General features: G+C 53.1%; 53 protein-coding genes (1 of these 53 running past the window's edge). 36 read left to right on the top strand and 17 right to left on the bottom strand.

Annotated features, from left to right (window positions below; genetic code table 11):
• The 8 genes from CFLAV_RS21775 to CFLAV_RS21735 all read left to right on the top strand — a co-directional run.
• A protein-coding gene (locus tag CFLAV_RS21775) for an ATP-binding protein (protein ID WP_007417001.1) crosses the window boundary here: on the top strand, positions 1–1,301 show its 3' portion. It extends 295 nt beyond the left edge of the window; the window shows 1,301 of its 1,596 coding nt (coding positions 296–1,596); its start codon lies beyond the left edge, outside the window; its stop codon occupies positions 1,299–1,301.
• Positions 1,298–1,489, top strand: coding sequence for a hypothetical protein (locus CFLAV_RS21770; RefSeq protein WP_007417000.1), 192 nt, complete (start codon positions 1,298–1,300; stop codon positions 1,487–1,489). The genes CFLAV_RS21775 and CFLAV_RS21770 overlap by 4 nt, the downstream gene beginning before the upstream one ends.
• Positions 1,490–1,653: 164 nt before the next feature.
• Positions 1,654–2,427 (top strand): imidazole glycerol phosphate synthase subunit HisF, encoded by a 774-nt coding sequence (hisF, locus tag CFLAV_RS21765; protein ID WP_007416999.1) that lies wholly within the window; start codon positions 1,654–1,656, stop codon positions 2,425–2,427.
• A complete protein-coding gene (locus tag CFLAV_RS21760; RefSeq protein ID WP_007416998.1) occupies positions 2,424–2,789 on the top strand; it encodes a DMT family protein in 366 nt (121 codons plus the stop codon). The genes hisF and CFLAV_RS21760 overlap by 4 nt, the downstream gene beginning before the upstream one ends.
• Positions 2,790–3,151: 362 nt before the next feature.
• A complete protein-coding gene (gene hisI, locus CFLAV_RS21755; protein WP_007416997.1) occupies positions 3,152–3,541 on the top strand; it encodes a phosphoribosyl-AMP cyclohydrolase in 390 nt (129 codons plus the stop codon).
• A complete protein-coding gene (locus tag CFLAV_RS21750; protein ID WP_007416996.1) occupies positions 3,541–4,065 on the top strand; it encodes a hypothetical protein in 525 nt (174 codons plus the stop codon). The genes hisI and CFLAV_RS21750 overlap by 1 nt, the downstream gene beginning before the upstream one ends.
• Before the next feature lie 24 nt (positions 4,066–4,089).
• Positions 4,090–5,613 carry an anthranilate synthase component I gene (gene trpE / locus CFLAV_RS21745; RefSeq protein WP_007416995.1) on the top strand — a complete coding sequence of 508 codons (1,524 nt, stop codon included), beginning with the start codon at positions 4,090–4,092 and terminating at the stop codon, positions 5,611–5,613.
• A gap of 349 nt (positions 5,614–5,962) precedes the next feature.
• The gene (locus CFLAV_RS21735) at positions 5,963–7,714 is read left to right on the top strand and encodes an aryl-sulfate sulfotransferase (RefSeq protein ID WP_007416993.1); all 1,752 of its coding nucleotides are present in this window, start codon (positions 5,963–5,965) and stop codon (positions 7,712–7,714) included.
• Positions 7,715–7,942: 228 nt separating this feature from the next.
• Here the strand turns inward: CFLAV_RS21735 and ppk1 are convergent, their stop codons facing one another.
• The gene (gene ppk1 / locus CFLAV_RS21730) at positions 7,943–10,099 is read right to left on the bottom strand and encodes a polyphosphate kinase 1 (RefSeq protein WP_007416991.1); all 2,157 of its coding nucleotides are present in this window, start codon (positions 10,097–10,099) and stop codon (positions 7,943–7,945) included.
• Between the two features lie 115 nt (positions 10,100–10,214).
• Here ppk1 and CFLAV_RS34635 point away from each other — a divergent pair, with 115 nt between their 5' ends.
• From CFLAV_RS34635 to CFLAV_RS21710, 4 genes are all read left to right on the top strand, one after another.
• The gene (locus CFLAV_RS34635) at positions 10,215–10,904 is read left to right on the top strand and encodes a dTMP kinase (RefSeq protein WP_007416990.1); all 690 of its coding nucleotides are present in this window, start codon (positions 10,215–10,217) and stop codon (positions 10,902–10,904) included.
• A 3-nt stretch (positions 10,905–10,907) separates the two neighbouring features.
• On the top strand, positions 10,908–11,660 hold the full coding sequence (locus CFLAV_RS34630; RefSeq protein ID WP_007416989.1) for a dTMP kinase: 753 nt from the start codon (positions 10,908–10,910) through the stop codon (positions 11,658–11,660).
• 70 nt (positions 11,661–11,730) lie between these two features.
• Positions 11,731–12,714: an ROK family protein gene (locus CFLAV_RS21715; RefSeq protein WP_007416988.1), complete on the top strand. Its 984-nt coding sequence runs from the start codon at positions 11,731–11,733 to the stop codon at positions 12,712–12,714.
• A 5-nt stretch (positions 12,715–12,719) separates the two neighbouring features.
• Positions 12,720–13,688 carry a Ppx/GppA phosphatase family protein gene (locus CFLAV_RS21710; protein WP_007416987.1) on the top strand — a complete coding sequence of 323 codons (969 nt, stop codon included), beginning with the start codon at positions 12,720–12,722 and terminating at the stop codon, positions 13,686–13,688.
• On the opposite strand, the gene CFLAV_RS21705 is transcribed toward CFLAV_RS21710, so the two are convergent.
• The 4 genes from CFLAV_RS21705 to CFLAV_RS36595 form a co-directional block, all read right to left on the bottom strand.
• Positions 13,682–14,419, bottom strand: a complete 738-nt coding sequence (locus tag CFLAV_RS21705; RefSeq protein WP_007416986.1) for a type II secretion system protein — start codon at positions 14,417–14,419, stop codon at positions 13,682–13,684. The genes CFLAV_RS21710 and CFLAV_RS21705 overlap by 7 nt on opposite strands.
• Positions 14,400–15,641 (bottom strand): PQQ-dependent sugar dehydrogenase, encoded by a 1,242-nt coding sequence (locus CFLAV_RS21700; protein ID WP_202796939.1) that lies wholly within the window; start codon positions 15,639–15,641, stop codon positions 14,400–14,402. Before CFLAV_RS21700 ends, CFLAV_RS21705 begins: the two co-directional genes overlap by 20 nt.
• Before the next feature lie 146 nt (positions 15,642–15,787).
• Entirely contained in the window at positions 15,788–16,144 is a 357-nt protein-coding gene (locus CFLAV_RS21695) for a hypothetical protein (RefSeq protein ID WP_007416984.1), read from the bottom strand.
• Positions 16,145–16,681: 537 nt separating this feature from the next.
• Positions 16,682–16,840 carry a hypothetical protein gene (locus tag CFLAV_RS36595; RefSeq protein WP_007416982.1) on the bottom strand — a complete coding sequence of 53 codons (159 nt, stop codon included), beginning with the start codon at positions 16,838–16,840 and terminating at the stop codon, positions 16,682–16,684.
• A gap of 1,101 nt (positions 16,841–17,941) precedes the next feature.
• Here CFLAV_RS36595 and CFLAV_RS21680 point away from each other — a divergent pair.
• The 9 genes from CFLAV_RS21680 to CFLAV_RS21640 all read left to right on the top strand — a co-directional run bounded on the left by CFLAV_RS21680 (position 17,942) and on the right by CFLAV_RS21640 (position 32,464).
• A complete protein-coding gene (locus tag CFLAV_RS21680; RefSeq protein ID WP_007416980.1) occupies positions 17,942–20,482 on the top strand; it encodes a DEAD/DEAH box helicase family protein in 2,541 nt (846 codons plus the stop codon).
• A gap of 9 nt (positions 20,483–20,491) precedes the next feature.
• Entirely contained in the window at positions 20,492–22,927 is a 2,436-nt protein-coding gene (locus CFLAV_RS21675; protein ID WP_007416979.1) for an N-6 DNA methylase, read from the top strand.
• A gap of 26 nt (positions 22,928–22,953) precedes the next feature.
• Positions 22,954–24,024: a DUF4917 family protein gene (locus tag CFLAV_RS21670; protein ID WP_007416978.1), complete on the top strand. Its 1,071-nt coding sequence runs from the start codon at positions 22,954–22,956 to the stop codon at positions 24,022–24,024.
• A 175-nt stretch (positions 24,025–24,199) separates the two neighbouring features.
• Entirely contained in the window at positions 24,200–24,613 is a 414-nt protein-coding gene (locus tag CFLAV_RS34305) for a GNAT family N-acetyltransferase (RefSeq protein ID WP_007416977.1), read from the top strand.
• A gap of 103 nt (positions 24,614–24,716) precedes the next feature.
• Positions 24,717–26,579, top strand: a complete 1,863-nt coding sequence (locus CFLAV_RS21660) for a beta strand repeat-containing protein (RefSeq protein WP_007416976.1) — start codon at positions 24,717–24,719, stop codon at positions 26,577–26,579.
• A 171-nt stretch (positions 26,580–26,750) separates the two neighbouring features.
• Entirely contained in the window at positions 26,751–27,059 is a 309-nt protein-coding gene (locus CFLAV_RS21655; RefSeq protein ID WP_007416975.1) for a hypothetical protein, read from the top strand.
• A 138-nt stretch (positions 27,060–27,197) separates the two neighbouring features.
• The gene (locus CFLAV_RS21650; RefSeq protein ID WP_007416974.1) at positions 27,198–28,253 is read left to right on the top strand and encodes a TIGR03032 family protein; all 1,056 of its coding nucleotides are present in this window, start codon (positions 27,198–27,200) and stop codon (positions 28,251–28,253) included.
• Between the two features lie 66 nt (positions 28,254–28,319).
• The gene (locus CFLAV_RS32830; protein WP_007416973.1) at positions 28,320–29,897 is read left to right on the top strand and encodes an IPT/TIG domain-containing protein; all 1,578 of its coding nucleotides are present in this window, start codon (positions 28,320–28,322) and stop codon (positions 29,895–29,897) included.
• A gap of 194 nt (positions 29,898–30,091) precedes the next feature.
• Positions 30,092–32,464: a heavy metal translocating P-type ATPase gene (locus tag CFLAV_RS21640; RefSeq protein ID WP_007416972.1), complete on the top strand. Its 2,373-nt coding sequence runs from the start codon at positions 30,092–30,094 to the stop codon at positions 32,462–32,464.
• A gap of 39 nt (positions 32,465–32,503) precedes the next feature.
• On the opposite strand, the gene CFLAV_RS21635 is transcribed toward CFLAV_RS21640, so the two are convergent.
• From CFLAV_RS21635 to CFLAV_RS36590, 4 genes are all read right to left on the bottom strand, one after another.
• Positions 32,504–32,977, bottom strand: a complete 474-nt coding sequence (locus CFLAV_RS21635; RefSeq protein WP_007416971.1) for a hypothetical protein — start codon at positions 32,975–32,977, stop codon at positions 32,504–32,506.
• Positions 32,974–33,288 carry a hypothetical protein gene (locus CFLAV_RS21630; protein ID WP_007416970.1) on the bottom strand — a complete coding sequence of 105 codons (315 nt, stop codon included), beginning with the start codon at positions 33,286–33,288 and terminating at the stop codon, positions 32,974–32,976. Before CFLAV_RS21630 ends, CFLAV_RS21635 begins: the two co-directional genes overlap by 4 nt.
• Positions 33,289–33,327: 39 nt before the next feature.
• The gene (locus CFLAV_RS21625) at positions 33,328–33,903 is read right to left on the bottom strand and encodes an RNA polymerase sigma factor (protein WP_007416969.1); all 576 of its coding nucleotides are present in this window, start codon (positions 33,901–33,903) and stop codon (positions 33,328–33,330) included.
• Positions 33,904–34,154: 251 nt separating this feature from the next.
• The gene (locus CFLAV_RS36590; protein WP_237712434.1) at positions 34,155–34,358 is read right to left on the bottom strand and encodes a hypothetical protein; all 204 of its coding nucleotides are present in this window, start codon (positions 34,356–34,358) and stop codon (positions 34,155–34,157) included.
• Between the two features lie 277 nt (positions 34,359–34,635).
• On the opposite strand from CFLAV_RS36590, the gene rpsU reads away from it, so the two are divergent.
• The 3 genes from rpsU to CFLAV_RS21605 all read left to right on the top strand — a co-directional run bounded on the left by rpsU (position 34,636) and on the right by CFLAV_RS21605 (position 37,232).
• Positions 34,636–34,833, top strand: coding sequence for a 30S ribosomal protein S21 (gene rpsU / locus CFLAV_RS21615; RefSeq protein WP_040549733.1), 198 nt, complete (start codon positions 34,636–34,638; stop codon positions 34,831–34,833).
• Positions 34,834–34,899: 66 nt separating this feature from the next.
• Positions 34,900–35,814 carry a sugar phosphate isomerase/epimerase family protein gene (locus tag CFLAV_RS21610; RefSeq protein ID WP_007416967.1) on the top strand — a complete coding sequence of 305 codons (915 nt, stop codon included), beginning with the start codon at positions 34,900–34,902 and terminating at the stop codon, positions 35,812–35,814.
• Between the two features lie 95 nt (positions 35,815–35,909).
• Positions 35,910–37,232: a CCA tRNA nucleotidyltransferase gene (locus CFLAV_RS21605; RefSeq protein WP_007416966.1), complete on the top strand. Its 1,323-nt coding sequence runs from the start codon at positions 35,910–35,912 to the stop codon at positions 37,230–37,232.
• An 11-nt stretch (positions 37,233–37,243) separates the two neighbouring features.
• Here the strand turns inward: CFLAV_RS21605 and CFLAV_RS21600 are convergent, their stop codons facing one another.
• A complete protein-coding gene (locus CFLAV_RS21600) occupies positions 37,244–37,813 on the bottom strand; it encodes a DUF1003 domain-containing protein (RefSeq protein ID WP_007416965.1) in 570 nt (189 codons plus the stop codon).
• A 294-nt stretch (positions 37,814–38,107) separates the two neighbouring features.
• Between CFLAV_RS21600 and CFLAV_RS21595 the strand changes: the two genes are divergently transcribed.
• Both CFLAV_RS21595 and CFLAV_RS21590 read left to right on the top strand, forming a co-directional pair.
• Positions 38,108–39,565, top strand: coding sequence for a sigma-54-dependent transcriptional regulator (locus CFLAV_RS21595; protein ID WP_007416964.1), 1,458 nt, complete (start codon positions 38,108–38,110; stop codon positions 39,563–39,565).
• A gap of 73 nt (positions 39,566–39,638) precedes the next feature.
• Positions 39,639–40,469 carry a glycosyltransferase gene (locus tag CFLAV_RS21590; RefSeq protein ID WP_007416963.1) on the top strand — a complete coding sequence of 277 codons (831 nt, stop codon included), beginning with the start codon at positions 39,639–39,641 and terminating at the stop codon, positions 40,467–40,469.
• A gap of 58 nt (positions 40,470–40,527) precedes the next feature.
• Here the strand turns inward: CFLAV_RS21590 and CFLAV_RS21585 are convergent, their stop codons facing one another.
• The 3 genes from CFLAV_RS21585 to CFLAV_RS21575 form a co-directional block, all read right to left on the bottom strand.
• Positions 40,528–41,787 (bottom strand): lipopolysaccharide biosynthesis protein, encoded by a 1,260-nt coding sequence (locus CFLAV_RS21585; protein ID WP_007416962.1) that lies wholly within the window; start codon positions 41,785–41,787, stop codon positions 40,528–40,530.
• Positions 41,788–41,853: 66 nt separating this feature from the next.
• The gene (locus tag CFLAV_RS21580) at positions 41,854–42,984 is read right to left on the bottom strand and encodes a M20 family metallopeptidase (RefSeq protein ID WP_007416961.1); all 1,131 of its coding nucleotides are present in this window, start codon (positions 42,982–42,984) and stop codon (positions 41,854–41,856) included.
• Between the two features lie 145 nt (positions 42,985–43,129).
• Complete coding sequence (locus CFLAV_RS21575; protein WP_007416960.1) at positions 43,130–44,095, bottom strand: SDR family NAD(P)-dependent oxidoreductase; 966 nt, start codon at positions 44,093–44,095, stop codon at positions 43,130–43,132.
• Between the two features lie 191 nt (positions 44,096–44,286).
• On the opposite strand from CFLAV_RS21575, the gene CFLAV_RS21570 reads away from it, so the two are divergent.
• The 4 genes from CFLAV_RS21570 to CFLAV_RS21555 all read left to right on the top strand — a co-directional run bounded on the left by CFLAV_RS21570 (position 44,287) and on the right by CFLAV_RS21555 (position 47,438).
• Positions 44,287–45,177: a phosphoribosylaminoimidazolesuccinocarboxamide synthase gene (locus CFLAV_RS21570; RefSeq protein WP_040549749.1), complete on the top strand. Its 891-nt coding sequence runs from the start codon at positions 44,287–44,289 to the stop codon at positions 45,175–45,177.
• A gap of 62 nt (positions 45,178–45,239) precedes the next feature.
• Entirely contained in the window at positions 45,240–45,479 is a 240-nt protein-coding gene (locus CFLAV_RS21565) for an addiction module protein (protein ID WP_040549731.1), read from the top strand.
• 118 nt (positions 45,480–45,597) lie between these two features.
• Complete coding sequence (locus CFLAV_RS21560; RefSeq protein WP_007416957.1) at positions 45,598–46,440, top strand: HEAT repeat domain-containing protein; 843 nt, start codon at positions 45,598–45,600, stop codon at positions 46,438–46,440.
• Positions 46,441–46,517: 77 nt separating this feature from the next.
• The gene (locus CFLAV_RS21555; RefSeq protein WP_007416956.1) at positions 46,518–47,438 is read left to right on the top strand and encodes a tyrosine recombinase; all 921 of its coding nucleotides are present in this window, start codon (positions 46,518–46,520) and stop codon (positions 47,436–47,438) included.
• 7 nt (positions 47,439–47,445) lie between these two features.
• Here CFLAV_RS21555 and CFLAV_RS21550 read toward each other — a convergent pair whose 3' ends face one another.
• Both CFLAV_RS21550 and CFLAV_RS21545 read right to left on the bottom strand, forming a co-directional pair.
• Entirely contained in the window at positions 47,446–47,745 is a 300-nt protein-coding gene (locus tag CFLAV_RS21550; RefSeq protein ID WP_007416955.1) for a Dabb family protein, read from the bottom strand.
• A gap of 37 nt (positions 47,746–47,782) precedes the next feature.
• A complete protein-coding gene (locus tag CFLAV_RS21545) occupies positions 47,783–48,895 on the bottom strand; it encodes a C39 family peptidase (protein ID WP_050785906.1) in 1,113 nt (370 codons plus the stop codon).
• Between the two features lie 115 nt (positions 48,896–49,010).
• Here CFLAV_RS21545 and CFLAV_RS21540 point away from each other — a divergent pair, with 115 nt between their 5' ends.
• On the top strand, positions 49,011–49,844 hold the full coding sequence (locus CFLAV_RS21540; RefSeq protein ID WP_007416953.1) for a class I fructose-bisphosphate aldolase: 834 nt from the start codon (positions 49,011–49,013) through the stop codon (positions 49,842–49,844).
• A gap of 44 nt (positions 49,845–49,888) precedes the next feature.
• Complete coding sequence (locus CFLAV_RS21535) at positions 49,889–50,482, top strand: ORF6N domain-containing protein (RefSeq protein ID WP_202796938.1); 594 nt, start codon at positions 49,889–49,891, stop codon at positions 50,480–50,482.
• Between the two features lie 161 nt (positions 50,483–50,643).
• On the opposite strand, the gene CFLAV_RS21530 is transcribed toward CFLAV_RS21535, so the two are convergent.
• Entirely contained in the window at positions 50,644–51,084 is a 441-nt protein-coding gene (locus CFLAV_RS21530) for a hypothetical protein (RefSeq protein ID WP_202796937.1), read from the bottom strand.
• A gap of 181 nt (positions 51,085–51,265) precedes the next feature.
• Here CFLAV_RS21530 and CFLAV_RS21525 point away from each other — a divergent pair, with 181 nt between their 5' ends.
• The 4 genes from CFLAV_RS21525 (at position 51,266) to CFLAV_RS21505 (ending at position 56,149) form a co-directional block, all read left to right on the top strand.
• A complete protein-coding gene (locus CFLAV_RS21525) occupies positions 51,266–52,399 on the top strand; it encodes a Gfo/Idh/MocA family protein (RefSeq protein WP_040549747.1) in 1,134 nt (377 codons plus the stop codon).
• A gap of 454 nt (positions 52,400–52,853) precedes the next feature.
• Positions 52,854–54,134, top strand: coding sequence for a phosphoribosylglycinamide synthetase C domain-containing protein (locus tag CFLAV_RS21515; protein ID WP_007416947.1), 1,281 nt, complete (start codon positions 52,854–52,856; stop codon positions 54,132–54,134).
• Between the two features lie 5 nt (positions 54,135–54,139).
• Positions 54,140–55,318 carry an alanine racemase gene (gene alr / locus CFLAV_RS21510; RefSeq protein ID WP_007416946.1) on the top strand — a complete coding sequence of 393 codons (1,179 nt, stop codon included), beginning with the start codon at positions 54,140–54,142 and terminating at the stop codon, positions 55,316–55,318.
• A 9-nt stretch (positions 55,319–55,327) separates the two neighbouring features.
• The gene (locus CFLAV_RS21505) at positions 55,328–56,149 is read left to right on the top strand and encodes a hypothetical protein (protein WP_007416945.1); all 822 of its coding nucleotides are present in this window, start codon (positions 55,328–55,330) and stop codon (positions 56,147–56,149) included.
• Here the strand turns inward: CFLAV_RS21505 and CFLAV_RS21500 are convergent.
• On the bottom strand, positions 56,112–57,671 hold a 1,560-nt coding region (locus CFLAV_RS21500), incomplete at its 5' end, for a neutral/alkaline non-lysosomal ceramidase N-terminal domain-containing protein (RefSeq protein WP_007416944.1). The two genes, CFLAV_RS21505 and CFLAV_RS21500, sit on opposite strands and share 38 nt — an antisense overlap.

Genomic DNA, 57,671 nt, shown 5'->3' with positions numbered 1-57,671 from the left:
CCAGCGATTGTGTTCACAAGGACAACCTGCGGCAGCTCGCTGTCATCATTGAACGTTATTACCAAAACCGGCAATTGACACGGCGCAACCGCGCCATGAAGTGCCTCGTCTCCGCCGTTCAGGAACTTTCCCTCGCGCGCGATCTCCCAACCGTCATGGCCATCGTCCGCCACGCCGCCCGGGAACTCACCGGTGCCGATGGCGCCACCTTCGTCCTGCGCGAAGGCGAGTGTTGCCATTATGCCGATGAAGATGCCATCAGTCCCCTCTGGAAGGGGCAACGCTTTCCTCTCAGCAGTTGCATCAGCGGTTGGGTCATGCTCAACCGCGAGCCAGCAGTGATTGAGGATATTTATAAGGATCCTCGCATCCCTGCCGATGCCTACCGCCCCACCTTCGTCAAAAGCCTGGCCATGGTACCCATCCGCCCTGATTGTCCTCTCGGTGCCATCGGCAACTATTGGGCGCAAGGCCATTTGCCCACCACCGAGGAAGTCGAGTTGCTCCAGACCCTCGCCAACACCACCGCCGTTGCCATGGAAAATATCCAGATCCATGACGAACTCGAACAGCGCGTCAAAAGCCGCACGGCCCAGTTGGAAGCCGCCAATCACGAACTTGAAGCCTTCTCCTACGCTGTTTCCCACGACCTCGGCGCACCTCTGCGCAGCATACAGGGTTTTTCCGGTCTCCTGCTTCAAAAGTCCACCGCCAAGCTGGACAAGGATGAGAATCTCTGGGTCCAAAAGATCCGGAACGCTGGTGATTGCATGGGCCAGTTGATCGATGACCTGCTCCGATTGTCGCAAGTGGTTCGCGCCGAGTTGAAACTCGAGCAGGTGGATTTAAGCCAATTGGCGCGCGATATCGTTGCTGGATTCTCCTCCTTTCCCGCCCGGCAGGTGGATGTCAACATTACGTGCGACCTCATCGTCGATGGCGATCGCGGCTTGCTGAAGGCCGCCCTGGAAAATCTCCTTTCCAACGCCTGGAAATACACCTCCAAAACTGCGCAGCCCTGCATCGAAGTCGGCTCGACAGAACAACAAGGCCAGCCTTGCGTTTATTACGTGCGCGACAATGGCGCTGGTTTCAATATGGTGAATGCCAAAAAACTCTTTCAACCCTTTAATCGACTGCACTCCGACAGGGAATTTGCCGGAAACGGTATTGGCCTCGCCACAGTCCAGCGCATCATTCAGCGTCATGGCGGCCAAATCTGGGCCGAAGCGGCAGTGGACAAAGGAGCTACGTTTTACTTCACCTTGGGCAACAAAGGCGAAAAGTTACAAACAGAATGACTACGGAACGTAAAATCGAGTTGCGGCAAAAAATAGATCGCGGCATCAAAGCCGCTGTCGCACAGGCCTTGGAGGAACACCGCCGTGCCGGTCGCCCCATTGCCGTCTGGCGGGATGGCAAGGTGGCCATTATTCCCGTGCCCGAGCCTCCTTCCGATCTGGTCCTACAGGAAAAACCAAAGCCGTAGAGGCTTTCGTCTCCTGCATTTATTCGCCTGAATCAACGGTTAGGCCGAAATTCTTTGGCGCAAAGCCGCTTTCCCGCTATGTTTCTCCTCGTGTCGGCTGATATGGCCACGAGCCCGCTTCAGCCCATTATAGTGTACCAATTTAAAACGTAATAATTAGAATCATGCTCGCCCGACGCGTTATTCCTTGTCTCGATGTCCATGATGGCCACGTCACCCGCGGCGTCCAATTTGGCAAAGCCGAAGCTGGCGAATTGCGCAACGTTGGCGATCCGGTGGAACTCGCTCTTCGCTATAATGAGCAGGGTGCTGACGAAATGGTTTTCTTCGATATCACCGCCAGTGCCCAGGGTCGTGCTTCCATGGTCAGCGTCATTGAACGTGCTGCCGAGCAATGTTTTATGCCTCTCACTGTCGGGGGCGGCATCCGCACCGTGGATGACATGTATACCATGCTCCGCGCAGGGGCGGATAAAATCAGCATCAATTCCTCCGCCCTTGCCAATCCCGATCTCATCCGCGCCGGGGCTGAAAAGTTTGGCAGTCAATGCATCGTTGTCTCCATCGACGCTAAGAAAGTTGCGCCTGACCGTTGGGAAGTTTTTTCGCATGGCGGCCGCAAATCCACCGGCCTCGACGCTGTCGAATGGGCCAAAAAAGCCGTTTCACTAGGCTCCGGTGAGATCGTCCTCAACAGCATCGATGCCGACGGCACCAAGGCCGGTTTCGACCTCGTCATCACCAGTCGAGTCAGCGAGTCGGTCGGCGTGCCAGTCGTTGCGAGCGGCGGTGCTGGTTCATTGGAACACATGGCCGCGGTGTTGCTGGAAGGCAAAGCCGATGCCGTTCTCGCGGCCAGTATTTTTCATTACGGCGAATACACTGTCGCCGACGTAAAACAATTTCTAGCGAAACAAAACATTCCCGTTCGTTTATGAGTCTTCCGCCAGCTGTTCTACAATCCCGTTGGTTTCCCATCGTTCTGTTGGTTTTCTCAAACGTTTTCATGACCATCGCCTGGTACGGTCATTTGAAGCACAAAGGTTCGGCTTTATGGAAAGTCATCATTGTGAGCTGGGGTATCGCTTTCTTTGAATACGTGCTGCAGGTGCCGGCAAATCGCTATGGCAATTCGGTCTACAGCGCCCCGCAACTTAAAATCATCCAGGAAGTCATCACCCTCTGTGTCTTCTGCGTTTTCGCCATGCTATATCTGGGCGACCGGATTCGCTGGAACTACGTCGCTGCCTTCATCTGCGTCCTGGCTGCCGTCGCCTTTGCCGTCGTCCCGAAAAACTAACAGGGCCGAGAGCTCGCGGGTGAGTTGATCCCCGGGTGGACGCATTCTCCCCTCAGAAAGTTTGCCGCCACACCATTTCTCTCGACACGGGGTCCAACCGTTTTTAAAATACCCTCATTGCCCGAACTCAATGAGGGTATTTTATAGTTTATTTTGCGTCAGGCCAGTTCGTTTAAATATTTGGCTCAGGGCGGGTTCTATTGGTGATGCATTAGCCGTGGTGGGATTTCGGAGTTGCGCCAATTCGCAAAACCAAGTGTTTTTCCACCGGATTGTGGCGGCATTAAGATACATCTGCCCAGCAGTTGATCCCGTTAGTCCTTTCCTACAAACGTTTAAATATGCTAATTTGATCACTGCAAATGAGCTTTTACGACAAATTAAAGTTTAATTCGGACGGACTGATTCCTGCCATCATCCAAGAGCAATCCACTGGCCGTGTTGTCATGATGGCCTGGATGAACCGTGCCTCCATTGAAACCACCATCGCGACTGGCAAGACCCACTTTTGGAGTCGCTCCCGCCAAAAATTCTGGATGAAAGGCGAAAGCAGCGGCCATACTCAGACCGTCAAGGACATCGCATTTGATTGCGATGGCGACACGCTCTTGATCCAGGTGGAGCAAATCGGTGCGGCTTGTCACGAAGGCTACAAATCCTGCTTCTTCCGTTCGGTTGAGGAGAGTGGCGACGGTTTTAAGACGACTGAGCCGCAGTTGGAGACGCCGGAACAGATTTACGGCAAGAAGTGATGGATGGAACAGTTCCATTTGGCAGCCCGGATTACTTCATCATGCTCAGTTTATTGGCCTTTTCCCGGGCCATGGATTTCCTGAGCACCTGGGTCGCCACGCCCACTTTAATGCTCGAAGGTAACCCCCTCGCCAAGAAACTCGGCTGGAGGTGGGGCATGTTGTTGAACCTGGTCATGTGCCTTTCCCTGGCTGCCTGGCCGCTATCCGCCATCGTCATTAGCACCTCCAGCGTGCTCGTAGCCGCACGGAATTTCCAACAAGCCTGGCTGATGCGATCTCTTGGAGAGGAAACCTATCGCCATTGGCATGTGGAACGGGTTCGGGAAACACGCATTTCGCTCTATCTTTTCTGTCTATTCGCCCAGACGACGCTCACGGCGGCCGTTGGCGGCGCCTTGATGTATTTTGGTGATCTTTCCCTGATTCCCGTGGCCATTGGCTTGGGCATTGTTTCGTACGCAGTCGCCGTGGCGTTCTACACACTGCTTTCTGTCTGGCGTCTGCGCCGGGTGATGAGTTAACATTCAACCCAGTCAGGATACGCCATGTATTCACCAACGCTTGAATCATTTACGGAATTGGCAAAGCAGGGGAACCTCATCCCGGTCACCCGCCGCATTCTTGCCGATTTCGAAACACCACTTTCTGCCTATCACAAAATCCGCGGACAAGGAGAATCGTTCCTCTTTGAATCCGTCGAAGGCGGCGAACATCTTGGCCGCTACTCCTTTGTCGGTTGCAATCCCCGCGCCATCATCCGCCAGACCGGCGACCGCGTGGAAGTGATCGAGAATGGCAAAGTCATTGAGAAATTCGCCATCCGCGAGGCCCGCCCCGACTGCTCACAATGCGTCCACGACGGGCTTGAAGTGGTTGAGCGGATCATGAAGCGTTACCGCGCTGTTTCCATTCCCGGTCTGCCGCGTTTTACCGGAGGTGCCGTCGGCTTCATCGGCTATGAATTCATTCACGATGTTGAGCCGGTCGTGCCGCGTCCCGCCAAGGATGAACTCAAGACCCCCACGATGTATTTCCTGATCGCGGATGAATTGCTGATCTTTGATCGCGTCGCCCAAACGGTGACCATTCTCGTCAACGCCATTCTCGAGGAAGGTGTGACTCCGGCAGATTCCTATGAAAACGCCGTGGCTGAAGTGGATCGCCTCGTTTCCCTTTTGGAGCAACCCAGCAATTACAAGCCGGTGACCGTGCCCACTGATGTTCCCTCCCTGCCGTTCGAATCGAATGTCACGAAGGAAAAATTCATGGCCAACGTGCTCAAGGCCAAGGAATACATCCGGGCGGGGGACATCATTCAAGTAGTCGGGTCGCAACGCTTTTCCACGCCCGTCAAAGCCGCTCCAATCGATATTTATCGCGCTGCCCGATCCATCAATCCTTCGCCGTACATGTTCCTCCTGGAACTCGACGGTTTCTCGCTCGTTGGCGCTTCACCCGAGTTGCATGTTCGCTGCGAAGACCATAAGGTCGAAATCCGGCCCATCGCCGGCACCCGTCCCCGTGGCAAGACGGATGAACAGGATTTAAAGAACGAAAAGGATTTGCTCGCCGATCCCAAGGAACGCGCCGAACATGTCATGCTGGTCGATCTAGCGCGCAACGATCTCGGGCGCGTTTGCGATTACGGCACGGTGCAGGTCAAAGATCTCATGGTCATCGAGCGGTACAGTCACGTGATGCACATCGTATCGCAGGTGGAAGGCAATCTCTCCGCGAGCAAAACCCCTTACGATTTGATGCGCGCGACGTTTCCTGCCGGCACTCTGAGCGGCGCGCCGAAGGTGCGAGCCATGCAAATCATTTCAGAACTCGAACAAACCCAGCGCGGCACTTACGGCGGCTGTGTAGGCTACTTCTCCTTCAACGGCAATCTCGATTGCTGCATTACCATTCGCACTGCACTCATCAAGGATGGGAAGGCCTATGTTCAGGCGGGTGGCGGTTGGGTGAATGATTCAACGCCGGAAGGGGAATTCGACGAGACCGTGAACAAATCCAAAGCCATGCTGAAGGCCGTGGCCTTGGCCGAGAGTTTTACACAAAAGTAAACTCCGGTCGCTAAAGTTTCTCCTTCCATCGGCCTAAGTTCAGATCATGCACGATGGATGAACCGTCGCGATGGCAGCATTGGTTTCAAATCAATGACGGATGTAGGTGATGCCATTCTGATTTGCTTTCCACGAGAGCGCCATGACCAACATGGAACTGACGCCAATTATTTCCTGAAACCTTTCTTCTCCGTTTGCGTCTTAAGCCCTGATGCCGGCTCATTCGATCCAGCATCGGTTGGCTAATGTCTGACATAAGACATGTTGACACTGCCGACAAAATATTTAGGCTCGTGCGCATTATATTTATATGAAAGTCAGGTCGTGCCGTTCTTTAAGGCGTGGATTAATGCCTTTGTGTGTCTGGTCTGCGATTTTAACTGTTTCCACCAGTTTGCAGGCATTAACAATTGTCTCCCCGCCATCATTCACCAGTGCGGTGAATGCGCCGCTGGCCGGGACCCTTCAACTCACCACCGATCAGCCTTCAAGGATCAGTGTGTCTGTAAATGAGGGGACAAACACCTGGACGAAAAATTTCTACGATTACAGCACTGTGCATTCGATGCCGTTGCTGGGATTCAAGGCGAATCGAACCAATGTAATCACGGTCACCGTGAAGGACAGGCTCGGGAACGAAGCAACGGCTGCGAATCCATTGACCTTCATCACCGCTCCATTACCGAGTGACTTTCCGACGATTAACTTGTTGCAAAGCAACCCGGAGAAGATGGAGCCTGGATATACTTTGTTCCGGCCAGTGAATAACAACGATAGCAAAGGTTATCTCACGATTGTGAACAGTGCCGCTGAGGTGGTCTGGTATAGTGGCGCTACTTCCAGCCTGGACGTGAGGCAGCTTTCCAACGGCGATCTTTGGGTTCCCCTGCTAACCAGCATTAACGAGATCAACATGCTGGGACAGACGGTCAAAACATGGACATTGCCGGCAGGCAAGCCGTACAACCATGAATCCTACCTAACGGATCATGGAACAATTCTTTATTTGAGCGATGCCACCCGGGTGGTAACCAGCTTCCCAACCAGCGCGACAATTACCAACGCGCTCACAAAAACCACGAATGTTTGGCACCAGCCGGTTATTGAACTTTGGGCAACCAATGCAGCCCTGGCCAATATATGGCAGCCAATCGACATCCTCGATCCCCGAAGAATCAGCTATCTCACGTTCAGCAGCCCTGCCAGTGCCTACGGGGTGGACTGGATGCATGCGAATGCAATTACTGAAGATCCTCGGGACAACTCACTGATCGTATCCCTGCGGCATCAGAACGCAGTGGTCAAATTTTCACGGGCGACGGGCCAGCTTAAATGGATTCTTGGTACGCACGATAACTGGGGGCCAGAGTTTCAACCTTACCTGCTCACTCCGGTAGGTGAGCCATTTGAGTGGCAATACGGGCAGCATGCCACCAAGATCACGCCTCAAGGAACATTGCTGCTTTTTGATGATGGAAATTTCCGGGGCAGCCCTTTCGCCACTCCCCCCCTGCCTGACTCGCAAAATTACAGCCGCGCAGTGGAATACCAGATTGATGAGGAACGCATGGAAGTGTCCCAGGTATGGGAATATGGCGCGAGCCCGGCGACACCGATTTACTCGGTCTCAAGAGGCGATACGGAATGGATGAATCAGAGCGGCAATGTATTGATTACGTATGCTGATACCGCTTATGTGAATAACCTGCCCTGCAGTCAGTACTCGACCAATGCGCACATGGCCCGCATTCAGGAAGTAACGCACGACGCGGTTCCCGAGGTGGTGTTTGATTTTGCCGTGTTTGATTATGGCAATACCAGCTCAACCTACAAAGGATATGCCTGCTACCGCGCCAATCGGATTCGGGATCTTTATCCCACGAAGCCAGTGACAGATCTAAGCGTGCAATATGTCAATAGCCAGGCACAGCTGCGATTCTCTGGTGATGAGGCCAGACTTTACTACATTTCAACCTCAACGGATCTGGTGAACTGGACTACGCTCGGAACCGCAAACTCCGATGGTGAAGGGAATTTCACCTACCTGCATGAGCAGTCGCCAGACGATCCTTTCCATTACTACCGCGTGCTCACGCAGTAGGGAACCTTCAGGCTGCACTATATCCAAAAACATTGCGCTGCCGCCTGTCGGAGTTATCGGGCCGTGGGGGGTGGAAGGGAGCGGGCTGTATAAATCGACCAGTCTCCAGGCGATTCACGCGGGTGAATTGTAGCGGTCATGGTCCTGTTTCATGAGTGCGGAAATCGGCTCGCTAACCATTTACCCGCGGTGCAGCAACCATTCCTTGTCTTTTCAAGTGACGAGGGATCACTTCTTGAGCGCTAATGGGCGGGGCACCAGTTTTACCCGTGGGAATCTGGTTCGGTCTTTTTTGCCCCGTTCTCCACTGCCCCGGCCATTCAATGTGAGTTTAACAAATTCCGTCTGGCTTCGGTGTGCTGTTTCCCCGCGCTTTATTACCGCGCGCGCATAACTTCCATCCGGCCGCATGATTCGCGCTTTAACATTATCCTTCAATTGCAGGGCCAGTATCTCGCTGATAATGCGCTCGCGCAGGTTGCCGTCTTCGACCGGGAAAACGACTTCAATGCGGCGAAAGAAATTGCGTGGCATCCAATCCGCACTGCCCACAAATAATTCGGGCTGACACGCATTCTCAAAGTAAAATATCCGGCTATGCTCGAGAAACCGGTCCACGATGCTGCGCACCGTGATGTTCTCGCTGAGGCCTTTGACGTTTGGCCGGAGACAGCAGATGCCACGCACAATCAGGTCGATCTTCACGCCCGCCTTGGAGGCCTCGTAAAGCGCCTCAATCATCTTCTGGTCCACCAGGGCGTTCATCTTGGCAATGATACAGGCGGGCAAACCTTTGCGCGCATTTTCGGTTTCGCGTTGAATGAGTTCCACCATGCGGTCATGCAGTTCAAACGGTGCGACCAACAGCTTTTGCGTGCCTTGAAACTGGCAAATGCCGGTGAGCAGGTTGAAAAGATTGGTGGCATCTTCACCGAAGGCTGGCCGGCAGGTGAGCAAGCCGATATCAGTATAAAGCCGCGCGGTGGTCGGATTATAATTGCCTGTCGCCACATGCACATAACGGCGGATGATGTCCTCATCACGCCGCACCACGAGGCACATCTTCGCGTGGATTTTGTAGCCCACGAGTCCATAAACCACGTGCACACCGGCTTCTTCCAACTGCCGCGCCCATTGAATGTTATTGGCTTCGTCAAACCGCGCCCGCAACTCCACCACCGCCGTGACCTGCTTGCCGTTTCTCACGGCATTCATCAAGGCACCAACGATGCGTTGATCGCCGCCCGTGCGATACATGGTTTGCTTGATGGCCAGCACCTTGGGATCCTCGGCGGCTTGCTGCAAAAATTTGACTACGGTATCGAACGTCTCATACGGATGATGCAACAGTATGTCCCGCTCCCGGATCGCGGCAAATAAATCGCTTTGATCCGCTAGCGCAGCGGCAACGGGCGCCACGAACGGCGGGTCACGCAGTTCCGGCGAATGGTCCCCTTCATAAACGGCCATCAGCCGCGTGGGGTTCAGTGGTCCATCAATGATGTAAAGGTCGTCCTCGGTGAGTTTGAGGGTACCGAGGAGAGCGTTGCGGAGGTCAAACGGGCAGTCCCGTTCCACTTCCAGGCGGACAGCATCTCCTTTGCGACGGTTGTGCAACTCGTTTTCCACCGCTTTCAGCAGATTGGCGGCTTCTTCCTCATCGATATACAACTCGCTGTTGCGCGTGACGCGGAAGTGCCAATAGCCCAGAATCTGTGTGCCGGGGAAAAGGTCGGCCAGGTAATGGCCAATCAGGTTACCCAGGAAAATGTAATCCTGACGCCCATTTTCACGCGGCAGTTTTACCAGTCGCGGCAACACGCGTGGCACCTGCACTACGGCCAGGTGTCGCAACATTTGTCCCGCCTGCATCATTTCCAATCGCACGATAATGTTGAGCGATTTATTGAGTAATTGGGGAAAGGGATGGGCCGGATCCAGGGCGAGGGGCGTTACCACGGGACGCACCTGCGCGCGATAATATTCCTCCACCCACGCCAGGTCCTCCTTGCTGAGCTGATCGAAAGAAAGAAAATGGATGCCGTTTTTCTCCAGAGCCGGGCGGAGTTCGTTATTCCAGCAGGTATATTGCTGGTCCACCATGCGCCGGACCCGGCGGGTAATTGCTTTAAAAGTCTCGGTGGCCGTCAGCCCATCCACACTCCGTTCCACCACATCGCTTTCAATCTGCTGCTTTACTCCTGCAACTCGAACTTCAAAAAATTCGTCCAGATTGGAGCTGGTAATGCAAAAGAACTTCACCCGTTCGAGCAGTGGATTCTTGGCATCCAACGCCTCGTCCAGCACGCGTTGGTTGAACTCGAGCCAGCTCAGCTCACGGTTAATGAATTGAGCGGTTTCATACTTTTTCGGAGCACTTCCCATAGTTACGTCTGTTAATAATAGCAACTTTTTGGTGAAAGGCGAGTTACATCTGTGTTACGGCCCGCCGCGAAAAACATTGTCATCATCCCAAGGTGGTTTATTTTCCTTTTCGGACATGACGAAGACTTTTGCTGAACTCGGTTTTCCTGGGCGCCTGATCGCGGTGGAAGGATTGGATGGCTCAGGCAAATCCACCCAGATTTATCTGCTCAAGCGTTGGCTTGAATTGCAGGGCTTCAAGGTCTTCTTTAGCGAATGGAATTCCTCGCAACTGGTCAAAAGTGCCACCAGCAAAGGGAAGAAGCGTGAATTGCTCACGCCCACAACTTTCAGCCTGATTCACGCCACCGATTTTGCTGATCGCTATGAACGACAACTGGTTCCGTTGTTGCGCGCCGGTTATCTTGTCTTGTGTGATCGTTACATTTTTACTGCTTTTGCGCGTGACACCGTTCGTGGCTGCCCGCCCGAGTGGGTGCGGGGTCTTTATAACTTTGCCGCCCATCCCGATCTGACCTTTTTCTTTAAGGCACAATTGGAGGTCTCGCTGCAACGCATCCTGGATGGACGCCCGCAGCTCAAATATTTTGAGGCCGGCATGGACATGCGCCTTTCCAGCGACCCTTATGAGAGCTTCCGGATTTTTCAAGGCCGCATTCTGGAACAATACCTGGCCATGAGCACCGAGTTTAATTTCTCGGTCCTGGATGCCAATCAGCCGGTCGAAGTGCAGCAAACTCTGGTTCGCGAGTTGGTGGCTGCCAAGATAGATCTGCCCTCGTTTGCGGCCAACCATGTTAAGTAATCAATGAAAAGAAAATCCGCCAGACGCGAGAAAATGCCTGTCCAAAAGATTGTGGTGCCGCGCCCGTCGACTCGCCGCTTCTACGGGCACGGGATTCCGAATGTCGATGTCAACCGCCTCGCGGGGAAATTGATTGTTGTGGAAGGTGCTGATGGTTCAGGCCGGTCGACCCAAATTGCCCGGCTGGTGGAATGGCTTGAAGGGTGTGGTCATGCTACTGTGCAGGTGGGACTCAAGCGCTCGACGTTGGTAAGCGAGGAGTTGAATCAGGCTCAACACGGCAACATTCTCAGCCATACCACGTTGAGTCTTTTCTATGCAACTGACTTTGCGGACCAGTTGGAGAACATGATCCTGCCCGCGCTCAAGGCGGGTTTCATGGTGCTGGCGGATCGTTATATTTATACTTTGATGGCGCGAGACCTGGTGCGCGGCATGGACGAAGCCTGGCTTAAGAATCTTTACAGCATCGCTCTCGTTCCTGACGCGGTGTTTTATTTGAATGTATCGCCGGAACAACTGGTGCAGCGCAATTTTGCAAAAAACCATTCGCTGGATTATTGGGAGAGCGGCATGGATCTCGGTCTTTCGCGGGAAATGTTCGACAGCTTTCTCAAGTACCAGGGTTTGATGGCGAATGAGTTCAGGCGCCTGCAATCCATTTATGGATTCAACATCGTGGATGGCAACCGTCTGCCGGATGAAATTAACGCGGATTTGAGACGCAAAATCGAAGCCAACCTGGCTGGTAGATAGTTCAATTGTCCGCGTTGTGAGTGCTGCCAAAGCACCCGTGCGCCTGGAATTAAACAAACGAAGTAATGTTATGGCGGAAGCAAACAGCAAAGCGGAGTATTTGGTCGGGGTGGATCTGGGTGGCACCAAGATTCTGGCGGGTGTTTTCACGCCATCCCTGAAAATTGTCGGTCGCTCGAAGATGAGCACCAAGCCCGAGCGCGGCACGTCGACGGTGATTGAGCGGGTGGCGCGCTGTGTGCAGGATGCGGTGGACGAATGCGACCTGGATTTGAAACAAGTGCGGGGTGTGGGCATTGGTTCGCCCGGCGCGGTGGATCCCGAAAGCGGCAAGGTGATGTTCGCCGGCAATCTCGGGTGGAAGGATGTTTCGCTCAAGAAGGAGCTGGAGAAGCAGTTGGAAGTGCCAGTTTTTCTGGGCAACGATTGCAATGTTTGCACTCTCGGGGTGCACGAGGTGGAGCTGGAATCCAAGCCGCGCAATATGGTGGGTATCTTTCTCGGCACCGGCATTGGTGGCGGCCTGATTATTGAAGGAAAGCCTTTCTCGGGATTCAATAGGACAGCGGGTGAGGTGGGCCACATGGTGCTGGAAGTGAATGGGCCGAAGTGCACCTGCGGCAATCGTGGTTGTTGGGAGGCGTTGTCCAGTCGCTCGGCTTTATTTCGGCAGATTTTGGAAGCGGTGAAGGATGGCCAGAAAACAGTGCTCACCGAAATGCTGGGCAGCGACTTGAAGGATTTGCGGAGCGGTGATTTGCGCAAGGCCATTAAACAAGGTGACAAGTTCGTCGAGCACATCGTTGAGGAAGCCGCCAAATATACCGGCATTGCCGTGGCGAATTTAATTAATGTTTTGAGCCCGGAAGTGGTGGTGATCGGCGGCGGGCTCATGGATGCGCTGGAGAATGAAATGCTTTCCGTGATCATAGAATGTGCGCGGGAACATGCCTTTCCCGGTTCGGACAAGGGTGTGAAAATATTGGCTTCGAAGCTGGGTGACGATGCGGGCATCACGGGTGGCGCGGTGTTGGCTCGCAAGGAAACGAAGTAATCCAAATGTCCAGCGTTGCAACCAACCAAGTTCGTCGGGCCGTGATTGATATTGGCACGAATTCCATCAAGTTGCTCGTGGGCGATGTCGCGGATGGCCAGGTTGATCCGGTGTTGGAGGATAGCGAGCAGACGCGGTTGGGCGCGGGATTTTATGAGACGCATGAATTGAAGCCCCAGGCAATTGCCCAGACGGCCACGGCGGTCGCTGCCTTTGCAGACAAGGCGCGCGAGTTGAAGGCGATTTCGACACGAGTCATCGCCACGAGTGCGGCACGCGATGCCAAAAACTCCCACGAACTGACCTCGGCGATTGAAAAGTCTTCCGGCTTGAAGGTCGAAATCATTTCGGGCGAGCAGGAGGCGGACTGGGCGTTTCAAGGGGTGACGAGCGATCCGGAATTGGCGCAGCAACCGTTGCTGCTGCTGGATGTGGGCGGCGGCAGCGCGGAGTTTATTTTGGGGCAGGGGGAGAGCAAACATTTTCGAGAGAGTTTTCAATTGGGCACGGTGCGGCTGCTCGAAAAACTTACCGTGAGCGATCCGCCCACCGCCAGGGAACTTGCTGCCTGTCGCGAGAAGGTGAAAACATTTTTGGAATCGACCGTGGTGCCCAAGCTCGGACCGGCGTTGAAGAAGGAAACCAAGATGGATACGGAACACCGAGCCGTGCAACTGGTCGGCACGGGTGGCACGACGACGATTCTCGCACGAATGGAGGCGCGACTCAATTCGTACGATCGCGAGCGCATTGAGGCCACGCGGCTTTCGCTGGAGCAGGTGCAGGCGCATGCGGAAAAGCTTTGGGCGCTCTCACTGGCAGAGCGCAAAAATATCGTTGGACTGCCGAAGAAACGTGCGGATGTCATCCTGCCGGGAGTGGTGATATATGAGGGCATCATGGAAACTTTTGGTTTCAAGGAATTGCGGATAAGCACGCGCGGACTGCGGTTTGCGGCGTTGATGACTCAATAAGCTCGCACACCGCTGAGGCGGGCGTCTTTATTGAACTCGGCGTGGCCGTCGAGGAACAGGCGGTTGCGGCCGCCGGGATGGACGGTCTGGCCTTTCAACTCCGGCGCCACGGTCGGGATCGTCGATGGAAAATAAGGATCGACCACCAATTCCACATCGGACGTGCCATTGATCACGCCGAGCGTCGTGTTGTTCGTGGTGTCTTTCAAATCATTCACGCATTGGAGTTGCGTCTTGTTCCAAAAATTATCGGACGGTATCACGTCATCGATGTGATCAAAGCGCCAGAGCCAATAGCGGCTGACCGGCGCATCGTTGGTGGTGTCGAGCGATTGCACGGCCTGGATGGCGGTGCCAATCGGCGACGCTGCCACGGACGGGCAGGACCAGATGTTGTAATTGGCAATTTCAGTGTGCAACACTACTGCCGCCCAGCCGCCACGCGGATCGGAGGGCGGCCAACTCGTCCAAGGATGAAAGCCGCCGGGCAAACTGCTCTTCAAATCGCGACGGTCCGGAAAGCGATCCTCGTGATCCCCGAGGTAAAGCGCGAAGGCGAGTCCAATTTGTCGCAGGTTGGAAAAACAACTCGCCTGCCGCGCCTTGCTCTTCGCCCGCGCGAGCGTGGGCAGCAGCAACGACGCGAGGATGGCGATGATGGCAATGACCACGAGCAGCTCGATGAGCGTGAACGCCGGCGCACATATTTTTCTATTTCGCTTCACTGCCATGAGCACTCTCGGCAGGGACTTTGCCGTTGCCGTAGGAGACGCGGTAAATGATACCATTCTCGTCATCGGAAACAAGCAAAGAGCCATCCCGGGTCATCGCGATGCCAGCGATGCGCGCGAACTGGGCCTTGCCATCTTCAATCAGGAACCCGGTCAAAAAATCCTCGAACTTCACCGGCTTATTATCCTCAAAATGCACGCGCGTGACGCAGTAACCACTGGGTGGCAACCTGTTCCATGAACCGCGCCAGACCACGAACGCATCGTTCGTGTATGCCGGCGGAAATTGTTTGCCCGTATAAAAAGTCATCGCGATCGGCGCGGCGTGGGCGGTATAAGTGAGCACCGGGGCAATCGAAGTCGCGCAAATTTGCTCCTTGGTTTTGCCCTTCGGTTGCGGGGCCAGGGCATCCACCTGTTTATCGCCGAAGCAATAGGGCCAGCCGTAAAAGCCGCCTTCCACGAGCAGGTTCAACTCCTCCGGCGGCACCTGGTCGCCGCGATCATCTGAACCATTATCGACACCCCAGAGTTCATGCGTCTCCGGATGCCAGTCGAACCCGAGCGTATTGCGCAAACCGCTGGCAAAAACTTTTCGTTCCGTCCCATCCGGCTTGGCGCGGAGAATCGCGGCATTCTCCGGATTGCTCTCCTCGCAACTATTACAGGTGCTTCCCATCGAAATGTAGAGCATCCCATCCGGCCCGAAGCCGAGCGTCCGTTTCCAATGCATTCCCATTTCAGGCAGATCGGGACCTTTCAATGGCTCCGGCTTCTCCACCTTGCCGCCGCCGAGGAGATGCGCCTTGTAAATTTTGCGAACCGTGCCGAGATACATATCACCCTCGTGAATCGCAATGCCATGAACACCCTTTAAATCCGAAACGATGGTCAACTGTTCATCCGCGATGCCCCGATCCTGTTTATCGCGCAACGCCACCACCGAGCCTTGAGCAAGGCAGGTGACATAAACCGTGTTGTCATCTCCCACGGCAATCATGCGCGGATTGCCGAGCCCCTGGGCGAACACGTTGACCTTGAAGCCGGGCGGCAACTTCAATTGCTTCAGCCGTTCCGGCGTGAAGTCGCGTCGCTCCGGCTGGAATACGTGACTGACGTTTTCCTGCGGTTTCCCCTCCGCCGTGGCGGTATCGGCGAGAAGGGTGTTCGCCATGGCCAGGCAAAAGAGAGAGGTCAGCCCCAAAATTATGTTCGCGCGCATCCGCGAATTTAATGCCCCAGAGCAGGGGAGGCATTGGGGCAAAACCCTTAGCCTGATTTTCAACCGCGGATGAACGCCAATGAACGCGGATTGAGCAAGGCTGGAACAATCGCCCTCCACAATTTCAACCAATGCAATTTCAGCTCTCATTTGAAACTCGAAATTCGTAATTTGAAATTAAAAAGATGTCCCGTTAACTCCCGATAGCTCACGTTAACTCCCGTTAACTCACGGTCCTTGTCTTCATCCTCCTCCCAGAGGGAGGCGATGACAATAGCCCGGCACTTGAGTGCCGGGAAAACACGTTCCAAAAATGTCCCCAGTCCCATCGGGACGACTGGATTCCTCCTTCCGATCCCGACCGAACTGCCAGCCACGTAGCGCAGACTTGCAGTCTGCCGTATCGCCGATTTGCAATCGGCCTTGCGCCCGGAACAATCCAGCCCGCCAAAACGCTTTCGCTTCGATTTCAACTCCGCAAACTTAATCCTCCTTGTTTTCATTCTGACTCCTGTCAAAAAAATTTTATCCGCTATTTGGCGTTAGAGCTCTCTGTTTGATTTGATAATTTGAAAATCTGACAATTTGAAACTCGAAATTCGCCATTCGAAATTTTCCACGCCGACCATTACCGACCATTGGCGACTATTACCGTCCGATACCGACCGAACCCCCATACACGTATTAAATTTTAACCGACCATCACCGACCGAACTGCCACTCTGGTAGCGCAGACTTGCAGTCTGCTGTATCGCCGATTTGCAATCGGCATTGCGCCCGGAACAATCCAGCCCGCCAAAATCATTCCGCATCGATTCCAATTCCGGAAACTTGATCCTCTCTGTTTTCATTCCGACTCCTGTCAAAAAAATTTTACCCGCTATTTGGCGTTAGAGCTCTCTGTTTGATTTGATAATTTGAAAATCTGACAATTTGAAACTCGAAATTCGCCATTCGAAATTTTCCACGCCGACCATTACCGTCCGTTGGCGTCTATTACCGTCCGATACTGTCCGAACCCCCATACACGTATTAAATTTTCACCGACCACAACCGACCGAACTGCCACTCTGGTAGCGCAGACTTGCAGTCTGCTGTATCGCCGATTTGCAATCGGCATTGCGCCCGGAACAATCCAGCCCGCCAAAATCATTCCGCATCGATTCCAATTCCGGAAACTTGATCCTCTCTGTTTTCATTCCGACTCCTACCACAAAATTTTTTTAACCGACCATTACCGACCTTTGGCGACTATTACCGTCCGATACCGACCGAACCCCCATACACGTATTAAATTTTCACCGACCATCACCGACCGAAAACTTCCGCTGGCCTTCCTTTTTTCCCGCTGCGTTATCCATTATCAATTGTCCATTTTCCATTGCCGCAAATTTTTTTTACCCGTTATGTACCGTTATCTGGCGTTATCTACCGTTATAAGGCGTTAGAACCCTTCGCGACCCCCCTCAAATTCAGACCAAACCCTGGGCAGCAGACTCGAACCACGGACTCCGCCGTGTTGTTCCGAATGTTTGAGTTCCCTAATTGTCCATTGTCAATTATCCATTCTCTATTAGTCCTCCCCCGTCTTGCCATAAAATTCCTCCATTAGTTTGTTGGTTAATGTTTGGTTTTATCCCGGCTCTGCATTCGAAACTCGAAATTCGCCATTCGAAATTTCCATGGGTCCTTGATTTTTGTGGGTCCACCGAGACCTGCTGGCCTCAACCCTTAATTTAATTGTGAGGCATACATACTAAAAAATACATACTATGTCAATATGTATTTTAACATTTGTTTCACACTGTTAACAATAAATGTGAATATCTTGGCAAACCTTATGCTGCAAAGGCAACTCCCTCGCACCCCTCGTGACAGCAGACCATAAAACACCCCGCTTTCCATCCTTCCATCCTCGCCCACGTCCCCCTTTCGCGTAGTGGCCCCGTCCGGAAGGACTTTCGTGGTTAAAATTCTTTATTCCCTCCGCTCGCTCCTTCAATAGCGAAGCCTGACTGACCAACCCCAAAGCGGGTTGAATAAGGTGCCAGTCCGGAAAGACCCCAGCGGTTGCCTTGAGCAAGCATTTCCAAAAAACTTTAACCGTTCTTCACTAGCCCCATCCAACAATCCCATCTTGCTTCCTCCCCGCCACGTACCTATCCTCATCCTCAAAAGGACCCGACCGCCACGATGTCCAAAAACGCCCACAATAAATCCTTCGCCCCCACGTGGGATTCGAACCCACCTCTTAGGGTGCAAATAAGCTTTGTGTTGCCCCCTTAAATCGCTTTGATGGAATGAAAGAAGCCGCCGCCCGCATAAAAATCAACAAGCTGCTCGAAGCAGCCGGTTGGCGGTTTTTTGCGGACGATAAAGGTCCGGCTAACATTCAACTCGAACCCAGCGTTACGCTCAAGCCACACGACCTTGATGCTCTCGGGGAAAATTTTGAAAAAGCTCAAAAAGGCTTTATCGACTTCCTCCTTCTCAACGAGAAGGGCTTCCCGTTTATCGTCCTCGAAGCAAAGGCGGAGGATAAAAATCCATTGGTAGCCAAAGAGCAGGCCCGCAAATACGCCCGCTCGCAGAACTGTCGGTTCGTCATCCTCTCTAACGGAAATCTGCATTACTTCTGGGACCTTGAGCGAGGCAACCCGTATGTCATCACCTCTTTCCCTACTCCTGGGTCAGTCATCGGCTATCAGAAAACCTTGCCCGATCCGAAGCGGCTGATCGAAGAGTATGTTGAAGATGATTACGTCGTGCTCACACAGCGCCCCGGGTATGCCGCAGAAGCGTCCTGGAAAAGCGAACAGGAGCGTCCACGCTTCATTGAAGTCAATGCTCTCAGGTTCCTTCGCCCGTATCAGAAGAAAGCCATTGCTGCGCTCCAGGCCGCGGTAAAGGCTGGCAAGGACCGATTCTTGTTCGAGATGGCCACGGGTACAGGAAAAACGCTCACTGCCGCGGCAGTCATCAAACTCTTCCTTCGCACCGGCAATGCGCGGCGCGTGCTCTTCCTCGTCGACCGCCTTGAGCTCGAAGACCAGGCTCTAAAAGCATTCAAGAAAGCTCTCGCCAATGACTATAAAGCCGTCATCTACAAGGAAAATCGGGATGACTGGCGTCATGCAGAGATTATCGTAACGACCGTTCAATCGCTGTTGTTCAATAACAAATATCAACAGCTCTTTTCACCCACGGATTTCGATCTGGTAATCTCCGACGAAGCGCACCGCTCGATTGGTGGCAATGCGCGCTCGGTCTTTGACTTCTTCGTTGGCTACAAGTTGGGCCTCACCGCCACACCGCGCGATTACCTGAAGAAACTCGACAAGAAAAACGCGACTACAAAAGACCCGCGTGAATTTGAGCGCCGCCTGTTGCTGGATACCTATCGCACCTTCGGCTGCGACGATGGCCAGCCCACGTTCCGTTACTCATTGCTTGATGGAGTAAAAGAAGGCTACTTGATCAATCCCACCGTCGTTGACGCTCGTAGCGAGGTCACGACCCAGTTACTTTCTGATAATGGCTTCGTCGTGGAGTTCAAAGACGAGGGTGGGGAAGACCAAAAGGAGAGCTACAAACAACGTGAGTTCGAGAAACGGTTCTTCTCCAAAGCCACGAATCAGCTCTTCTGCAAAATTTTCCTGGAAAATGCGCTTCGAGATCCTATTAGCGGCGAGATTGGCAAATCCATCGTCTTCGCGGTGAGCCAAAACCATGCGGCGAAACTCGCTCAGATTCTCAACGAAATGGCCGACCGCATGTTCCCAGGCAAATATCAATCCGATTTCGCCGTCCAGGTCACGTCTCACGTGGATGGGGCGCAACAACTCACGATCAATTTTACCAATAACAACCTGCTCGGCTCGGCGAATTTCATCCCTACATACAAGACCAGCAAAGCCCGCATTTGTGTAACCGTCGGCATGATGACGACTGGCTACGATTGCCCGGACATTCTTAATCTCGGGCTCTTGCGCCCGATCTTCTCGCCTACGGATTTCGTGCAGATGAAAGGGCGCGGCACGCGCAAACACGATTTCCGCGAACAGCTCTTTGACGAGGCGATCAAGGAGAACGTCAAGCAACCAAAGAAAACCGCTTTCAAGCTCTTCGACTTCTTCGCCAACTGCGAATATTTCGAGAAGGAATACAACTACGATCAGATCATCAAACTTCCTAAGCCGAAGGGCAAGGGTGGTGAAAAGGAGGATAACGAGGGCGATGGCATCGGAGGCATAGCGAAAAGCTATGAGCATCTTGGTGAGGATATCCTTGCCACGATGAGAGAGGAGGTCATCGGCTCTGAAGGCATGAAGATCGACCGCATGCTTTATCAGAAATTCGAGACCACCATCCGGGAAAATGATTTCATCGTGGCCAGTATTGAGGCAAACCAATGGGACCGGGTCATCGACTATGTGAACCGGGAAATCTTCGGCAAATCCGCTGAGTTTTATTCGCTGGAGAAGCTGCGCAAAGCGGCGGACGTGGACCGGCGGATCACGCTTCGGGAAATTCTCGAAAAAATCTTCGGCCTTATTCCGCGCTTCAAGTCCAAAGATGAACTGTTGGAGGAAGAGTTCTCCAAGTTCGTGGCCGACTACAAACCCGAAGAGGCCGAAGCTATCCCGGCACTCAAAACCTATTTCAAGGCCTACGTCACCAGCGATCAGATTCGTTATATCATCGAATCAGGCCACTTGACCGACCTCGCCACGAATCCCGTATTCTCCACACGTGACTTCAAGGCTGTGCCTTCGAAATACCGGACGTTGATTCCGGAATACATCAAGGATTATGTTTCCTTGAACCAATTCGCTGCTTAGGAAAACTACATGCTAGACTCTGACACAAAACGCCGCATCGATACCGCTCGCAACATCCTCGTTGGCAAAGTTCCCGACCCAAAATCCCAGGTAGAACAAATCACTATTGCACTCATCTATAAGTTCATGGACGACATGGACGCTGAGTCTGAGGAGCTGGGCGGCAAGCGTAAGTTTTTCACGAAGGATTTCGCCCGATACGGCTGGGCCAGGCTCATGCGTTCCGGTCTTGGCGGCCATGAACTACTCGGCCTCTATGGCGAAGGCATTGCCAAGATGCCCCAGAATCCCGGCATCCCACTCCTGTTCCGTGAAATTTTCAAGAATGCTTATCTTCCCTATCGCGATCCTGAAACGCTTAAAGCCTTTCTAAAAATCATCGATGAGTTTACGTACGACCACTCCGAGCGGCTTGGTGATGCCTTCGAGTATCTCCTCTCCGTCCTTGGCTCCCAAGGCGATGCCGGGCAATTTCGCACACCACGTCACATCATTGATTTTATCGTCTCGGTTGTAGATCCGAAAAAAAACGAGACAGTCCTCGACCCTGCTTGTGGCACCGCCGGATTTCTAATTTCCTCCTACAAACATATCCTTCGTGCGAATACCGACGCCAGAGGGAACAGCAAGCTCACCCCCGACGACCGTGGGCGCCTCGCGAAGAACTTCAAAGGTTACGATATCTCCCCTGACATGGTGCGCCTTTCATTGGTGAACCTCTATCTCCACGGTTTTACTGATCCACACATCTACGAATACGACACACTCACCTCCGAGGAACGCTGGAATGAGTTCGCCGATGTCATCCTCGCCAACCCTCCATTCATGTCTCCGAAAGGCGGCATCAAGCCCCACAAGCGTTTCTCCGTTCCAAGCAATCGCAGCGAAGTCCTATTCGTGGATTACATGCTGGAACATCTGACCGCCCACGGCCGGGCTGGCATCATTGTTCCCGAAGGAATTATTTTTCAAAGCGGCACCGCATACCGACGACTCCGTGAAGTTCTTTTGAAGGAATCCCTGATTGGGATCATCTCGCTCCCGTCGGGGGTCTTCCAGCCTTACTCGGGCGTGAAAACCTCGATCCTGATTCTCGATAAGCGAGTCGCCAAGAGCAGGCCTCATGTTCTCTTCTCCGACATTCGCGCTATCGGTGTAAGCCTCGGCGTCAAACGCACGGTTACCGAGCGAAACGATCTGCCATTCGTGGTCCAGGATTACGCGGCTTACCACGAAGGTACGGAATTATCGCGGCACTCCTTCCTCGTTGAGCGAAACGCGATTGCCGCCAACGACTACATTTTCAGCGCAGAACGCTATCGACCGGTTGAAGCCCGAGCTGGGACTCGTGTCGTCAGGCTGAAGGACGTGTGCTCGCTAACTAAAGGTACGCATTCCAGCACCAAGACACAAAGGGGACCCTATCCACTCATCGTGACGGCTAAGGAACCGCTCAGTTCTTCCGATTACGAAATAGATGGTGAGGCAGTCTGCGTTCCGATGATTTCATCCACGGGCCATGGTCGGGCAACCCTCAGCCGAATTCACTTCGCTTCAGGGAAGTTCGCTGTAGCGAACCTCTTGGCTGTGCTTCAGCCGAAAGATGCCGACGTTTTAATCACTAGATTCCTCTATCTCGTTCTCGACCTCCAGAAGGACAAGGTGGCGGAACTCATGAAGGGCGCTGCCAATGTCAGCATGAAAGTTGAGGACTTGGCCGAATTCCAAATCCCCCTGCCATCCCTTGCTACGCAGAAGGAGATCGTGCTGGAGATCGAGGGCTACCAGAAAGTCATCAACGGCGCCCGCGCCGTCCTCGACCACTATCGCCCCCACATCACCATCCACCCTGACTGGCCGATATGTTGCCTGGATGATGTCGCATCTCTACGCAGTGGCACAACGCCCGATACAACTCGGGGTGACTACTATGTCGGCGATGTGAACTTCGTGAAGACCAGCGAGATCAACAACTGCATCATCAACAGTTCCGTTACCCATATCAGTAGGGAGGCCGTGAGAGATTACGGTCTCACTGTTTTTCCAAAAGGGACTGTCTTGATGGCCATGTACGGCCAAGGCAAAACGCGGGGCCAAGTCGCATACCTCAACGTGCCCGCCTGCACGACTCAGAACGCGGCGGCAATCACCCCGAACGAGTGCGTTGAACCACTCTACCTCTATTTGTACTTTCTCGGACAATACGACCGCTTAAGGAAACACGGCATTGATGGTCACATTTCGCATTTGAATCTCACATACCTCAAAACATTTGAAATCCCTCTCCCACCCCTCGCCACGCAGCAAGCCATCGTGTCCGAGATCGAAGCCGAGCAAGCACTGGTCGCCGCCAACCGCGAACTAATCACCCGCTTCGAGAAAAAAATCCAAGCCACCCTCGCCCGCATCTGGGGTGAGGGTGATAACACTATCGAAACGCATTAATTCCACCACCTAACCTACACATCGTCATGTCAACACCGCCAATTCTTTCATATGCCGATGTGCTCGCCGAAACTGACGTACGTCGGCACCTTCTGTTGGGAAACGGTTTCAGCATCGCATGCAGACCTGACCTGTTTAAATACGACAAACTTTTCGACCGGGCAGATTTTTCACAAGCAGAGCGAGCACGCCAGGCGTTTGATGCGCTCGGAACAACAAACTTCGAAGCAGTCATGAGGGCATTGCGGAGCTTCTCTGTAATTGCCACGATCTACTTCCCGGGCGATGCGGATGCAAAAAACAGAGCCGCAGAAGACGCTAATTCACTCAGAGAGGTACTTGTCAGCGCTGTAGCCGGTTCCCATCCAGATCGTCCGCACGATATAAAAAGAGAAGAATACTCAATCTGCCGAAAGTTTCTCCGTGGCTACAAGAGTATCAATACATTGAATTATGACTTGCTGCTCTATTGGTCTCTAATGCAAGACGAACTTGAGGATGAGCCGATTACTTCTGATGATGGTTTCCGTAAGCCTGCCGACGATCCCGATGCCGATTACGTTTCGTGGGATCCAGATAATTCGAAGACCCAAAGTGTACGGTATCTTCACGGTGCTTTACACCTTTACGATACCGGGAGCGAGATGAAAAAGTTTACTTGGGTCAACACCCAAATCCCTCTCATTGATCAAATCCGTGCCGCATTACAACAAGGGTTTTACCCCGTTTTCGTCTCGGAAGGCACAAGCGCTGAAAAGGTAGAACGCATCCGCCATAACGATTACCTCTGTAAAATGTATCGTTCGTTTACGGAAATTCAGGGATCGCTCGTCGTATTCGGACATTCCTTGGACGAGTGCGACGACCATATCTTCACAGATCGTATTGGCCGCCATGGTAAAACAAACCGCTTGTATATCAGTCTGTTCGGAGATCCAAGCTCTTCTGCAAATCAGGAAAAAATTAGCCGGGCATCAGCACTCTCCGGACTTCGGAAGGGCAAACCCTTAGAGGTAAAGTTTTTCGATGCCGGCTCTGCGTCAGTTTGGGCGCCCAGCAGGTTAGCTAACACGGGGACGTCCACTGCATCCAATTAAACATTGAGGCCGGCTGTAACCTCCTCGCCACGCTCATACTTGGTGAGGATATCCGCAGGATAGGCGAAGGGCTCCCCAAATTTCATGCCCTCGTATCGATAGCCGCTGAATTTTGCTGAAAAACTTTTCCATTCCTGTCTAATCCCTTATTCTCGCCGCCAACCAAAGGCCATCCATGATCCACTACCAGCACACCACCGAAAACCTTTCCTGGGAAAACTTGTCCACCCTCTTCCAATCCGTCGGCTGGGGACCACGAAGCGCCTCTGAACTCCAGGACGCCTTTTCCAAAAGCACCCACCTCATCTTCGCCTACGACCAGAACCAACTCGTCGGCTGCGGCCGCACCGTCGATGACGGAAAATATTACTGCCTCATTGTCGATGTCATCGTCGCTCCCACGCATCAGCGACGCGGCATCGGCACCCACATCATCGACCACCTCAAACAGCAGACCAGAGATTATCTGTTTTGCACCCTCACCGCCGCTCCCGACAAAGCCTCGTTTTACGAAACCCTGGGCTTCCGCAAACAACAAACCGCCTACATCGTCCCCCGCACCGAAAAACAAGCCACCGACCACTGCTGACAGGACCGCCTTCTACCCGTCTAATTATGTAGACAATTCCACTGGGATTGGAATGATATCTGTCGTTCAAGAGAGACAAAATTATCAGATAAGACTTTTACCTATGAGCCATCGTTGTTTCGCGCTTTTTTCCGGCCTTCTTTTGCTTTCCGCGATCCAGGTCAGGGCGAATTCGGACATCACCATCGGTTCGGCTCCCACCTCAGGCGGTTCCTGGTCCTGGGGCTATTTTACGCCCACGGCGGACAAGGCAACCATTTCCGTCACCGACATAGCAAATTTGCTGGATAACGGGACACCTATCCTCATCGTTACCACCAGTGCATTTTCAGCACAGGGAAACATCACCGTGGATTCGGCGATCGTGAAGTCGGTTTCGAATCCCGCCTCGCTGGAACTCACCGCCAATTCCAGCATTGCCATCAACGGCTCCATCAACATGCCAACGGGCGACCTCTCTCTTTCTGCCGCCAATGGCGGTAGCATCACCCAGGGGGCGGAGATTATCGTGGCCACGGGAGCAGTCACCATTCTATCACCCGCTGGCGATGTCACCCTTAACAACGTTGCAAATAATTTTTCCACAGCCACCATCACCGCTGCCAACAATGTCACCCTGGCCACCAGTTCTGCGCTCAATTTCGGCAATTCGATGATTACCGGTAATCTCACTGTGACCACAGCCGGAGCCATCACGCAGTCGGGCGCTCTCCGGGTAGCTCTGAGCAGGACCGCCACTTTCTCTGCTGGGTCCGCGAACAACATCGTGTTGAATCAGGTTGCCAACGACTTCCCGACCGTGGTCATCACTTCCGGCAAAGACGTTACGATCAGCGATATCAACAGCCTCAATTTTGGGGCTTCCACCATTTCGGGAAATCTGTGGGTAAACACCTCTGGAGCCATCACTCAGTTTGGCGCTCTTTCCGTTAATGGTGCCGGCTCATCAGCCTTCTTCTATGCCGGCTCGGGAAATAATATTATACTGAGCAATCCCGGAAATGATTTTGCGACGGTCAGCATCGCTTCCGCCAAAGATGTTACCCTGGTGGACATCAATGGACTCACCCTAGGCAGCTCCACCATCGGGGGAACACTCTCGGTCTCGGCTCAGGGAAACATTGTTCAAAGCTGGGCTTTGAACGTGACTGGTGCCACGACATTAAGCGCGGGAACATCCAAGGATATTGTGCTGACTTCAGGCAATCGTTTCACAGGAATCACCATCCCGGCAGCGAGAAACGTTTCGTTATACAGCTATGAGGGGCTCACTTTAAATACAATCGCAACGACCGGCTCGTTTACTGCCAATTCCTCCGGTACGATATTCGTGGCGGGTGCCTTGACTTCCGGCGGAAGCGTGACGCTGGGAGGCGCTGCCTGCACATTGAACAACAATGTTTCATCCACCAGCACAGTCAATTTTACTTCCCCCTTGTCGCTCGGCATGAACGTCACGGTGACCGGTTCGGTGAATTTCAACAGCTCGATTTATGGCAATGGCAGGCAGCTCACCGTGAACGGTGCAGCCATGATTGGCGGCAGTTCCCTGAGTGCGATGGGCAGCAAGTTTCTTTTTCAAAACTCTCTCGGCATTGGAACCGGAATCTTGTCGATCCAAAACTGGAATGGTTCCACCACCGGCGGCGGAGCCAGTCAAATCGTCGTCAGCAATCCACAACTTCCCACAGCCGAACTCTCCAAGGTGCGTTTCATTAATCCGGTCGGGCTCGCTTCCGGGACATATCGTGGCCAGGTTCTTGCCTCTGGTGAGATTGTGCCGGCTCCCCATCCCACGCTTCTAGTTGGCAGGAGCGGCTCCAATTTTGTGTTAAGCTGGCCAGACACGTCTGTATTGCAATCAGCTACCAACGTCGTCGGTCCATACGTGGACATTCCTGCAGCCACGAGCCCATACACCAATGCCACTGGAGTAACACCCAGCCAGTTTTTCCGCTTACGTTGAACAGTAGGTCCGGATGGTTCCAGAACCATTCTCTATCCTGGGCACCTCTCCTTTGTGCCTCCTCGTGGCTATTCATATCTTTGTCCGTGTGCATCCGTGGTTAGGCTTCCTTTTCATTCATGTTTGACATTTTCACCCCACCTCCACCAGTCTTCACCCGTAGGTGACGCTGTGAACACGTTCCAATGCCTCAAAGAATTTTTCCTGATCTGGGTCGAATTCTTTCGGCACGCAACCAGGCTCGAGTATTGCTCGCTCGCCATTGCCGGCACCATCGGTTTCCTCTGGTTTAAAATTATGTTCCGAAAACCCGACGGCTTCGACCAACATCCCACCATTGATTATCGCGACCCCGTGGACGGTCGCTGGGCCGGCGAGAAGGCGATGCTGTTGCTGCTGATGGCCTTTGGCAGCTATTGGCTGGCGTATTATCAACTGCCCGACTGGTTCCCAACCTTTTTTCACGGAGTGCCAAAATAACCCCCAAAAGAGTTCAATTCTCCTTTCTGCGTAAATCGGCGTGTTCTGCGGGCAGGTGTTTTTGTGTCCCTTGTGCTTTTTCGTGGCCGTTCAAAAATCATTGATGCGCATTCAACGCACTGCTCTACTCGCTTGCCCATGAATTCGCCCATGGAATACCGCGACATCCGCTGCGCCCACTCGGACAGTTTGCCCGCGCTCCTCGCGCAATTGCGTTTGTCGGTGCTCATCTCCACTTACCAGACCGGCCACCTCGTCGTGGTGTCGGCACGGGAAGGCCGGCTCACGCTGACGTTTAATCAATTCGAGCGGGCCATGGGCATCGCGGTCAAGTCCGGGACGATCGCCGTTTGCACGCGCAAGGAAGTCTGGTTCCTCCGCAACGCCCCGGACATCGCCGCCAAGCTCAAGGGACATCATGACGCCTGTTTCCTGGCCCGCACCTCCCATTTCACCGATGACATCCGAGCGCACGAAGCCGCCTGGGTCGCGGCGCCTTCGGGAGGAAGCGAATTCTGGACCGTCAACACACTCTTCTCCTGCCTCTCCGCCCTGCATCCACATTACAGTTTTGCCCCACGCTGGAAGCCGCCGTTCATATCCACTCTGCGTCCCGAAGACCGCTGTCATCTCAACGGGCTGGCCGTCGTCAACGGCGCACCCCGTTACGTCACGGCCTTGGGAGAAACGGACACGCCCTCTGGTTGGCGCGGCGTCAAACAGAATGGCGGCTTTCTCATGGAAGTCCCCAGCGGCCGCATGCTGACTCGTGGTCTCTCCCTCCCGCATTCGCCGCGGGTGGAAGGTAATCAGATTTTCTTTCTCCACTCCGGCCAGGGCGAGTTGGCGGTGGCTGATTCCCAAAGTGGCCAGGTCACTTCCGTGGCTCACGTGCCGGGCGTTTCGCGTGGTCTGGCCATTCACGGTGGTTACGCGTTCGTCGGTCTCTCCAAAGCCCGTCCATCGTTGGAAGGACTCCCCATCATGGCTGATCGCGACAAACTGCGTTGTGGGCTTTGGGTGGTTGATTTGCGGACCGGTGCCATCGCAGGGCATCTGGAATTTTGCACGGGCATCGAAGAGATTTTCGACGTTCAAGTATTGCCGGGGATTGTCTCGCCTTACATTTCCGGTCCGGCAGCCGAGAAGGATGTCGGTCAGCCGCTTTGGACCATCCCGCCCGGCTCGGCTTAGTGCGATCCTTTCCTGCTTGCCTTCGGGTGAATTGGGAGTATCAATGCTGACGCAAAGGTTGTTCAGATGCGAAAACTAAGACGACGTAGAAAACGCTTGGCGGTATTGGCGGCAGGGACAGTGTTAACGCCGGTTGGCTCCGCGCTGGCTTCATTGCTCGGCAACCAGCTCTTTCCCGCGAACAATCCCTGGAATCAGATCATCACCAACGCACCGGTCGCGACGAACTCAGCGGCCATCATCGCCAACATCGGCACCTCGGCTCTCGTCACGCCCGGTTGGGGTGTGGATAATCCTGCCAATGGAGCCAGCGCCTTGTATGGCATTCCTTACAATGTCGTCCATGGCAACAGCACCGCCAAGGTGAATGTCGTCATCGACAATTATCCCGACGAGAGCGACCTCATCCCGGTGCCGATTCCGGCAAACGCCGTGCTGGAAGGTGATTTTCAAAACGGACCCAATCCCGGCGTCGGTAATCGCGGTGACTCTCACCTAATCGTCTGGGATGAGGATAACAACGTCGGTTATGAACTGTGGTACGCCAGCCGGCCTTCGGAGAACTCCGACGGCAAGTGGCATGCGGCCATAGAATCATTTTGGGGCTTTGGCACGAACAGTTTTCGTCCCCTCGGATGGATGTCCGGCGACGGTGCAGGATTGCCGATACTTCCCGGCCTGGCCCGGCCCGATGAAGCGTTGCCAGTAGCGCAGGGAGGCCAGGGTGTGATCAACCATGCCGTGCGCGTGACGCTGCCGAACCGCGTTATTGACTCGCGATATATTTACCCTGCTTCACACAAGGGCTCTTCCACGGCAGTCTCCACCAACACCATTCCCCTCGGCAGCCGGTTGCGCTTGAAGAACACGCCAGCCGTGAACAATTCGATTAGCTTGATGGGGTCTCAATCCCAGGTTCTTGCCCGTGCCATGCAGCAATATGGCCTCATTGTCGCGGACACCGGCGGCTTGGCGGCAGCGATAAATGTCAGCGGCGCTCCTGGCTCGGTCAACGCCAGTAACAATCTCAGTGCTACCTGGGATATGACGGATGTCATGAAACTGAAGGGGCTCACCGCTAATGACTTCGAGGTTCTCAACCTCGCACCCATGGTGACCAGCTTGAGCGCTACACAGGGTTGGCCCGGCAGTAATCTCAACATCACTGGTCAGAATTTCTCAGGTGCAGCAGGGCGCCTATCGGTGTTCTTTGGAACCAACGCCGCCAGTTCGGTCAACATGCTCAGCGATACACAGATCTCCGTCACCGTCCCGAGCGGTTCCGGGACCGTGGATGTGACGGTTCAATCGGGAGTCAAACAAACTAGCGCCGGCAATGTCACCGCACCTATTTTCGGTTATGGAACCTCGGCCCTAACCGCGGCAGACAAGTTTACCTTTACCGCCCCGCCACCGACGATCCAGCATGTCACCTTGAACGCCGGGAACTTCGTCATGAGCGGGACCAATAACAGCGGACTCGGCGGCACTTATCACGTCTTGACCTCGACCGATCTGTCAGTGCAGAGGACCAACTGGACGATTTTGACGAGCGGGAGTTTTGATGGAAGCGGAAACTTCTCGTTCACGAACCCCGTTGGATCAACCAGCGCGCGGCACTTCTACACCCTGCAAGTGCCGTAACCCTGCGTTGCTTCACGCTCTTCTGCGTAAATCTGCGTCGTGGTTTGGGCGTGCGATGTTGCGTGTTGGACGTTTCGCCATCTTCCATCCTCGCTGCTGTGTTCTCGTGGCATCATGCTGTTCCCGGGAGGCGGTTCAATTGCGGGTTAGACGTAAGGCCCAGCGTCCATTACACTCGCGGTATCAGAAGAATTATGGGTGCGGGATCTACATCTGAAACAATTGCGCCGGGGACGTCGGGGGCGACGGAATTGGCGGTCAATGGCATGACTTGCAGCAATTGCGCGCGGCATGTGACGGAGGCGATTCAAGGTGTGCCGGGGGTTGCCGGGGCGTCGGTGGAGCTGGAGCAGGGGCGGGCGACGGTGCGTTGGAAGGGGTCGCCGGATGTGCCAGCGGTGTTGGCGGCGGTGAAGGCGGCGGGTTATGAGCCGAATGTGTTGGAGGGCGAGGCGGGCACGGAGACGGCGCGGAAATGGTCGCCGTTGGCGGGTTGGCAATTCAATGTGGTGGTGGGCTTGGCCTGCACGTTGCCGTTGATCATCGCGGAATGGGGTTTTGGCTGGGGGATGCAGCCGTGGTTTCGGTGGGTGGCGTTTCTGCTGGCGTTGCCGGTCCAGATTTTTTGCGGGGCACGATTTTACGTGGGGGCGTGGCGGCAGCTCAAGGTGGGGAGTTCGAACATGGACACGTTGGTGTCGCTCGGTTCCACGACGGCATTTCTTTACAGCGTCTGGGCGTTGTTCACGGGGAGTCACGGGCATCTCTATTTCATGGAATCGGCGGCGATCATTACGTTGATCAGCCTGGGACATTGGTTTGAGGCGCGGACGAGTGCGCGGGCGGAGAGTTCGTTGCAGGCGTTGCTGCACCTGGCGCCGCAAATGGCGAGACGGAGAAACTCGGACAATTCCGCGACGCTCGTGCCGGTGAAGGAACTGCAGTTGGAGGAGACGATTATTCTCAAGCCGGGCGATCAGGTGCCGACGGATGGCGAGGTGGTGTTTGGCGATTCGACGATCGATGAATCGATGTTGACCGGGGAATCGATTCCGGTGGAGAAGGAGATCGGGGCGAAGGTGTTTGCGGGGACGGCGAATTTGAATGGGAGTTTGTTCGTGCGGGTGACGGCCACAGGTGAAGGGACGGCGTTGGCGCATATCATTGCCGCGGTGCAACGGGCGCAGAACAGTCGCGCGGGCATCCAGCGACTCGGGGATCGGGTGAGCAGTGTGTTCGTGCCGCTGGTGGTGCTGGCGGCGTTGGGGACCGGTTTGTTGTGGGGCATGGCGCCGGAGTCGGCGAGGCATTGGAGCGCGTTATTGACGCAGTATTTGTGGGCGCCTTCGGTGCCGGAGAGCAACCTGACGGCAGCGGTCATCTGTGCGGCGGGGGTGCTGATCATCGCGTGTCCGTGTGCGATGGGATTGGCGACGCCGATTGCCATCATGGCGGGAACGAACGCGGCGGCGCGACGCGGGATTTTGATTCGCGATGGGATTGCGTTGGAGCGGGCGGGAAAAATCACGGCGGTGGTCTTCGATAAGACGGGCACGATCACGCAAGGCAAGCCGGTGGTGGTGAGCGAGGAGAAATATGGTTCCGGCGGGCGCCGGCCGATTGTGCACGAGATGAAACTCGCGGCGGCGTTGGCGCGGCGGTCGAATCATCCGATCAGCCAGAGCGTGGCGAAGTTGTATAACGACGATTATCCGTTTCAAGAATGGGTGGAAATTCGCGGCTCCGGTGTGCAGGCGAAGTTGCGCATGGATAATTTTCAAAGTGCGCCGGTGCTGGTGCGGTTGGGTTCGTTGCGCTGGTTGCGGGCGTCGGGCGTGGACCTGACGCGAGGCAAGAATTTCGAGCAGCAATGGTCGGAGCAGGGGGCGACGTTGCTGGGGATTTCAATCGATCAATCGCTCATGGGCATCGTGGCGGTGCAGGACACGTTGAAGGAAGGTGCGCAGGAGGTGATTGGCAAATTGCACAGGCGGGGATTCAAAACCTATTTGTTAACCGGCGATAATCCGCTGACCGCGCAGGCGATTGCGCGGGAAGTGGGAATTCCCAGCGGCCATGTGTTCGCGGAAGTGCTGCCGGAGGACAAGGCCGGGTTCATCCAGGTGTTGCAAAAGAAGGGGGAGCGCGTGGCGTTCATCGGCGATGGGATTAATGATGCGCCGGCGTTGGAGGCAGCGGATATAGGCATCGCGGTCAGCCGGGCGAGCGATGTGGCGCGCGAGGCGGCGGATATTATTTTGCTGAAATCGGAAATTCACGCGGTGCCGGAGGCGTTGGGGCTGGCGCGTGCGACGTTGAAGACAATCAAACAGAATTTATTTTGGGCATTCTTTTACAACATCATCGGCATACCGCTGGCCGCGCTTGGCTTTCTCAGCCCGGTATTGTGCGCGCTGGCGATGGGACTGTCGGACATGGTGGTCATCGGCAATGCGTTGCGCTTGCTACGCTGGGATGCGTTTCTCTGGCAAAACTGCGTCGGCGAATCGCTTCGGACCTGGATATTAACGATGACGAATAGCGGCTGGCGAGTCGGTGGAAATTAATTTGAGCCTGAAAGATGGCGTTGCTGGGGGGCTGAGGAATTACTGATTGGTAACAGCGCTGTTCGTTGCAGGCGAGTTCGTTGAAATCTCTGCAGTATTGGTGCCAGGATGATGCTGTTTGTCATCCTGCTTTTTAGGGTGGGGTTTGACAAGTTCATCGAACTTCTTGCGCTGTTCCGGCGTGAGCTCGTCGCGCAGTTCGCTGCGCACCCGTTGCGATTCCTTGTTCATCTGCGGAGCAATTGGTTTCCATAACGCTTTCGTGCGCTCCTGACCATCGATGATGATTTTCTCGAGACGATCGTGTTGCTCGGGGGTGAGGTTCAACTCGCGATCCATGCGATGCAGCAGCTCGCGATTATGCTGCTGCCAGGGTGTGACTGCCTGCACGGAAAGGGGTTTGATCTTTTTCTGGTCCTTGATGCGAACGACGTGGTTCACCAGCAAACCACCGGTAACCACGCCCGCTCCAAAAATAACCAGAGTGGCGAGAATGACCTTCCAGATTTTCACCAAGTTTCTCCAGCCTGATCAGCCGACGGGTTATCGACTGCTGCAAAGAGCGTCTTTTCGACGTCCTGAGAGAGGCTGTCCTGGTTATTCGAAGGGGCGTAAAAGGACAAGGCGGTGATGATGAGCATGAACGCCACGCAAAGCATGGCCGAGCGGACCAGCGCGCGTGACCAAAAGCTCCAGGGATCGGCTGCCGCATGGCCCGTCAAGTGGGCCATGATACGCTGTTCAAAAGCATAAGGCACATGGTCGCCCGGCTGGTCAGCGCGGGCGGCGGCAATCAATTTGCGGTTAAGTTCTGAAAGATTCATAGGCCTGCTCTTAATCAGACGCCGTCAGCGGCGTGTGGGTTACAGATACTTATCTTTTACGAGTTTTGCCAGACACTTTTTCATCTCAGCCCGGGCGCGAAAGGCACGGACTTTTACCAATGGCACTGACCAGCCGGTCAGCACGGCAATTTCTTTGACCGACTTTTCTTCAATCTCCAAAAGAGTAATGATAAGCCGCGCGGGGGGAGAAAGTTGTTCCAGCACGCGTGCGACCAGGGCCTTCGCTGCCGCGGCGTTTTCTTCGGCTTTTTCCGGTTCAGCGACAAAATGATCCAGCCAGTTTTCCTCCGGCTCGGTCAGCTCAGAAAAAGCCATTTCGCGGTTGCGCTTGTGCCCGCGCAGGAAATCGTAACAGGTGCGCACCGTCAGGCGCATGAGCCAATGTTCAAAAGGGGCATCGCCGCGAAAACTGCTGAGTTTCTGGAACGATTTGAGCCAGACCTCCTGGACGATGTCCTCAATTTCGCTTTCCCGTCGGGCGTAACGCCGGGCGGTGGCGAAAACGCGCGGCGAATACTTTTTGATCAGAGGCTCAAAGCTTGCGGCATCACCCTTCAGCACTGCGGCGATGAGTTCCGCATCGGTCGATTCCATTTGTTAAGCACGGACTATTGCAAAGAGTTGCTGAAGACTAAAGACAAAAGCCGGAGGATGAAAACAGAGGCGGTGGCTTTTGAACTCAATGAAAAGGTTAGTTAGCCCGCTCACATAAACGAATAGACGAAGATAATTTGCGGCAAGTTACCATGAGATTTGAAAAGAGGACCGTTTTCAAGCCTGTTTAAGTTGCAAGTTGCTCAATGCAAATATTTTAAATGAAAATCTGAGGCGAAAAATGTGGGGTTTTAGCCGCGGGTAATTTTAAATGCGTTTTCGAATTCGGTGGTGAACTTATTCAGGGCAGCCGTGATTTTGGGCGGTTGCTCGCAGAGCGTGACCATCATTCTTTCCGCCATATGTGGTTTATGCCGAATGAGTTCAGTTGCTGCCATCATCAAGGAAAGATGGTTATTGATATCGTGTTTCAGGATTGAAAGCTTCTGATTCATCTCTTCGACTTGCTGTACAGAAAATGTTATCGGCTCACTGGGCAAACGCATCCACCACGATGTGCATAAAAGGGGTGGAAGGCAAGCCGCTTTACTACGATGATGTAGGATAGGTAGGAAGCAGGCACCGTGTGAAAATGCCAACAAATGTGTAAAATAATGGTTTTTGCCGGTTGACACATGGGCCGCATGAAAATAACCTGCTCAGCCTGACTTAAGAGGAACGTCCGCCATTTGGTGGACGTACCCAAGGTCTCCAGAGAGGATGTGAGTTGAGTTGACAGAGATTAGACTGAAAAAAGGCGAACCCGTTGAAAAGGCCCTGCGTCGATTGAAGAAGAAAATCGATCGCGAAGGCACCCTTAAGGTTGTACGCAACCATCGGCATTTTGAAAAGCCGAGCGAACGCAAACGCCGTAAGATGAAAGCCGCCCGGTTCTCCGCCATGCTGAGCGCCCGTTACGCGGACTTGTAATCGTTTTGAATTGTCATAGCCGGATGCGGTCAAAGAAATGATCGCATTCGGTTTTTGTTTTTACCTATGTATTCGCTTTCCAGCTGTTGGAATTCTCATCGACACACCGATGGCCGCGTGATGTTGCGCGAAATTCGCGACCTTGGTTTTGAGTATGCGGAACTCAGCCACGGCACACGCATCAGCCTTTTGCCCGGCGCCATCGAAGCGGTGGAAGCGGGCGAGATTAAGATTTCCAGTCTCCACAATTTTTGTCCGCTGCCCATTGGGATAAATCATTCGGCGCCTAATTTATTTAAATTTTCCGCATACAAACCGATGGAGCGCGAAAATGCGCTTCGTTACACGCGCAAAACCATCGAGATGGCAGCGAAACTCAAAGCTCCTCTCGTCGTGCTGCATTACGGCGCCATCGAGATGAAGGATTACACCGACAAATTGATCGAGATGGTCGGTCGTGGCGACAAGGAAACCTCCAAATATCAAAAGCTATGCGACGAAGTCATGCGCAAGCGTGAGGGCATCAAGGAGGAATTTATCGAACGGGCCAATGAAGTTCTGCACAAGCTTTTGCCCGAGGCGGAGAATCTTGGCGTGAAGTTAGGCATCGAAAATCGCGAAGCCGTCGAAGAATTGCCGCTCGAGCACGATTATCATTTTTTGTTCAAGGAATTCACCAGCCCGAACATCGTTTACTGGCACGATACCGGCCATGCGCAAATCAAGGAGAACCTCGGGTTCATCCATCACCTCATGCATTTGGAATCGCAACGCGAGCGCCTCTTTGGTTTCCATATTCATGACGTGCAATTTCCCGGTCGCGACCACTGCGAGCCCGGCACTGGCACCGTCGATTTCAAAGCGCTTAAGCCGCTGGTGAAACCCGAGCACATCAAGGTTTTTGAATTCAGCCCCGGCCTGACCGTGGAGGAAGTCAAACGCGGCGTCGTGCACGTGAAGAATATTTGGGGGACGGAATAAGAGAGGGGAGTTGCTTTTGCTCCGGCCATTTGGTAAGAGTAACTCCTGCGCTGAGAGAGCCGGGTCCTTTTCCAAGGAGATAGTTCACTGTTTGTATGACATTACGTGAAACAGCTACAGAATTGGTGCGCCGTTTACAGACGGCGGGCTTTGACGCGTACTGGGTGGGCGGGTGTGTGCGCGATTACTTTCTCGGACGCGAGCCGAAGGATTTTGACGTTGCCACGAACGCGGTACCGGAGCAGGTCGAGAGAATCTTTCAACGCACCATTCCCGTAGGCCGGAAGTTTGGGGTATTGATCGTTCTCGAAAAGGGTTTTGAGTTTCAGATAGCCACCTTCCGCGCGGAATCCGATTACCAGGATGGCCGTCATCCCGAGCAGGTCACTTTTGGCGACCCGAAAGCCGATGCCAGCCGTCGTGATTTCACGATCAACGGTCTTTTTTACGATCCAGTCAATGATGTGCTGCACGATTGGGTGGGGGGGGAAGTTGATCTGAAAGCAAAAGTCTTGCGCACCATTGGAGAGCCAGCCGAACGTTTTGCCGAAGATCATCTGCGTTTACTCCGGGCGGTGCGTTTTGCCGCGCAACTTAATTTCCAAATCGAAGCAAAAACCTTTGCGGCCATGGTGGCCAATGCGCCCAAGATCAAAACCATCAGCGCCGAACGCATTCGCGAAGAGTTGATGAAGGTGTTTCGTCCGCCGCACGCAGCACGCGGATTGGACCTGTTGCGTGAAAGCGGCTTGCTCGAACAGGTGCTGCCTGAAATTGCCGCGACCATTACCTGCGAGCAAACGCCGGATTATCATCCGGAAGGAAGCGTTTATAATCATGTTCGTTTGATGCTGTCCCAGTTGCCGGAGGATGCTTCACCGGAATTGCCGTGGGCAGTTTTGTTGCACGATGTAGCCAAGCCGGTGACGGCATCCCGAGATCCCGAAACGGGAAGCATCCATTTTTATGGCCACGAAAAGGTGGGCGCTGAAATGGCCGAAGTGCTGCTGCAACGCCTGAAGTTTCCGCGCAAGGAGACGGATGAAATTGTGGCCGCCGTGCTCTATCACATGCAGTTCAAGGATGTGCCGAACATGCGGAAGTCGACGTTGCGTCGCATGATCATGCGGGAAACTTTTCCGCTGGAACTGGCGCTGCACCGTTTGGATTGCCTCGGCTCACACCGGATGTTGGATCACTATGATTTCATGGTGGAACAGGAGCGGGAACTGGAGAAGAAGCCCGAAATTTTGCCGCCGTTGCTGAATGGCAACGATCTAATGGCACTTGGTATGCAACCTGGTCCAGCCATGGGTGAATTGCTCACGGAATTGCGCGATAAACAGTTGCAGGAGGAGTTGAAAACGAGCGACGAAGCACGCGAGTGGGTTTTGGAAAAGCTGAAAACGAAGCCTTAACCATAGGTGCTTTATTCCCGGGAACTTCGCTCTTCGAACTCAAATCGTTTCTGATTTTCATCAATGGTATCGAGGACCTTTTCCGGCTTCACATCCCGGGCCAGTTCGTTCAGCTCAGGATTATGTGATTCCTCAATTCCCATTTGTTTGGCCATGGCGGTGACCAGTTGAATAAGTCGCGTGACTTCGTGTTCTGCCAGCAAGCTGGTCTGCAAGTCCAGGTCGGCTCGCTTGTCAGCGATGGCTGCCATGCGATTTTGGGTGATGAGAACAAAGGTGGATAGAAAAATGGCTTCCACTGAAGCCACCATGGCAAGGATCACAAACGTGGGATCGAATTTCGGGATAAAAGGTATCCACCCAAGATTGATGACGATCCACAAGCCATAAATGACCAGGTGAATATAAACGAAAAGCATGCTGCCTGTGAATCTTGTAATGGTGTCCGCAAGCCAGTCCTGCCATCCTTTGCGCCGTTCTTCCGCCTGTCTTCGAGCCAATAGGGCGCGAATGTTGCGTTGGACCACCTGGGCCATTTCGGATGGATATGGTTCCTGTTTTTGTTCAGTTCTAGAAATCATTCACTCTTGAAAAAAGTCTAGTTCAGATTTTGGTCTGGCGCAGGTGGGTTCGAAAACGGACTTGGGCGACCCTTGGAAGGCAAAATTTTTTTGATCTCAAGTGGTTAAAAAACTACAGCAACACTTTGTGAGAATCGGATGAGGAATAGACAATTTCCCCAGTTCCTCGCCTCCCAACCGTCAGAATGTGGAAAAAAGTGGTCATAACTATCCTTGGTGGTTAATTAAATACAATTCAGAGCGGCTAGTTTTCATTCGACTTTCTCACAAACTTAGTAAACATTCCGATTCAGCATGGCTAAACTGTTGTTAATCGATGACGAAGCGGATGTGCAATATTCCTTTCGCCGAATCTTTGATTCCCCCGAAATAGAACTCACCACGGCTGCCAGTGGTGAAGAAGGTTTGAAACTGCTCCCGAGGGTCAAACCCGATCTTGTGATAATGGACATCCGCATGGGTGGCATCACCGGTCTGGAAACGTTGCGGCGCATTCGCCAGATTGATACCAAAGTGTTGGTCATCCTTATGACTGCTTATGGCACCACTCAGACGGCCATCGAAGCCATGAAGCTGGGTGCCTACGATTATTTGCTCAAACCGTTCGACGTTCCCAAGCTTAAGGAAATCGTTCAGGGCGCGTTAAAGACCGCACGCGATATGCGGCAGGTGGTTTCCTATCAGCCGTTGCTGGAAACAGAGGATTACGAGCTGGGCATCGTGGGCCGAAGCGAGCCGATGCAGAAGGTTTTCAAGTTGATCGGTCAACTTGCGGCTTCTGACGCCACTGCCTTGATTACCGGGGAAAGCGGGACCGGAAAAGAATTGGTGGCAAGAGCGATTTATCATCACAGTGAGCGGGCGGCAAAACCGTTCCTGGCGATCAACTGCGCAGCTATTCCCGAGCAACTGCTCGAGAGTGAATTGTTTGGTCATGAAAAGGGTGCTTTCACGAGTGCCAACAACCAGCGAATTGGTCGGTTTGAACAGTGCCATCAAGGCACCATTTTTCTAGATGAAATCGGTGACATGACGCCGGCCACCCAAACGAAGATTTTGCGCGTCCTGCAATCTGGCACCTTCGAGCGTGTCGGCGGCAATCAACCCATTCATGTGGATGTGCGGGTCATCGCAGCCACCAACAAGCCGCTGGAACAGGCGGTGGCGGCACGACAATTTCGCGAAGACCTCTTTTATCGGTTGAACGTCGTTCGAATCCAATTGCCGGCACTGCGTGAGCGTCCTGAGGATATCCGCCTGTTGGTAAATTATTTCCTCAAAAAATTTGCGCACGACCAACAGGGTCAGCCGAAGTCGATTGCCGGAGGAGCCCTGAAGATCCTCGAAAAATATCATTGGCCTGGCAATGTGCGCGAATTGGAGAATGCCATTCAACGGGCCGTGGTTGTGGCCAAAGGCGACGTCATTTTGCCGGCTGACCTGCCACCTGAGATAAACGATCCCGGTTCTGCCGCCACCACCGTGGTTCCTTCACCCGGCACCACCCCGGCAGCCGGTGGGGAGGAAGGACTCACTGAGATGGGGTCCGTGGCCAGGATGCTCTTTCGTTGGGCCAAAAAGGATCCCAAATTGAAGATTATTCCCGCGGTGGAACGCGAGTTGATCATCCATGCATTGCAGGAAACCAAGGGGAACCAGGTGCATGCCTCAAAACTGCTTGGGATTACGCGTGCGACGCTCCGCAAGCGAGTGGAAAAATTCGGTATCAGGAAGGAACTCAACATCGTTTAGCCGGATTTGGCAGGATAAAAAATTCAAGATGCTTGTCCTTTGCATTTACGGAGTTCTCTGTTAAACGAATCGCGTGCCCGAGCAAGCGCCCAGCCTGTTATTGCTGATTCCAGCTTACAACGAAGAGCACCGGATCGAACCGGTGCTTGTGCAGTTTGCTGAATACTTCCAGAAGAATTATCCCGGCCCATTCCAACTCGTAGTGGTTTTAAATGGATGTCGCGACAATACATTGGGGGTGGTGCAAAGGGTCAGGGAAAAGTATCCCTCAGTCAGCGCCCTGGAGTTTGCCGAACCGATTGGCAAGGGTGGCGCCTTGATTGAAGGTCTCAAGCTCGCGCCACTGGCCGACTTGATCGGCTACGTTGATGCGGATGGAGCGACTGGTCCGAAGGCTTTTCACGATCTGGTGAAGCGGTGGCCGGAGGCGCAATGTGTCATTGGTTCACGCTGGTTGCCCGGGGCTGTGCTTCATCAATCTCAATCAGGCCGGCGGCAGTTCGCCAGCCGAGTGTTCCACCTCATCGTGCAATCATTTTTCTGGATGAACATTCGCGACACGCAATGTGGTGCCAAGGTGATGCGTCGTACGGCAGTCGAGACGGTTCATCCCTCGTTGCGCATCGCCGACATGGCTTTCGACATCAATCTGCTTTACAGCCTGAAGCGGGCTGGTTTCACCATTCTTGAGGTGCCAACGGAATGGACAGATAAAATTGGTTCGAAAGTGACCTTGGGCAAGACCTCGCTTACCATGCTGTTGTCGGTTATCCGATTGCGGTTGTTTTACTCGCCATTTTATAAATTGTTGCGTCCATTCAGTCCATTGGAAGCATGGGTTTATAAAAAGCTGAGAGCACCCAGACCATTGCCCGGACCGAGGGACGGCAAACGCGAACTTTGATTGGGCCGCTTCGTTGATTACTTCAGAGGCACGCGACGCATTTCGTTGGGTCGAACCGCTATTCAGCTGCTGCGATCTTTGACCTATCCTTCGGCACCCAGGTAAACAGGGCGCAAATAGCGAGAAAAATCAGGCTGAAAATGCCAAACGTCTGGATCACCTGTTTGAAGTCGGCATGATAATGTTGCAGGGCGATCCAATAGCCGACAGCAGTGGCGACCAAAAAAGGAGCAACCTTGAAACGTGAGTGGGCCATGAGGTTGTTGAGCAGAACGTTCGCCACGGCCAAAGGAATCATGCAAGCGCCAAAAAGTGGAATAAGCGGGATGATCGAGACAAAATCAGGAAAAAAGCGCTTGATAAGCAGAGGGCCTACAATGGAGAGTCCAATCACAGAGAGGATCCCTATTATTATGGTTCCAAGCAGAGTCATTCCCAACAAGTTGGTCTTTTGCGACCGCGCAGCGCTATGCACCAGCTTCGGAAACATAACGGCAGCCAAAGGGGCGATGAGAAGAATGATCGCTCTTGCCATCGTGCCTCCGAAAACATAAGGCGCTGCCTGACCATCGGCGCCCAAATAATTCTGGACGACAATGGCATCCGCGCTAAACAGAAATTGGAAAGCTCCGCAGCCAAGTGTCAAAGGCAAAACCCGCCGCAACCAGGCACCGGCCTGAAATGGGGCGCTGGTTTCTTTCCATATTAGATCAAGATTTTGCCAGGCCCCGGTGGATACCGCAGCTATAAATCCGATAAGAACGCCGGCCATAATTCCAGCCGCCAAACCGTGGAGCAGGGTAACAACAACCACCACGATCCCAAATCTCCCGACGCCGTTAAAGATGGCGGTCCAGCCCAGCCAAAGAAAATTTTGTCGCCCCTGTAACAATCCTTGAAATATTGGAAACCATACTGCAGCCAGGCCAATCACAACGGTCAGCCAAAAGGCTGCGGGGTTGGAGAGTTTCAGGGCGGCAATAAAAGTACGGTGTCCCAATACGGCAACCACTGCCATGGCCAGCCAGATAACAAAAGTCCAGAGCAGCACAGCCCGCACGGTGCCAACCAACTGTCTTCTTTGTTCTGGATTCACCACGGCTGAAGCTTGCTGGGCAAATACCATCTGCAAACCGATACCGGGAATTTGCATCCAGACCAGAACCTGGAACAGGACTCCCATCGCACTGTATTCCTGTTTGGGAAGTACTTTGGCAAACCCGTGAATCAGAGCCATGAACACCCCGCTCATCACGGTGGCAATCATCATCCAGCCGCTTTGCCGGAAGAAGGTCGATTTATGGAAAGCTTCGGTCATCGGCGGCGAATCTACTGTTTGTTCAGCAAGCATGAAGAGGGGAGTTTAATTGATAAGGAGTCTGTTTCAAGGCAGTGATTTAAGAAACTTAACCATCAAATCCTTGCCGCGCTCGAGTGATTGCAGGGAAATCCATTCATCCGCCGTATGGGCTTGGGCGATGTCGCCCGGTCCAAATACGATACTCGGAATTCCCCCATGTGCCAGAACCGAGGCATCACAGAAGTAATCGACTCCTTGAGGCTTCCTTTGACCGAGGACCCGTAGAAATTGTTGTACCAGCGGGAGTTTGCTGCTGGTTTCCATGGGAAGACAAGGTGAAGCTTTCGTATTGCCGAGCGTTGCCATCAGGTTGTGCTGCTTGAGCAGCGCCTGAATTTCGCGCCATACGCTTGCATCCGTTTCGCCGGGCAAGGTCCTGCGATCCAAAGTGATGGAGCAGTAGGAAGGAACAATATTGGCCTGCACACCGCCTTGGATGGTGCCGACATTGATGGTCGCATTGCCAAGCAGTGGGTGCTTACGTTTGCGCAGCTGTGCGGCGTATTTCGTTTCCAGCAGATCCACTATTCTGGCCATTGCATGCACAGCGTTTTTGCCCAGCTCAGGGCATGAGCCGTGGGCTGCTTTGCCATGGGTTTCGAGTTTAAGCCAAAGATTTCCTTTGTGGGCAGTGACCAATTGTAACAGGGTGGGTTCGCCGACAATGGCGAGATCGGCCTTGAAGCCTTTTTCAGCAAAAGCGTGCGAGCCGCCCTGACCGGCTTCCTCGTCGATCAACCCCAAAAAATTGATTTCCGTGTGTGCAGGCCGAACTTTGCCTTCGGCCAATTCAAAGATAGCAGTGAGCATGGCCGCTGCCGAGCCTTTGGTATCGCAAGCTCCACGTCCGTAAAGCCGGCCATTCTTGATAGCCGGAACCAGTTGATCTTCCGAAGCGACATCGACGGTATCCAAATGCGGAGCCAGCAAGATGCGTTGCCGAACCTCTCCGGTAGGGGACAATTGCGCAATCAGATTGCATCTCTGCGGAAACACCTGCTGCTGGTCCACGTCCAAACCGGCCTTGGCAGCGGTTGCGGTCAGGAAATCAACCACGCGGTGTTCGCCAGAGCGAGGATGTCCGGCTGGCAAAAAAGCAGGATTCACGCTCGGTAGCGCGATTAATTCTGCAAGTAACTTTTGTGTCCGCGTCATGTGGTCCAAAACTCCAAACCCACCCAACTATGACCGTCAATCAGGTAAGTTCAAAGCTGAAAGTCATTTGACACGGAATAAAGGAAAAGGTTCCCGAACTGAGACGGAATTCTTACAAGCTTTTGCGAGCGAACAACTTGCAATGTTAAAATTCTCTGCCTGCGGTTGCCTGCCTGAACCAATCTACGAAAAGTGGAATGCCTTGCTCAATTTTCACTTTCGGAGCGTAATTCAGAAGTTGATGGGATTTAGTGATATCCGCATAAGTAAGTGGAACATCACCGGGTTGGGCAGGGTGGCGCTGGATAATCGCTTTTTTGCCCAAAGATTGCTCCAGCACTTCAATCAGTCGGCTCAAATTTACCGTTTCTGAACCGCCCAGGTTGAAAATTTCGTAAGTAAACTTCCGCTCGGTACACGCAACCACCCCATCCACTATGTCGCTGATGTAGGTATAATCACGTGCCGTGGAACCATCGCCATAAACTGGGATCGGTTTTCCAGTTGTGATCAGCTTCGCGAACTTATGAATAGCCAGATCGGGGCGTTGGCGCGGACCATAGACGGTAAAAAAGCGGAGCATGGAAACATCCATACCATAAACGTGATGATAAACATGTCCAAGCGCTTCGCAGGCGAGCTTGCTGGCGGCATAGGGTGAGATGACGGAAAAGACCGGGTCGCTCTCCGCAAAAGGAATTTTCCTATTCACTCCATACACAGAGGAGGAGGAGGCAATGAGCACTTTTTTTACCCCATGCCGACGCGCGGCTTCCAGGATGTTCACAGTGCCCTCGACATTTACCTGCTGGAAAAATTCCGGTTCATCCAAGCTGGGCCTCACGCCGGCGCGGGCGGCGAGATGAATCACCTGGTCAAACTGCACTTCCTTGAAAACGTTGCCAACGATTCTGGCATCTGACAGTTCACCCAAGACGAACTTGAATGGTTTTCCAAGGGCGGCGACTTCGCGCAGGTTGCTCTCCTTTACGGCCGGGCTGTAGAATGGATTCAGATCGTCCAAGGCCCAAACGGAATGACCGGACTGCAACAATCGCTCGCATACATGCGAACCGATGAAGCCCGCACCACCCGTCACTAAAAAATTCATGGTAATAATGATGATATGCAGGATCGAAAGTTCAAGGTTCAAAGTTGCTTAACGTGTTGCGTGTTGCGTGTTGCGTGTTGCGTGTTGCGTGTTATGGCTCGGATCGGTTGGAGGCACTGAAACCTTCCTGCTCGTCCCGCCGTGAACTTTAAACTTTGAACTTTCCACCTTGAACTTATATTTCCCCTGTGTTGAACGAGCCTCTTCTACAACTTGATTTGCCCGGCATCCGCAAACTTAAAAGCGGCAAGGTCCGTGAAGTATTTGATTTGGGTGACCGCCTGCTGTTCGTGGCCACGGACCGCATTTCCGCTTTTGACTGCATCATGCCGAATGGCATCCCGCGCAAAGGCGAGGTCCTGACGCAAATTTCCTATTTCTGGTTCGATCAGATGGCATCGTTTCAGCCGAACCATTTGCTTTCCAAGCCGAATGATTCTCTGCCCATCCTGTTGCAACCTTACGCTGCGCAATTGGCGGGCCGCTGCATGATCGTGAAAAAAGCGCAACCGCTCGCCATTGAATGCGTGGTGCGCGGTTATCTCGCCGGCTCGGGCTGGAAGGAATACCAGGAACGGCAGACCGTGTGCGGCATCAAACTCCCGGCAGGTTTGAAGGAATCGTCAGAATTGCCTGAACCGATTTTTACGCCGGCCACCAAGGCGGAATCCGGGCACGACGAGAATATTTCGTTTGAAGAAGCCTCCAAATTGGTCGGCAGCGACATCGCTGAGAAGGCACGCTCGGCGAGCATGAAGATTTACAAGTTCGCCCGCGAATATGCCCGGCAACGCGGGATCATCATTGCTGATACCAAATTCGAGTTTGGCCTGTTCGATGATGAACTGCTGCTGATCGATGAAGTGCTGACCCCTGATTCCTCCCGCTTCTGGCCCGCAGATCAATATCAGCCAGGTCGCAGCCAGCCGAGTTTTGATAAACAATTCGTGCGTGATTACCTCGAAACGTTGGATTGGGACAAAACACCACCTGCGCCCAAATTGCCGCCTGAGGTGGTGGAAAAATCGCAGGCGAAGTATTTGGATGCATACCATCGCCTGACTGGACAATTGTTAGGCTAAAGAAATAAAGTCGAAGCGTCCATTATTTGACTCTTAAGGCTATCGTAACAAGTTTGAAACTGATGTCTCCCTCGCTAAAAGCAATCAAACGGCAAGCCCTTGAGCTAACTCCAGAAGAGAGAGAAATGCTTGCGAATCATCTTTTGCGCAGTCTGAACGACGCGCCCTTGAGTTCGATGGATGAGCTTTGGGTAAACGAGGCTGAGCGTCGCTATCAACATTTTAAGGCGGGAATGACGGAGGCAATTCCGGAAGATAAAATTTTTTCGCAAATCCGCGAGGAATTGAGATGGCCAACCTAAATTACGATTGCTGCAGAATATGAACCCAGGCTGAGGCTGGTCACTACCCGGATGGGCGTGGGCGAATTTCTATGAAACTTTTGACGGAACTTTGTGCAATCCCAAGAGTTTAACCACTATGGCACCCGTTCATAGAAAAACCGCCCGTTTGGTTTTTATTATTGTTCTGGCAGTCCTCGTTTTGTTTTTTCTTGTTCTTCACCGCGGCGGTACCCCTGAACCTGTTTACAATGGAAAATCGCTTACGGAATGGCTGGAGAACTTCAGTCCTGACGCTATTCGGGCCATAGGCACCAACGGGATCCCCACACTCCTGAATTTGCTTCGCCGCAAAGATTCCGGTCTCCAGAAGCGTTTTATTATGCTTTCGGAGAAACCAGCCCTCTTTCGATTTCGAAAGTATTCGCCGTTTCGATTATATTCGGCAGATTTTTATCGTGCGAATGCGGGCTCTGCATTCTGTATGTTAGGGCCCGTGGCCAAGGATGCCGTGCCTGAACTGAGTGAATTATTGAATGACGAAGATTACTCCATTCGAAAGCATGCAATGCTCGCCATGAGTGGGATTGGGACTGAAATGGTCGTGCTTCCTTATACACACGCTCTTACCAACGATAGCCGGGAGGTGCGATCGATGGCTGCTGCTCAGTTGGGCTGGGGAGCACAGACGGCCAAAAAGAAAGCCGCAAAGGCAATTGCTTCCCCAAGCACGGAATCGGCGGAACCATGGAAGTGCTACCTCATGAACTCCAAAACCATTGTATCTTCACTCGTGGCAGCCTTAAAAGATCCTGACCCTGACGTCCGGGAGGGAGCGATCTACTCGCTCGGACGCATTGGCTTGGAACCAGAACTGGCGCTTCCCGCCTTAAGTGCTGAACTGCAGGATAAGGATGCAAAAATGCGCAAAGCTGCTGCCCGTGCGCTCAAGGGCTTTGGAGATGATGCGAGCTGGCAATAGGTTGGAAAATGTTGCCCAAAAAAGCTGTGAACACCGACAATAAATCAAAGAAAAATTAATCTGGATTTTAATTACTGATGCAAACCCTGGTCGAAGATTTTTTGCAATATCTGCGTCACGAGCGCGGACAATCCGAACACACGCAGAAGACCTACGCGGCATTGCTGGGGAAATTTCTTAACTGGGCGCAAATTCAGAAATTAACGGACTGGAAGGAGGTGGAGTTGAAGCATCTCACCGCCTTCCTGATGTTCGAACGCGAACGGCTAGTGGAGGTGAAAGAAGGGCAGAGTCCGCGTAAGCTGAGTTCGGAAAGTGTTTACCTTGAAATCGCAGCACTTCGAGCCTTTTACAAATTCGCCGAGAACGAAAAGATTCTGCCGCTGAATATTGCAGAAAGCCTTTCCCTGCCGCGCCGGTGGAAGCGATTGCCCAAGGCATTGTCAGACCTTGAAATTACGCAATTGCTAACGCTTGAGATTCCGGAAACGCCCCGGACGCTCGGCGATCAGGCTGTTTTGGAGCTGGCTTATGCTTCAGGCCTGCGCCTGGCCGAGTTGCGCAACATCCGCATGGAACAACTGCATTTGGAAGTCGGGTTCATCAACGTCATTGGCAAGGGCAATAAGGAGCGTGTTGTGCCAGTGGGCAGCAAGGCGGTTCAGGCTTTGCAACGCTACCTTGAGTCCGGTCGCCCCAAGCTTGTTACTCCACGTTCACCAGCAAATGTGTTTCTGACGATGCGTGGAACACCCTTTGCCGCCGTGACACTCTGGAAGCGGATCAAGGACCGGGTCAAGCGCTCGGGCGTTGCGCGCAATGTGACGCCGCATATGCTGCGTCACAGCTTTGCCACGCACTTGCTGGAGCATGGCGCGGATTTGCGCGTGATTCAGGAATTACTCGGCCATGCCAATATCAGCACGACCGAGATCTACACGCATGTGAGCGGCAGCCGTCTTCGCGAGGTCCACCGGAAATTTCACCCTCGCGGCTAGCGGTCGATTATTCGAAGTCGTAAACCACGACTTTCTTGCAGTTGGGCTTGAACGCTTTCTCGATGAATTCGACGTGCAAGGGATGCACCTGGTAATCATCCTGCGTCTTCTTATCGGGAAACACCAGGTTCAATGCGACTTGATAGGTCTGATCTACAACCGGCCGATGACTGCCGACCATCTTGCCAATGTGGAATTGCAGGACACCCGGGATGGGCTTCAGATATTTATTCGCGCCGGCAATCAATTCATCGGTGGATTTGGGATTGGCAGGGTCGGTCCAAAAGATAACGACGTGTGAGAACATGTTGGTTGATTAAGGTTTGATTTAAAAGTTGTGAAGATCAGTTGCTGTGATCCCAATGATTGAATGGGTCCTTCGGAATCTGTGCAGTTTCGGGATAGACAAGGTAGACCGCATTCTTGGATTTCTTCCATGCTTTGACAAAGTTTTCACGAGTGTAAACACGGCGGGCGCGCAGGTTCCGCTTCACTGAAACCCCGGGATCGTTCACTACCACATCTCCCTTTTCATCGAATCCCACGCAAACGATCAGATGGCCATTGTCCGGACCGATGGTGCGATTGCTGACGATATAAGAAGAAACGGAGACGATGACTGGGATGCCAGCGGCAATCCAATCCTCCACTTCGGCTACGTCATCCATACGTGTCACATAAGCGCGAAAGCCGGAATAGCTTCCCGCGTAGGCGGTATTAAAAGGCCAATTTCCAGTGCCATCCAGGCCCTGGTCAAATATGGCATGAGCTGTTTCAGGAACCGTGTGGTTCAATTCGGGGCGATTTAATTTATCGCTCCAATAAGCCAGATCCATGGAAAGTGAAGTGGGGCTGCACCAGCCATCGCCACCTTCGTAATCATTTTGCCGACGCTCGGGGACTTCCACCACCTTGCCCCAGGCAGACTTGTTTGGTTTCAATGCGACCGGCTGCACCTGGCTGTTGCAAAAGGAGAGACCGAGGTATTTGACTGCGGCAGTCGGGTCTCCTCCGCCCATGGTGATGCGGATTTGTACTTTGGAGGCCGGCTTTTTCAGGATAAGGGTGTCGATGCTCACCGTGCCGTCAGCGTCGCCTTGCTTGTTCACACTTTCGCGTGGGAAATGGTCGGTATCGTCCGACCACCGGCTCATGGTGTAGTATTTGGTGATGTGGTCCGGGCATATGGCGCGAGCCTCCATTTTCAGATGCACTCCCTTGAGCACATTCCACGAAACAACCAGTTCATCCCAATCAATGGGCGCCTTGATTTCCGGGGAGATCAGGACCACTTCATTGCTGGCTCCGGAGGATTTTGTAAATTTTGTGATGTCCTTCAGTCCCATATAACTGCAGCGGTTGCGCGCCGCATCCGTGGAGGTTGCTGCGTCTGCGAGGCAAAAACTGGCTGGCAAAATGAGTGTCAAAAACCCAAATATAAGCGTGCGGAGTTGCATAAAATTATGATGTTTTCTGACGCGGTCGCGGCCTTTTGAATTCACGGAGGGAAAAATTAGCATGGACGCCGCGCAAAGGAAATGATTAACAGAACGAGACTTCTAACGAACGAATATGAAAATTTACCGCCTGAATCGTCTCTTCAACGCCAAATCCAATCGTTGCTTCGACGTCGCCGTGGATCACGGCTTCTTTAATGAACTCGGGTTTCTGCAGGGAATCGAGAACCTCGAGAAGTCTGTGCAAACCCTGGTCGCCGCCGCGCCGGACGCCATCCAGCTTACTGTTGGCCAGGCTCACTACCTGCAATCACTGCCCGGCAAGGAGAAGCCAGCCCTGGTATTGCGCACCGACGTCGCCAACGTGTATGGCTCGCAACTGCCCCGCACGCTCTTCAGCCGTATGATCGAGCAGCCGGTGGAACAGGCGTTGCGTTTGGACGCAACGTGTGTGGTTGTGAACCTGTTCCGCATTCCCGAGCAACCGGAGGTAAGCGACCAATGCATCCAGAACATTCTTAAAATAAAACCGGAGTGTGATCGCATCGGCATGCCCCTCATGATTGAGCCGCTGGTCTTCCAGTCGAACCAGAAGGCGGGTGGCTACATGGTTGATGGCGATCTGGATAAAATTCTGCCGCTGGTGAGGCAGGCTGTGGAACTCGGCGCGGACATCATCAAAGCCGATCCTACCGACGACGTGAGTTTGTATAATAAAGTGGTGGAGATTGCCGGTCGTATTCCAGTCCTCGTGCGTGGCGGTGGCAAGGCGCCTGACAAGGAAATCCTTGAGCGCACTGAAAAACTTATCCAACAGGGTGTTGCCGGCATTGTTTATGGCCGCAATATCATCCAGCACGCTGATCCCGCTGGCATGACACGGGCCTTGATGGCTATCGTGCATGATGGAGCGAAGGCGGCGGAAGCGGCTAAATTTATTAAGAGCTGAATCTGGTTTAGAGGTTTTAAATCCAAGTAAATTAACTCGAACTCGTGAAAAAGAACAAACTCACTTTGGCAAATGGTGATTTGGGAACGATGATTCAGGTCATTCGCGGGGAACGCGTCATTTTGGATACCGACCTGGCAAAGGTATATGGGGTTCCTACTTTCCGGTTCAACGAAGCGATAAAAAGAAATCGCAGCCGATTTCCGGCTGATTTCCTCTTCCAACTCACCCGGGAGGAGCAGGAAGCTTTGACATCGCAAAATACGATGTCAAAGCCGACAAGGGGTGGACGCCGAACTTTGCCTTATGCGTTTACCGAGCATGGTGCATTAATGGCGGCGAATATTTTAAAAAGCCAGAGGGCCGTCGCCATGAGCGTTTTTGTGGTTCGCGCATTTGTCAAGATGCGGGACCTGCTCACGAATAACAAATTGCTCGCCGAAAAGCTTTCAGCCCTGGAGCACCAATTGACAGACCGCCTGGATGACCATGAGAGGGCTATCCTTCAAATATTGGAAGAGATTAAGGATTTGGCGCAGTTGCCAAATGAAACAGACGGGAAGCCGCGCGAAATTGGATTCCACGTAAAAGACTCCACCGGAAAGGCGTTAAAAAAGGTTAAAGGAGTTCGCTTATAGTTGGATAAGTTTCAACGCCATTGAAGAGCCGGATTAATTGCAGAATTTGAGAGGGGCGGAGACATTGATCAAAGAGGACATAAAGTTTTTTCATGCTGCCTCCTTTAAGCGAAGACGGTGAGCGGGATTCCCCATTCGGCTCACCGTCTTCCATGCTTCCCTCACCCATGCACTGGTCTCACGAAGCCTTGTGGCACCGCCGGGGGTGTTCGCCTTTGCAGATTCGCGCGGCGGCGCATCTTCGAGAACGCAAAGAGATTGAAGAAGTGCATGATCCCCAACACCACCAGCACCATGCCCACCTTGCTGCTTAACGTTTCAAGGGCGGTTTGTGCGTCGGTGGCCTTATCGCCGTATTTTAGTGCCAGGGTAACAAAACCAATATTGATGAGATAAAATCCCACCACCAGCAGGTGATTTACAGAATCGGCCAACGGTTCGTTGCCCAAAAAGCTGTCGACGAGAAAGATGCGGCCATTTTTGTGCAAGGTCCTGGCCACCCAGACGGTGAGGCCGACGCTGATTGCGAGATAGGCCAGATAGGTCCAGACCGTCGCAAGCGGATTTCCTGCCGTTTCCATTGTTGCCAATATAGGTTTCATAGTTTGCCTTTTTCGTTACTGAATTTAGTAAGTTCTGTCGTTACAGAAATAACATACATATCAGCAAAACGGGTGGCAAGCATAATCAGGTTAATATTTTACTGGCTTGGGAATTCAGCCAAAAATGTTGCCCGACGGGAGCACTGAACATATGCTTCGGCTTTTCAGCATTTTGGAATTTATGAAACAAAAGATGCGTTTGGGAATTATCGGTGGCGGTTTGATGGGACGCGAGGCTGCCAGTGCGTTCGGTCGCTGGTTTGTGCTGGAGAATTTTCCAGTGCAGGCGGAACTCGTGGCCGTTTGCGATTTGCAGGACAAACTGCTGGAATGGTTCAAGCAAGTGCCGACAGTCAAGTTGCTCACCAAGGATCATCAGGAGTTGTTGCGCTCACCCGATGTCGATGTGGTCTATGTGGCGGTGCCGCACAATTTGCATGAAAAGCTGTACCTCGATGTGCTGAATTCCGGCAAAGATCTGCTGGCCGAGAAGCCGTTTGGCATTGACCTGAATGCGTCGAAGACAATTCATGAAGCGGTCAGGAAGTCTGGTCGTTTTGTGCGGTGCAGCAGTGAATTTCCGTTCCTGCCCGGAGCGCAACGCGCCATGCAATATGTGCACTCTGGAAAGATCGGGCGCATCATGGAAATCCGTTCCGGTTTCTGGCACGCCAGCGACATGGACCCGAACAAAGCAGTCAATTGGAAGCGCCAGAACAAAACCAACGGCGAAATTGGCGTCATGGGCGATTTGGGAATGCATGTCGTGCATGTGCCCTTCCGCATGGGTTGGAAACCGTTGCGCGTGTATGCGCAATTGCAGAAGGTTTACACCCAACGTCCGGATGGCAAAGGTGGCATGGCTCCCTGCGACACCTGGGACAATGCGATGCTGCATACGGAAGTTTTGATCAATAACGAGGAAGTCCCCATGCGTCTGGAGATGAAGCGCCTCGCTCCCGGTGAAATGAACACCTGGTTCATCGAGGTATTGGGCACGGAGGGCGGCGTTCGTTTCAGCACCAAGGACCCCAAGACATTGTGGATATTCGAGCGTGGCAAGGAGCAGATTTGGCAAAAGATTGATTTAGGATATCAGATGCCATTTCAAACCATCACTGGCGGCATCTTCGAAGTTGGCTTTCCAGATTGTTTCCTGCAAATGTGGGCGGCTTACGCGGCGGAACGGGCAGGGGAACTGGGAACACGGTTTGGTTGCGCGACGCCGGAGGAAGCGGTGCTCAGTCATGAGTTGTTCGCTGCCGCACTCGAGTCGCACACTCAGAAGAAAGTGGTTTCACTGGCAAGAGCATAATCCAACTCCAGCTTCAACTTAAAGGAACGGGTCTTCTGAACGGAAGACCCGTTTTTCTTTTGTGTGCCGGACCAATCTCATTGGCTTCCTTTGTGATCAAGGCGGACGCATCTAAATGCGTTCTCCCTTCAGAATGTTTGCCGCCGCACCATTTCTCTCGACACGGGGTATAACTGCTTTTAAAATACCCTTATTGCCCGATTTCAATAAGGGTATTTTCTTGTGCATCACGCCAGTTCGTTTAATTATTTTGTCCAGGGCCGTTTCAATTGCTGACGCATTAGCCGTGGCAGGCTTTCGGAGTTGCGGCAATTCGCGATTTTCGCCGGATTGCGGCGGCATTAAGATGCGTCTGGCCTCCCTTGTAATCGCGCTGACTCCCTTTATGTTAAAATAACAAAAATAGAGTGTTTAATAGTCGAGGCGGAGTGCCGCCCAGAAAGAATCGCACCGAATGACAAAGAAATCCGCCTCTTCAATCAATTCACCTTCGGTGATGGTCTTGGGGGTCGGAGCATTTGCCTACAGCGCAACGCAGATTTTAAAGGACGATGGTGCAGACGTTTCCACCTATCTCACGCGGAACTATGCTCATTACCCTCCGTCCATCGCGGGGCCAGCCTACTCTCGCGAACAGTTTCCCAATCCCAACCAGTTGATACAGGAGAAGCGCATTCATCTCGTTGTGCCGATGTCAATTGATTGGGCTCTGGCTCCCTGGGCAAAGGAGCTGATGGATTCCAAGGCACTGATTTTTGGTCCGACCGGCGATGGAATGAAAATTGAGCGGGAGCGCGATTTTGCCCGCAAGCTGTGCCATCAATTCAAAATTCCATTTCCCAAGGCGTATGTCGCATCCAATCGGTTGGAAGCGGAATCGATTCTGGAGAAACACCCGCATCCATACGTCATCAAGAACCCGCTTTGTTCACCGACGAGTCCGATTCACACCATCCTGTGCGAAACGATCGAAGATACGCGCTCCTGGTTAAGAAACGTTGATTATGCAGAAGGTGTGTTTTTGCAGGAGTACATGGGACGGGCTGAAGCCGGGCATATCGCATTGATAAGCCATGGAGAAATTTATTCGCTCGTCACGAACCAGGAATACAAGCGAGCGTTCAACGGGAACATGGGCGTGGTGGCAGGTGCACCGCTAGGAGGTTTGGTGGAGCGCGATCCGGATGACAAATACGGCCTCGCACGCGAACTCATTCGTCCCTTGCTTCCGTGGTTGCGTGAGGTCGATTATCACGGTCCCATTCAAGTTACGGCCGTGCGGCGGGATAATAAATGGCATGTCATCGAATATAACATCCGCATCGGGGTGACCTCCGGTGCAATGATTTTACGGATGCTGGAGAATCCCTTTGAGGTGCTATTAAAGACTGCACAAAATAAAAAACTGGAGATTCAGTTTAAGCGCGATTTGAACTTTGGCTGTTCCATTACGTTGGCGGGTTATGGTTATCCCTATGTACACGTCAACGGGCCATTATTGCCGATCGAGAGAGCAGGGCCATTTGATTGTGATGTCTGGTGGAACGAAGTAACCGGTGATCACGAAGGGAGGCTCTTTTCGGCGGGTCATCGGATTTGCGATGTGATCGCACTGAGTGCATCCTTGGAGGAGGCCGTTCAGAAGGCGTACTCAAATATTCGAAAAATACGAAGCCTGGGAAGCTATTTCCGGACTGATATCGGGCAAAGCCTTTGGCCTCCCGGTAATATTTAAACGAAATGAGTTCAAACGTAGTTCACGAAACGCATTCAGAAACAGTGCAATCGGGTCGGCCAATCGACAGGCCGCGCCGGCCTGCCTGGATTGAAATTGACCTAAAACAGCTTCGACGCAATTACGAAGTGATCAACCGGGAGAAAACGAAAGGTCTAAAACTTCTTTTGGTCGTCAAGGATGAGGCCTATGGGCATGGCGGGTTGAAAGTCGCGAAGGCAGCGCTCGAAGCCGGGGTGGAGTTTCTGTCGTTGAGCAATCTGGATGAGGCCATGGCCCTGCGCGGTGGCGGCATCGATACCCGCATCCTGCTCCTCGGCGAACGACAGGATGAAGAACTGCCATGGTGTGTGGCCCAAAACCTGACCTGTTGTGTGGATTCACAGGAGGTGGTCCTTAAGTTGGGGAAACTGGCGGAGAAAGTGGGCAGGCCCGTTCCGGTGCATCTGAAAATTAATACCGGCATGAATCGTTACGGAGTCCGTTGGACTGAAGCTTTGGCGTTGGTGGAATTCATTCTGTCCACGAAGTCGCTCCAGTTCGAAGGAGTGTTGAGTCACTTCGCCATGTCGGATGAATTGGACAAAACCTTTGCCAATTTGCAACTCGAGCGTTTCAAGATGGTTTTGGCGGAATTGGCAGATAAAAGCATCCATGTGAAGTATCGGCATATCTGCAACAGTGGCGGGTTCCTCGATTTGCCGCAGGCTCACTTCGATATGGTGCGGATCGGTCTGTTGCAGTACGGCGTTTATCCTTCACAGGTATGTCGACGTATCCCGGGCATTGCACCGGTAATGTCGGTGAAGGCCAGGATTGCGGCTTTCCAAAACATCGAAGCTGAGGATGTGGTTGGCTATGGAATGCGATACAAGGCCCCATCGCCGCGACGGATCGGTGTGATTCCCATAGGCTATGGCGACGGATATCCACGCATCCGTAATGAAGGTTATGTGCTCATTCGAGGACGACGCGCGCCGCTGGTGGGCGGAGTGGCGATGGATGCCATCATGGTGGATGTGACAGACGTTCCGGAAGCGCAACTTTGGGAAGAGATCGTGCTGATGGGGCGGCAAGGCGATGAGGAAATTTCCGTGCATGACGTGGCCCGATGGAAGAACTCAGTGTCCTACGATATTCTCACTGGATGGCGTGCTCGCCTGCCACGGATTTACCTGTCATAGTAGCGCTGCATGAAGCTGCTGTTTTCCGAGCACAAAGCCGACCACGGGCATTATATCTATTCGTATGCCATCTGGGCCTTTCCCGAAGCGGGAGAGACTCCGGCTGATTTGTTCAATCAAGGTTTTCTTCCTTCGTCCCGCAACCTCGACCGTTTTTATCTTTGCCGGCAATTGAGGGTCAATCTGGGGAAGTTCACGCCTTCCTCTGAAAACCGGCGTGTTCTGCGCAAAGGGGAAGGAATTATCTTTGAGCTTATTCCCCGGGAAAAGTTTGATTACACGCCGAAGCGCCGGGAGTTCTGCAAGCAGTATGCCGATGCTCGATTTGGGAAGGAAGTCATGGGCTATGAGCGATTGGATTCACTGTTCAATAACAAGGTGACCTCACATGTGCTGCTATTTACCGACGCCAGCACGGGCGCGGAACTTGGGATTGTGACACTCTATCTGGAGGGAAAAAAACTCGCGTTTTATTCCTATGCTTTTTACGACTTGAACTACTTCAATAAAAGCCTGGGCCTGCACATGATGACCACGGCGGTAAATCATTTCGCGGATAATGGTTTTGAGTTCATTCATCTGGGCTCCTGTTATTCGCAGAGTTCTCTTTACAAGACGCAGTTTGACGGTGTGGAATTTTTCAACGGGGTGAGATGGTCCGGCGACCTGAAAGAGTTGAAATACCTGCTCGAAAGAGAGACGAAGGAGGTGACCCAGCATCTGCTTGAGAGTGAAGAATACCGTCGACTCTTCCACGAGGGCGGATTGGACAAACTTGTCGTTGCAAGTGGTTTTAGCGTTCCGATTGTAAGTGGGAAAGAGAAGTCATAACAGTGTCAAAAATTTTAGTGGAAGCATCCACTTCGAGATAGCTGGAGCGGGCACGCCAGGTTTCGTATCCACCGAGCTTGTGCTGTTCCGGCGTGGGGAGATAGCCGTTCCAACCGTTCGCAAGCGAGATGGTGAAGGTGGGCTTGAAGGGGCTTTTCTCTTTAATGGCGAGGCCCGTTTCGGCAAAGACTTCACATGGGATGCCGACGATGGCGAGGTCGCCAATTTTAATAGTTTGAAGAATCAAAGGCACGTGTTGTGGATAATCCTTCAGCAAAATGGTTTCGCGCGCGTAGATTTCCTGAGGTGTTTTCAAATCTTTCATGTCGCCTGTCTTGGTTAAAATGGTTTTGGCACGGTCGATTTCTTCCTCGCTGGGATGGCGCACGCCGAGGTTAATTTCACTCTGGAGCATCTGGAGCGGAACCCAATCCTGGTATTGTAAGGTTTTGTAAACGCTGTAGACCTCGTTGGCGACCGCATCAGCCACGAGATGAATCTGGCCGAAGGGTGGCAATTGTTTGTGTGGATGGCGAAAATCGATGTTGTTGATGTTGCCGCTGGTGCCATTGGACATGATGGCGACGAAATCGGGATCAAGATGTTCCGCGCTGATGAGTTGAGTGATGCGTTCGGCGAAAGCGCCATAATAATCCGCTGAGATAACGCCGTCCGGCACACCACCAACATAGTGCAGAGAGTAATTTGCCAGCAGAGCGATCGGGCGGCCTTCGGGTGATTGAACTGAAAGGAAGGTGATGCCGGGATCGGTTGGCCCAGCAGGTTCCAGGAGGTTGGGATTCGCAACTGGCGGGTTCATTTTTACTTCATCCGTTCCGCCGAAGGGATTGGCGAGGACCGCACCTGGTTTCATCTTCCAACGTCGATTGAAAACCTGATTGGTTTCGTTGGCGATGCCCCAGGCGATTTTTGCGGGAGCGAGGTTATTGATGGCCCGGTGGACACCATCAGCAATGCGCGGGATCAAAAAGTGAATGTATTCAGGATCGGCTTCGCTCTGAAAAATACTGGCACTGGCAGCAGCAGAATGGCTGTGGGTAGAGGAGATCAGGATATGGTCGGCGGGCAAACCCGTTTGCTCATGGATAAGGCGTTTGGCTTGATCGAAGATTTCCCGTTTGATGAGACAGCTATCCACAACGACAAAAGCAAGCCGGGTTTCGCCATTATCCAATACCAGGCAGCGGGCATGCAATTCATCGTGGACGTGCGTGGCCTTGGTGTCGTGGAAGTTGCCATTGATGGAGACACCCAGCTTCGGGGTGATATTGCTGGTTGCTGCGCCAGCACGGAGCTGTTTCTTTGGCGCAGGCGCGGTGGTTCTGGAGGTCTCGGCGGGCAGACCGGTTGCCTGCAACGCGATAACGAAAGAGAGTAGAATGAGCCAGATGGCTCTGTGGCAAAGGCACTTGGACATGAACTGATATTCACTGCAGTGCAAGCGACTGTAAAGTCCGACCTTTTTTGTAATCGCTTGAAACGAGCTTTTGCTAAACAATGT

It is taken from the genome of Pedosphaera parvula Ellin514 (assembly GCF_000172555.1).
Lineage (GTDB): Bacteria > Verrucomicrobiota > Verrucomicrobiia > Limisphaerales > Pedosphaeraceae > Pedosphaera.
This window is presented reverse-complemented; position numbering and strand designations above follow the sequence as displayed.

Bases quoted from the DNA above. Each gene is read 5' to 3' on its own strand.
- CFLAV_RS21770 (WP_007417000.1), top strand. From the start codon at position 1,298: ATGACTACGGAACGTAAAATCGAGTTGCGGCAAAAAATAGATCGCGGC.
- CFLAV_RS21660 (WP_007416976.1), top strand. From the start codon at position 24,717: ATGAGCCATCGTTGTTTCGCGCTTTTTTCCGGCCTTCTTTTGCTTTCC.
- CFLAV_RS21710 (WP_007416987.1), top strand. From the start codon at position 12,720: ATGTCCAGCGTTGCAACCAACCAAGTTCGTCGGGCCGTGATTGATATT.
- CFLAV_RS21675 (WP_007416979.1), top strand. From the start codon at position 20,492: ATGCTAGACTCTGACACAAAACGCCGCATCGATACCGCTCGCAACATC.
- CFLAV_RS21680 (WP_007416980.1), top strand. From the start codon at position 17,942: ATGAAAGAAGCCGCCGCCCGCATAAAAATCAACAAGCTGCTCGAAGCA.
- CFLAV_RS21560 (WP_007416957.1), top strand. From the start codon at position 45,598: ATGGCACCCGTTCATAGAAAAACCGCCCGTTTGGTTTTTATTATTGTT.
- CFLAV_RS21580 (WP_007416961.1), bottom strand. From the start codon at position 42,984: ATGACGCGGACACAAAAGTTACTTGCAGAATTAATCGCGCTACCGAGC.
- CFLAV_RS21540 (WP_007416953.1), top strand. From the start codon at position 49,011: ATGAAAATTTACCGCCTGAATCGTCTCTTCAACGCCAAATCCAATCGT.
- CFLAV_RS21700 (WP_202796939.1), bottom strand. From the start codon at position 15,641: ATGCGCGCGAACATAATTTTGGGGCTGACCTCTCTCTTTTGCCTGGCC.
- CFLAV_RS21650 (WP_007416974.1), top strand. From the start codon at position 27,198: ATGAATTCGCCCATGGAATACCGCGACATCCGCTGCGCCCACTCGGAC.
- CFLAV_RS34305 (WP_007416977.1), top strand. From the start codon at position 24,200: ATGATCCACTACCAGCACACCACCGAAAACCTTTCCTGGGAAAACTTG.
- CFLAV_RS21605 (WP_007416966.1), top strand. From the start codon at position 35,910: ATGACATTACGTGAAACAGCTACAGAATTGGTGCGCCGTTTACAGACG.
- CFLAV_RS21515 (WP_007416947.1), top strand. From the start codon at position 52,854: ATGACAAAGAAATCCGCCTCTTCAATCAATTCACCTTCGGTGATGGTC.
- CFLAV_RS36590 (WP_237712434.1), bottom strand. From the start codon at position 34,358: ATGAATCAGAAGCTTTCAATCCTGAAACACGATATCAATAACCATCTT.
- CFLAV_RS36595 (WP_007416982.1), bottom strand. From the start codon at position 16,840: ATGAAAACAGAGAGGATCAAGTTTCCGGAATTGGAATCGATGCGGAAT.
- CFLAV_RS21735 (WP_007416993.1), top strand. From the start codon at position 5,963: ATGCCTTTGTGTGTCTGGTCTGCGATTTTAACTGTTTCCACCAGTTTG.
- alr (WP_007416946.1), top strand. From the start codon at position 54,140: ATGAGTTCAAACGTAGTTCACGAAACGCATTCAGAAACAGTGCAATCG.
- CFLAV_RS21585 (WP_007416962.1), bottom strand. From the start codon at position 41,787: ATGACCGAAGCTTTCCATAAATCGACCTTCTTCCGGCAAAGCGGCTGG.
- CFLAV_RS21760 (WP_007416998.1), top strand. From the start codon at position 2,424: ATGAGTCTTCCGCCAGCTGTTCTACAATCCCGTTGGTTTCCCATCGTT.
- CFLAV_RS21530 (WP_202796937.1), bottom strand. From the start codon at position 51,084: ATGAAACCTATATTGGCAACAATGGAAACGGCAGGAAATCCGCTTGCG.
- hisI (WP_007416997.1), top strand. From the start codon at position 3,152: ATGAGCTTTTACGACAAATTAAAGTTTAATTCGGACGGACTGATTCCT.
- CFLAV_RS21565 (WP_040549731.1), top strand. From the start codon at position 45,240: ATGTCTCCCTCGCTAAAAGCAATCAAACGGCAAGCCCTTGAGCTAACT.
- CFLAV_RS21625 (WP_007416969.1), bottom strand. From the start codon at position 33,903: ATGGAATCGACCGATGCGGAACTCATCGCCGCAGTGCTGAAGGGTGAT.
- ppk1 (WP_007416991.1), bottom strand. From the start codon at position 10,099: ATGGGAAGTGCTCCGAAAAAGTATGAAACCGCTCAATTCATTAACCGT.
- CFLAV_RS21715 (WP_007416988.1), top strand. From the start codon at position 11,731: ATGGCGGAAGCAAACAGCAAAGCGGAGTATTTGGTCGGGGTGGATCTG.
- CFLAV_RS21750 (WP_007416996.1), top strand. From the start codon at position 3,541: ATGGATGGAACAGTTCCATTTGGCAGCCCGGATTACTTCATCATGCTC.
- CFLAV_RS21640 (WP_007416972.1), top strand. From the start codon at position 30,092: ATGGGTGCGGGATCTACATCTGAAACAATTGCGCCGGGGACGTCGGGG.
- CFLAV_RS21525 (WP_040549747.1), top strand. From the start codon at position 51,266: ATGAAACAAAAGATGCGTTTGGGAATTATCGGTGGCGGTTTGATGGGA.
- CFLAV_RS34635 (WP_007416990.1), top strand. From the start codon at position 10,215: ATGACGAAGACTTTTGCTGAACTCGGTTTTCCTGGGCGCCTGATCGCG.
- CFLAV_RS21610 (WP_007416967.1), top strand. From the start codon at position 34,900: ATGTATTCGCTTTCCAGCTGTTGGAATTCTCATCGACACACCGATGGC.
- CFLAV_RS21695 (WP_007416984.1), bottom strand. From the start codon at position 16,144: ATGAAAACAAGGAGGATTAAGTTTGCGGAGTTGAAATCGAAGCGAAAG.
- CFLAV_RS21705 (WP_007416986.1), bottom strand. From the start codon at position 14,419: ATGGCAGTGAAGCGAAATAGAAAAATATGTGCGCCGGCGTTCACGCTC.
- CFLAV_RS21555 (WP_007416956.1), top strand. From the start codon at position 46,518: ATGCAAACCCTGGTCGAAGATTTTTTGCAATATCTGCGTCACGAGCGC.
- CFLAV_RS21505 (WP_007416945.1), top strand. From the start codon at position 55,328: ATGAAGCTGCTGTTTTCCGAGCACAAAGCCGACCACGGGCATTATATC.
- hisF (WP_007416999.1), top strand. From the start codon at position 1,654: ATGCTCGCCCGACGCGTTATTCCTTGTCTCGATGTCCATGATGGCCAC.
- CFLAV_RS32830 (WP_007416973.1), top strand. From the start codon at position 28,320: ATGCGAAAACTAAGACGACGTAGAAAACGCTTGGCGGTATTGGCGGCA.
- CFLAV_RS34630 (WP_007416989.1), top strand. From the start codon at position 10,908: ATGAAAAGAAAATCCGCCAGACGCGAGAAAATGCCTGTCCAAAAGATT.
- CFLAV_RS21550 (WP_007416955.1), bottom strand. From the start codon at position 47,745: ATGTTCTCACACGTCGTTATCTTTTGGACCGACCCTGCCAATCCCAAA.
- trpE (WP_007416995.1), top strand. From the start codon at position 4,090: ATGTATTCACCAACGCTTGAATCATTTACGGAATTGGCAAAGCAGGGG.
- CFLAV_RS21575 (WP_007416960.1), bottom strand. From the start codon at position 44,095: ATGAATTTTTTAGTGACGGGTGGTGCGGGCTTCATCGGTTCGCATGTA.
- CFLAV_RS21600 (WP_007416965.1), bottom strand. From the start codon at position 37,813: ATGATTTCTAGAACTGAACAAAAACAGGAACCATATCCATCCGAAATG.
- CFLAV_RS21670 (WP_007416978.1), top strand. From the start codon at position 22,954: ATGTCAACACCGCCAATTCTTTCATATGCCGATGTGCTCGCCGAAACT.
- CFLAV_RS21545 (WP_050785906.1), bottom strand. From the start codon at position 48,895: ATGCAACTCCGCACGCTTATATTTGGGTTTTTGACACTCATTTTGCCA.
- CFLAV_RS21630 (WP_007416970.1), bottom strand. From the start codon at position 33,288: ATGAATCTTTCAGAACTTAACCGCAAATTGATTGCCGCCGCCCGCGCT.
- CFLAV_RS21595 (WP_007416964.1), top strand. From the start codon at position 38,108: ATGGCTAAACTGTTGTTAATCGATGACGAAGCGGATGTGCAATATTCC.